The organism is Arthrobacter gyeryongensis (genome assembly GCF_039543785.1).
Classification (GTDB): Bacteria; Actinomycetota; Actinomycetes; order Actinomycetales; family Micrococcaceae; genus Arthrobacter; species Arthrobacter gyeryongensis.
The window spans coordinates 54,777-110,911 of sequence record NZ_BAABKK010000009.1 but is presented as its reverse complement, the minus strand read 5'-3'; the positions used below and the strand labels follow the sequence as shown (position 1 = coordinate 110,911).

Here is a 56,135-nt window from a genome sequence, read left to right as displayed (position 1 = left end):
CACGACGGCCATGGCGTGGCTCCTCGCCGTCTTCCTCGTTCCGTCCGTCGGTTTCGTCCTGTTCCTGTTGTTCGGCAATTTCCGCTTGTCCCGCCGTCGTCGGGAGCAGCAGGAGCAAGTCAACGATCGGGTGCGTGCAGGCACTTCGGCGCTTGCCGACGTCGTAAGCACATACTCGGGACCCGAATGGGTGACGTCGGCTGGTGAACTGAACAGGCGCCTGGGTTCCTTGCCGATGGTGGACGGTAATTCCGTGGAGCTGTTCCCCGGCTACGAGGAGTCGATCAAGGCCATGACGGAAGCGGTCCGGGGGGCCAAGAAGTTCGTCAATGCGGAGTTCTACATCATGAGCAGCGACTCCGTCACGGACGAACTCCTCACGGAGTTGGAAAACGCGGCAGCGCGCGGCGTCAGCGTCCGCCTGCTGTTCGATCACATCGGCACGCTGCGGATCCCCGGCTACCGGAGGCTGGTCCGTAGGCTCAGCAGCGGCCAGATCCAGTGGCGCCGCATGTTGCCGTTGCTGCCCATCCATGGACAGTGGCGCCGTCCGGATTTGCGGAACCACCGGAAAATCCTGGTGATCGACGGCGAAATTGCCTTCACGGGCTCGCAGAACCTGATCGAGCCCTCCTATAACAACCCCAAGCACCGGCGCGCCGGACGTAAATGGGTGGAACTCATGGCGCGGATGGAGGGGCCGATCGTTGCTACCCTCAACGTCGTCTTCGCTACCGACTGGCTCAGCGAAACCGATGAATCCCTCGAAAACCAACTGCAGGTCGCGGTCCAGGCAACACCCGGCCGAATGACGGCCCAGGTGGTTCCCAGCGGCCCGGGGTTCGTCACCGAAAACAACCTGCGCCTGTTCAATACGCTGATTTACTCGGCCCAGCACCGCATCTCAATTTGCAGCCCGTACTTCGTGCCCGACGATTCCCTGCTGTACGCCATTACGACGGCGGCCCAGCGTGGCGTCGACGTGGAACTTTTCGTCTCCGAGAAGGGCGACCAGTTCCTGGTCCACCATGCCCAGCGCTCCTACTACGAGGCGCTGCTGGAAGCCGGGGTGCGGATCTACCTGTACCGCGCGCCGTACGTCCTGCACGCCAAGCACTTCACCATCGACGAAGAAGTGGCCGTCCTAGGCTCCAGCAATATGGACATGCGCTCCTTCTCGCTCAACATGGAGGTGTCCGTGATGCTCTTGGGCGCCGAAGCCGTGGACAGCATGCGCTCCGTGGAGTCGAGTTACCGGGAAATGTGCCGCGAGCTGACCCTGGAGGGCTGGTTGCACCGGCCGATGCTTGCCAAATATGTGGACAACGTGGCGCGGCTGACGGCGACCCTGCAGTAGGGGCTCAGTCCTCGGTGCAGGCCTCGTCCGCGGGTTCGGCATGGACCCTCGACAGCAACCCATGGAGTTGCTGGAGCTCATCGGCCGAGAACCCCGCAAAGGCCTCCTGCTCGACGTCGGCCACCGCAACTTCAATCGATGCCACCGCGCGCTTGCCTTCCGCGGTGATTTCAACGATATGACGACGACGGTCCGCGGGATCGCGACGTCGTTCCGCCAGCCCTTCGCGTTCGAGGTCGTTCAGGACCGCTACCAGTCCGCTCGCGTCGATGGAGAGAGCATCGATCAGGCCCTGCTGGCTGAGCGGCCCGGACTCCTCAAGCCGGCACAGCAACACGGCATGCCTTGGGCTGAGCCCGGAGGAGTCGAGGGCTTGGCGGAGGCGCGTATTCATGATGCGCCCGTGGCGCGCCAAGAGAAACCCCAGTTGCTTTCCCGCTGCCGAAGAACTCATCAGCAAAATCTTATCACTGAGGAAATTATTGATCACCGGCAATCGTTGTGCTTCATAAACGATCTGAGCGGCACGAGCCGGGCAGCGTGAGTTTTCTAACTAAGGAGTTGCCATGAATGATCAGGCTCCCCACCCCACTGTGGTGGTTATCGGTGGAGGCTACGGTGGGATCTCCGTAGCGAAGGCCCTGGACGAACACGCGACGGTTACCTTGGTGGAGCCCAAGGACGCTTTCGTACACAACATCGCGGCCCTCCGATCGGTAGTCCAAACCGATTTCCTGCCGCGGATGTTCCTTCCCTATGACCGCCTGCTGGTGCGCGGAACGGTACTCCGGGACCGCGCCGTCCGGGTGGACGGGCACACGGTCGAGTTGGCCTCGGGTGCCAGCCTGGCACCGGACTACATTGTCCTCGCCAGCGGTTCCAGCTACCCGTTCCCGGCCAAGAGCGATCGAATGGTCACTTCCGACGCCATCGCCCGCTACCTGGCCGCACATGATGACCTCAAACGCGCCGACAGGGTGATGCTGCTGGGCGCCGGGGCTGTAGGCCTTGAATTTGCCGGCGAGATCGCGGCGGCGTGGCCGGAGAAGGACATCGTGATGGTGGATGTGGCGCCGGACATCCTGCCAGGGCCGTACGATCCACGGCTGCGGATTGAGGTCAACCGGCAGCTGGATGGACTCGGCGTACGGCGGATCCTGGGGAATCCGTTGGTCCAGTTGCCGCCCGTTCCCGCGGGCGAATTCGCCACCTTTACCGTGAACACGGCAGACGGTACGGACATCCAGGCGGACATTTGGTTCCGCTGCTATGGAATAGCCCCGCAGACGGACTACGTGGCCGGAGACCTCCTGGCCGCACGGACTGCCGAGGGCTACCTGGACGTCACCCCCGAACTCCGCGTCGCGGGCTTCGAGAACGTCTACGCCTTGGGCGACATTTCGGCGATCGACGTGAACAAAGCCGGCGTCGCGGGACGCGAGGCCGTGGTGGTTGCCAAGAACATCCAAGCCCAGATTGAGGGCTCGGCGGAACTGTCCGCTTACGCGCCGTCGAAGCCGGTCATCATCCTTCCCTTGGGGCCGTCCGGCGGTTCTGGCCAATTGCCCGACGGCGAGATCGCCAGCCCGGAGCTGATCTCCCAGATCAAGGGTCAACACATGATGATCGACCGCTATGTCGAAATGTTGAATCTCGGCGCATGAGTTGACTGCTTACGCCGACTGCTAGTACTCGCCTTTGATCACAAAGAAAGAGCCGCGAATAACGCCGGCCAGCTTCGACTTCTGGCGAGCGAATTTGAAGCGTGACGCCAGTTCTTCCGGGATCTCCATGCCGTCGGCGAGTTTGAATCCGACCGCTCGCTTCCCGCCGGCCTCGATGCTGTACATGACGTTGATCGACAGTCCCGACTCGTAGAAGACGTACGCCATCCGCAAACCGTCGACGTCGAAGGAAGTTGCTTCCAGCGGGCGGGAGCTGATGACGATGTCGCGCTCCTCCTTCAGGATGCGGCTCACCCGCTCGACCACTTCCGGAACCTCGCTGGCCGGACTCACGGTGAAGACGTGGTCGTATTTGTTCCGGTAGTAGCGGCCCTCGTTGGCGCGCAACCCGGCAAGCGCCTCGGCAACCGGAGACGATTCCAAGCCAACGGTAGAAACGTTCTCGAAGTCAACGATGTACGGCATGCATCCTCCTAGTAAGACGTGGTTGGACCAATGCTAACGTGACGGCGTTCCAGCGCTCCCAAAGGGGCTTTCCATCCAGGAGTAATGGGGCGATTCTGTAAGTCCAAGCATGTTTGGAAGCGTTCTTCGGAGGCATCATGGCGCGGAAAAACGAGTCCCCGGCTGTGCAGGCACCGCCCGAGCCGGGAGACGAATACCCTGAGAAAGTCCGGATCCTGGCCGAGGGCCGTTTGGTCAGCGACAGGCTGTGGAATGCGGACCTCGCACCGGCCCGGCAACGCAACTGGAGAGTCCGCAGCCTCTTCGCCCTGTGGATGTGCGACGTCCACAGCATCGCCGGTTACACTTTTGCGGCCGGTCTCTTCATTACCGGCCTGGTGGGCTGGCAAGTCTTCCTGGCCCTGGTCCTCGGCATTACCCTGGTCTACTTCCTCATGAACTTTGCCGGGACGGCGGGGCAGAAGACCGGCGTACCGTATCCGGTCCTGGCGCGGATGTCCTTCGGCCTCTTCGGCGCCAACCTGGCCGCCCTGATCCGGGCACTCATCGCCATCGCCTGGTACGGCATCCAGACCTGGCTCGCTTCGGAAGCCGTGCTGGTGCTGCTGTTTTCCGTGTGGCCCCAGCTGACTTCGCTCGACGGCCCGGACGTGCCCCGCATCCTTGGCTTGACGCCGCTCGGCTGGGCGGCTTTCCTGGTCCTTTGGGCCGTCCAGCTGTTGGTCATTCGACGCGGTATGGAGACAGTCCGGAAGTTCCAGGACTGGGCCGGTCCTGCCATCTGGGTGGCCATGTTCGCGCTGGCGATCTACATCCTGACGCAAGCGGGCAACAAGTTCAGCCTTTCGATACCCGGGGTCGCGCCCTTGGACGGCCCGGCGGCCTTGACCCAGTTCTTCTCGGCCATCGCCCTGACCGTCACCTACTTCGCGGCGCTTCTCCTGAATTTCTGCGATTTCTCCCGGTTCGCACCAGACCGGAAGACCATCCTGCGCGGCAACTTCTGGGGCCTGCCCGTGAACTTCATCGCGTTCGCCCTGGTCACAGTGGTGGTCACAGCCGGTGCGGCGTCCTACTTCACGGCAGACCAGTACCGCGGCCAGGACATGTTCAAGGTCATCACCGATCCCGTGGCGATCGTCCAGGCGATCAAGAATCCGTGGATCACCATCATCGCCGCCGTGACGTTCGTGGTGGCCACGATCGGCATCAACGTGGTGGCCAACTTCGTTTCGGCCTCCTATGACCTCGCCAACGTGGCCCCGCACCGGATCGACTTCCGCCGCGGCGGACTTATCAGCGCAGTGCTCGCAATCGTGATCCTGCCCTGGAACCTCTTCAGCAGTCCCGTGGTGATCGTGTACTTCCTAGGCGGCCTTGGCGCGCTGCTCGGTCCGCTGTTCGGGGTCATCTTCACGGATTTCTTCCGCATCCGGCACCAGCGGTGCAAGGTCTCGGACCTCTACCACGAGGACGAGAAAGGCCTCTACTTCTACACCAAGGGCTGGAACCTCAAGGCCATTGCGGCGCTGGTCCCGGCCGCCGTCGTCGCAGGCGTTTTGGCACTGGTCCCCGCACTGCAGAACTTCCTCCCGGGAGGCTCGGGCCTGGGTCCGTATTCATGGTTCGTGGGGGCAATCCTGGCCAGCCTGATCTACTACACGATCACCCGCAACGATCCACGGACAGTCCGCGCCCGCACGGAGGAGCATGACTGATTCTCAGGTAGTGGGAAACTCCGCGCCCAGGGCCGAGAGCACGCCGAACGCCTTGGTCCGGATTTCGTCGTATTCGTCCTGGGGCGTCGAATCCGCCGTGATGGCACCTCCGACGCCGAGACTGAGCGTTCGGCCGCCGTCGCCGTCTGGACCCATCACCAAGGTCCGGATCACGACGGCGAGGTCCGTCGCCGCGTTGAGCGAAAAGTACCCGATCGCGCCGGAGTAGACCCCGCGCGGTCCGGACTCCAAACCGTCGAGGATGTCCATGGTGCTGATCTTCGGGGCGCCCGTCATGGACCCGGCAGGGAACGCGGCCGCCACGGCCTCGGCCCGGGGTGCTCCCGGGCGCAGCCGGGCGTCGATAGTGCTCACCATCTGGTGCACCGTGGCATAGCTTTCCACCTCGCACAACCGGCTGACGGTCACTGACCCGGGCACCGCGAAATGGCTGAGGTCGTTGCGGAGCAAGTCCACGATCATGATGTTCTCGGCACGGTCCTTGAGGGAGGATTCAAGGCCACGCCGCAGCGCCTCGTCAATGACGGGATCATTGGCCCGGCCCCTGGTGCCCTTGATCGGCTCGGCCCGCATGCCGCCGTCGGAGGTTATCCGCAGGAAGCGCTCGGGCGAGGTACTTGCGACCGTCAGATCGCCGAACCGCAAGTAGCTCGCGAACGGCGCCGGGTTGCGTTTGCGCAGCGCGAGGTAGCTCTCCCACGGGTCCAGTCCGGGATCCGGGGCGGTCACGGTGGTGGTCAGGCAGACCTCATAGGTGTTGCCCTCGGCGATCTGGTGCTGGGCTTCAGTGATTTTGCTTTTGTAGTCGTCCTCGGTGTCGCGGCTGGAGAACTCGAGCGCCACTGTACGGCTCCCGACGGCGGGATCCCCGGCCGAGTGCCTCGGCGCTCCCGCCATTTGTGGTGCCGACGCCGCGGACAGCACGGCCTCGCGCGCAATCCCGAGCCATTCGCCGGCGTCGGGAGCATCGATGGCGAGCAGCCAGACGGCACCGTCACGGTGGTCGATCACGACGGCCCGGCCGGCGAAAAGCAACGCCGCATCCGGAGTGCCGGCTTGGACGTCGCTGCCACCGGTCTCCCGCTTCAATTCATAGCCGAGGTAGCCCAACCAGCCGAGCGTGAATTCGCAGTCGTAGCCTTCCGGCGCCCTCAAGGCCTTGCGGCCCCATACGGTGTCCAGCCAGCGGAAGAAGGGACCCGTGGTCTCCGCGGTGGCGCATCCGGCGCTGAGGCGGGTGGTTCCGGAACTATGCATTACAGCTTGGCCGAAGGAGCCGCCGTCGTCCGCGAGGATACTGAAGCGGCTGCGCTCGGTCGCCGCGTTGGAGGATCCGGCGTCGCCGGCTGTGTCCCTGTTGGAGGACGTGTTGGAGGAATCGAGCCAGACGGCGTTGGCGGACTCGGCGTAGAGAGCTTCGAACAGGGCAACGGCGTCCGGCGCGGCGTCGACCCGCTCGGCTTTGAGCTGCAATCCTCGGCGCGCCGAGAGCTCGGGAGCCAGCACGGGGGAGAGTGTAGGGAGGTAGTTCAGCGCCTGCAGGGCGTCATCCGGGGCCCTGCCGTCCGCCCGGTTCAGCACCCGGACGTCGATGTGGTCGCGGACGTCGTCGGACTCCAGCCACTCGTCCTCTTGCGCCGCCCAGCTGTCCCAGAACGGTTCGTAGCTGCTGCCGTCCCGGGCCATCGCACGGTGCCGGCGGTCGTCGTCGGGAGCGTCCACCCAGACCACGGCGTCCAGCATGGGCCGGGCCGCACTCGCGGCGGCCCCGACGCCCTCGACGATGACGATTTCGGCAGGCAGCGTCACGTGGCTGCGGCCGTCGTAGTGTTTCTCCCAGTCCCAGCTGACCCACTCGGCGGCGTCGCCGTGCCGCAAGGGTGCCAGGACCGTCGTGATGTAACGCTCGACGCCCGCGGCAAGGCCGTTCCAGCCCGGATAGATGTCCTCAAGATGGAACAACGACACCTTGTGATGCATGCGTAGGCGGGCGGCGAGTTCGACGGCGAGAGTAGTCTTTCCCGCGCCGGACCGGCCATCGATGGCGATGATCACGGGTGCTGGGGTCATGAAATAGAGCGTACCTGCTGCGGGTCGTGCTGCTGTGCGTGCTGCCTGGCGGCAAGGGCTTCCCGCGTGTGCGCGACGATGCCAGGGACGGCCGCGCGAATGAGGTCCCAGGTCACGTCGAAGTCGTGGTGGCCCCCATACCAAGGATCCTCGATGCCCAGGTCCAAGGTGCTCCGGCCCGTTGCGGACGGGTCGAAACTGCGCAGCATCCGGATCTTGGCGAGTGTTTCGGAATCCGGGGCGGCCTCGTGCAGCCAGCCATAGTGATCCACGTCGAGGGCCAAAATCAGGTCCCGCTCCCGGAACCACTCCGGGCGCCAGATCCTGGCAATGTGACCCTCGGAGCGGATGCGATGTGCCGAAAGGACCCGGGCTGCGCGTGGATCGATGGGGTGCCCGGCCTCGTAGGACGTAGTTCCCGCGGAGTCCACGACAACCGCTCCACCCAGCCCTCCGGCGTCGAACGCTTCAGTCAACATCAGTTGCGCCATGGGTGAGCGGCAGATGTTTCCCGTGCAGACGGTGATGATGCGGTATGGGCTCAACGCTGAGTACATGGAGCAAGCATGGGGGATGCCACCCTGTCTTGGCTAGTCAAAAAGGAAAGGAGATTACAGGATTTGTAAAGTCGCTGGTGGGGGCGTAAAAGGACAGGCTGAGTCAGGAAATCCGCAAGTGATCCAGGACTTCCTCGGCCCCGGGGTAGGCGGCCTGGGTGCCCTTCTTGGTGGTCGCGAGCGCTGCGGCCACCGATGCGAACGCCGCGGCTTCGGCCAGTGTTACGCCTGCGGCGAGGCGGGCAGCGACGGCACCGGTGAAGGCGTCCCCTGCACCGGTCGTATCCACGGCGTTGACCTTGGTGGGTGCGATCCGGGAGATCTGTTCCCCTGATGCGGCGAGTGAATCCAACACCACCGAGCCGTGGGAGCCGAGGGTAACCAATACCCGTTGCAATCCGCGCTCGGCGAACTGGCTTCGGACCGACTCCCAGGCGCTTGCATGCGCCCCCGGGTGCGGCATTTCGGCGTCGCCCAGGAACATGGACGCTTCATGGGCGTTCACCAACAGTACATCGCTCAAGGTGGCCAGGCTTTGCGGGATCTCGGCGTATGGCGAGAGGTTCAACAGAACGGTTGCCCCGGCGTCGTGCGCTGTTTTAGCGGCAGCCTCCACAGTCTCAAGGCTGACCTCCAGGCAAAGGCAGAGCACCGCGGCGTCGTCGAAGGCGTCCGCCGACACATCCGCCGGGGCGAGCGTTCCGTTGGCACCGGCCGAGATGATGATGTTGTTCTCACCGTTCGCGTCTACCGCGATAACCGCGACGCCGGTGGCAACATCCGCGGAACGGCGGACGCGCGAAACGTCCACGCCGGCCCCTTGCGTGGAGGCGAGGAGCATGTCACCGTTGGGGTCGTTTCCGACCGCACCGATCAGGCTTACTGTGCCGCCCAGCTTGCTCGCCGCGACGGCCTGGTTGGCGCTCTTGCCGCCGGGATTGACCGCGAAACCGTTGCCGTGGACGGTTTCGCCCGGGAGCGGGAGCCGCTCGCAATAGATGGTCAGGTCCGCGTTCAAGGACCCGACGACGACGATCCTTCGGTTCACTTTTCAACCTCGGCTTCGAGGGGCTTGGGGATGAGCAGCGAGGCAGCGAAGGCGGCGACCGTGATGGCGAGGCCGACGACGACGACCGTCAAGTACGAGGCCTTGGCGTCGCCGAGGGCCGAGGTCGCCACAAGGACGGCCGGCAACACCAGGAAGCTCAGGCCGGCGCCGAGGTTGAATGCTCCGGCGTTCATGCCGGGCAGGAAGCCGGGGTTGCCGGCGGGGGAGAGGACAACTCCGAGTCCGTTGAGCATGATGTTGACCGTACCGGCGTACATGATGCCGAGCAAGGCCGTTCCCACGATCATGAGGGGCAGGCTGCTGAGTCCGAGGAACGCGATGACTGCCAGGGCCGCGATGCTGCCCAGCATGCCGATGCGGAGGACTTTGGTGTAGCCGAGCACGGGGGCGAGCCGGCCGCTGATAGGTCCGAACACCCAGCCGAGGAGGGCGTAGGGCGTGAGGATCATGAGCGACATCTCGGTGGGGCCGACCCCGAATCCTGGTGCCGCGGCCTGGACGTAGGCAGGGACGATGCCGTTGATGACTGCGAAGATGCCGGTCATGGCGAGCGTGGTGGTCAGCAGCGGCGCCCAGGTGGAACGCTGGCGCAGGTGGACGGTTTCCACCATCGGTTCCTTGGATCGCTTCTCAACTGTCCAGAAGGCGGCGAACGCGGCTGCAGCGACCACAATCAGCCCGATGGCCAGCATCAGCGTTCCGGAGGAGAAGGCGCCGACCAGCTTTGATCCCTCATTGAGGGCTGTCAAGAGGGCGCCCACGGCGATGACAATGAAGAACACGCCCAGCCAGTCCATGGTGGTGCCTGCGGCAGGCTTGCTCTCGCCGGCAAGGATGGCGACCAGGGCCGTGGCCACGATTGCGAGGCCGACCATGAGCCAGAAGATGCTGCGGAATCCGAAGTGCTCGGCGAAGTAGCCGCCCACGAAGGAGTCGACGCCCGCAACACCGCCGTTGACTGCCGTGATGAGGCCCATCAAGGCTCCGTACTTGCGCGGGTTGTTGACCGCGGAGCGCAGCATGATGAGGCACAGCGGCACGGTGGGGCCGCTGACGCCCTGGACGATGCGGCCCACGAAGAGCCATGTTACGTCGGGCGCCATGGCTGCGATGACCGAGCCGACGGCCATCAGCAGCATCATGCCGAGGAGGATCTTCTTGCGGCCGACGATGTCGCTCAGGCGCGGCAGGAAGAGCGAGAACAAAGCTGCTGCCGTGAAGAACCAGGTCTGGGAGAGGCCGATGACCGCCTGGTCCGTGTGGAGCTCGTTGCCCATGGTGACCAAGGCCGGGCTGAGCATGGACGCGTTGAGCTGGAAGGCTACGCAGGCTGCCAGCAGGGCGACCATGAGGGCCGCAACGTTGCCACGGTTGGTCTTGGTTTCGTTGATGAGGGTGGTCATTTACTTGGCCTCTCCTGCGATGCTGGCGGCGGGCTCGGGGACGGTGGGTTTGTCGGCGTCGGTGGCGGGAGCGCCGGCAGCGCCGGTTGTGGGATCGCCGATGCGGACGATCGCGTCGGTCACGAGGTTCCAGAACTTCTCGTGGTCAAGGTCAACGGCGACGGAGGTGTGGCAGTCGGCCGGTGCGGGGGCGCGGAAATCTGCCACGGTCATGCCAAGCGTGAGCTTGCCCTGCAGTTCGATGTCAACGGGGACCTTGCGGGTAGTCATCACGGTGGGGTCGATGACGTAGGCCACGGCGCAGGGATCGTGCACCGGGGGATAGTCGAAGCCCTGTGCATCCTTGTAGGTCTTGGTGAAGAACTCCATCAGTTCCATGACGAACTTGGCCGCCGTGGTGCCTACGGCGGCGATCCTCTCGACGACATCGGGAGTGGCCAGCGCCTGGTGCGTGAGGTCCAAACCGACCATCACAACGGGCCACTTTTCGTTGAAGACGATGTGTGCGGCCTCGGGGTCAATGATGATGTTGAACTCCGCCACGGCGCTCCAGTTGCCTACGTGGTAGCCGCCGCCCATGAGGACGACTTCCTTGACGCGTTCAACGATGCGCGGCTCCTTGCGGGCGGCCATGGCGATGTTGGTGAGTCCCGCTGTGGGGACGAGGGTAACGGTGCCCGGCTCGTGCGCCATGATCGTTTCGATGATGAGGTCGACGGCGTGGCGCGGGTCCAGCTCGATAGCGGACTTAGGCTGTTCGGGCCCGTCCATGCCGGTTTCGCCGTGGATGTCCGGCGCGGTTTCGATGGAGCGGACGAGTGGGCGGTCGCAGCCGGCGGCAAAGGGAACACCTGTGATGCCCGCGATGGTGCCCACGGACAGGGCGTTTCGGGTGACCTTTTCCAGGGTCTGGTTGCCGACCACCGTGGTGACGGCGAGCAGTTCGATGTCCGGGTTGCCGTGGGCCAGCAGCAGGGCCACGGCGTCGTCATGCCCGGGATCGCAATCCAGGATGATCTTCTTGCGTTCACGGGTCATGGTGTTGGGGTCCATGTTCATCTCCACGTCATTGGGGCCTGCCGAGGCAGGGCGCTAAAGCATTCAGGGGAATTCTGGCACTGGCCTATGCCTCACGTCAAACGCTTAACGCGAATTGCGTCAAGCGCTTGATGCCTTGCGGCGTGGGAAGGGGCTGATTTCCCGCTACGATCGTTGTATGGAATCCGCGGAACCAATGCATCGGGCCTTAGGCCGTACGCAGCGTGTAACCGCGGCGATGGTGGCCTCCCTGGCAGGGGTCTCGACTGCGACGGTGTCCCTGGTTGCCAACGGCAAGACCCAGGGCAGGGTGTCCGAAGACAACATTTCGCGCGTCCGCCAGGCCATCGCCGAACTCGGCTACGTGGTGGATGGGATCGGCAGTTCTTTGGCCAAGGGCGTGAGCTCGATTGTGATCCTTGTGGCGCCGGACATTTCCAACCCCTTTTTCGCCAAGGTCATCGCCGGAGTCCGGGAATCGCTCGGCTCCGAGTACCAACTGCTGCTCTCTGTGACCGATGCCGGTGAGTTCCCCCGTGCGGAGGACGTCCGAAAGCTCCTGGCCCTTCGCCCTGCGGGCCTGCTGGTGGACGCGCCCAATGCAAGCTTCCTGGAGGATCTTTCGGTTGCCGGGCCGCTGGTCCTTCTCGATGCGCCGGGCCTCGAAGCCTATGCCCCGTCCGTCAACCTCGACGTCGCACATGGCGCCCGTGAATTGGCCGCGCACCTTGCGGCCTCCGGGCACAAACGAGTTGCCTACGTGGACAGCGTGACCGGCACGGCCACCTTCGAGGTGCGCCGGGCGGCGTTCCTGGATGAAGCCAATTCCTGCGGTATTTCCGTTGCGGACGCGCACATCATCAGCACCACCATCGACGTCGGCGCTGCCGCGGCTGCCTTCGCCGCCGCGTGGCCGGACTGGCAGCGAGCCGGGGTCACCGCCGTCGTTTGCGGAACTGACACCCACGCCTACGGCGTGTTGCAGGAGGCCCGAGTGGCCGGGGTCCGGATTCCGGAGGAACTCGCAGTTGCCGGCTTCGATGACCTGCCGTATTCGGCCACGAGCAACCCGAGCCTGACCAGTGTGCATCTGCCGGCCACGCCCCTGGGACTAAAAGCCGGCGAACAACTCCGGGGGCTGATGGAAGGCCGCGAGCTGGAACAGCCGCAACTGACCCTCGAGAGCTCGTTGGTGGTGCGCGGCTCCACGGGGTAGGTACATTTCGTCGGCCTGTCCATGACGCCACGCGCCTCCGGTCCGCTCGGCAAAGCCGGCAAGGCGGCACCCGCTCCGCCTCCGGTCAGTTCCGCAACCCCACAGGTGTCCTGCGCGCCATGCCTCCTCTCCACACCAGGAAAAGTGGGTCGTGCAGTTCAAGTAGCGGCCATGCTATGTAGGGGTTCTGGGTGCCGGCTCAAAGACGGGCTCTTCGCCGGTGTGAGCCAGCGTAACCGTCCTTTTTCAGCAGATAAGCGACGCTCGCGGAGCAGCCGAAGAAATTCGAGATTTTTTCGCCTGGTGGTGGTTCTCCGGCCTAAAAATGTCAGTGGTCGCTGAGAGGGTTTTCTTATGGACGGCATTCAGGGAACCCAGCTGATCGGAGAGGGCGCGCCAGTTAGCGGCGCGGCTCCGGATGGCTGTGTGCGGGCCCTGATAGATGCTGTGGGCTCTCTTCGGCCGGGCACTGACAGTGCAGGACTGATTGACCAGTTGCGCGTCCTGGAGGATCTGAAGTCCGCGGTCGCGGGTTTGCAGGCGAGGATCGCTGTGGCGTTCGATGCGGTCCAGCGCAGCGCCGAGGCAGATCTGGGCGTCCCTGCCGATGAGCAGGGACGCGGCGTCGCAGCCCAGATTGCCTTGGCCCGGCGGGAGGCTCCGGCCCGGGGCTCCCGGCTCCACGGGCTCGCCAAAGCGCTTGTCACCGAAATGCCGCACACCCTTGCCGCCCTCGACGCCGGCCGGCTCAGCGAATGGCGGGCGACCCTCATCGTGAAGGAAACAGCCTGCCTGTCCGCTGAAGACCGCTGCGCCGTCGACGAGGAGCTCGCCGCCGACACCGGGGCCTTTGACGGCGCCGGAGACAAGGCCATTATCTCCGCCGCCCGGGCCGCGGCGTACCGGCGGGACCCGCGTACGGTGACGCAACGCGCCAGCCATGCCGCCACCGAGCGGTGCGTGAGCCTGCGCCCGGCACCGGACACCATGACATACCTGACCGCGCTCCTTCCCGTCGCGCAGGGCGTGGCCGTGCACGCGGCCCTGTCCAGGCACGCAGACACCCTCCGTAACGACGGTGGGGACGCCCGGTCCCGGGGACAGATCATGGCCGATGCCCTGGTCGAACGCACCACCGGCACCCCCGCTGGGATCGCCGGGGTTGAAGTCCAGGTCGTCATGACCGACCGGACCCTCTTCCAAGGTGACAGCGAGCCGGCGCGCCTGCCTGGGTACGGGATCGTGCCCGCCGCGTGGGCAAGGAACCTCCTGGCCGGAAACCCTGGCAGCAGCGAGGAACCGGGCCAAGCAGGACAGCGCCGAGCCGGTCCCGACCAAGCTGAGCAACGCCAGCCCGGGGACCGGGACTTTAAGGTCTGGCTGCGGCGCCTCTTCACCGCCCCCGGAACCGGGGACCTTCTCGCCGCGGACTCGAGGTCGAGGCTGTTCCCGCCCGGTTTGCGGCGCTTCATCCAGGTCCGTGACGATACCTGCCGCACCCCGTACTGCGACGCGCCAATCAGGCATTTTGACCACATCCTCCCCTGGTACCAGGGAGGCATCACCAGCCTGGATAACGGGGCCGGGCTCTGCGAAGCATGCAATTACACCAAGGAACTTGCCGGCTGGACAGCACAAACCGGAGCAACACGCCCCGGCACGCGGCACATGTTCGAGATCCGCACCCCCACCGGGCATAGCTACCGGTCAACGGCCCCGCCCCTGCCAGGAGCGCACGTGAACGGAGACCCGTCCGTCCTCGCGGCACACTATTTCGGGGACGTGTTTCACAGGCGCCACCGACCGGAACTACGCCAGCCTGCCTAGGTTCGCTCAACCACGCCCACGCAACGAACTGTGCCCGACTGGGCGGGGAAAGGGACGTATTAGACGAATCTCTCCCTAGTGGATGACGGCGAGCAGCACACCCACGGACATGAAGAGCACGCCGAAGGTGCGGTTCAGGACCTTTTGTCCGTGCTCATTGTGGGTGAACCGTTGGAAAGAACGGGCTGCCAAAGCGAAGAAGAACCACATGACGCAGATGTCGATGAAAACGATCGTGGTGCTGAGGACCAGATACTGCGGAATCAGCGGCTGCTCGGGGCGGATGAATTGCGGCATGAAGGCCAGGAAGAAAACGATCGCCTTGGGATTGAGCAAGTTGACCCAAATACCTCGCTGGAACATGGACCACCCTGGCTCGTTCCGCCGGGCCTCCACTTTTTCCTTGTCCAGGTCCGGCCGGTGCAGGAACTGCCGGATGCCCATGTAGACGAGATATGCCGCCCCGGTGTAGCGGATCACGTTGAAGATCACAGGCGAACTCGAGACCAGAACACCTACCCCGAGCGCAACGATCAGGATGTGGATGATCAGTGCCGCCTGTTGGCCCAGGACTCCCCAGATGGAGCGGCGGAATCCGGAGTTGAGCGAATTGCTCATGGTGGAGATGGCGCCCGCGCCGGGAGTGAAGCTGATCAGGGTGCCGGCGCCTACCAGGGCCAGCCAAAGCGAAATTTGCACCAATCCAGCTTATGCCCGCAGGCCAAGGCGTCCGGACAAGCGGAGCGGCGCCCGGACGAGCTGATGCGCCTACACGGACGAGGGGTTACCAGAGCGTCTCCACCAACGGGAAGCCATGGAATTCCTGATCGGCCGTGATAACCACCATGGATTCCACAATGGCTTGCGCAGCGATCAACCTGTCGAAGGGGTCCCGATGCTCCCAATCGAGGTGCCCGGCCGCAAATGCATGGACGCTCCGGATAGACAGTTCCTCGTTGCACAGCTCGGCGACATGCTGGGCATAACCCAGAAGCAGGCCGTCCAGACTCGGAAGCTTACCCAGCTTGTGCTTGTAGCCGATCTCATACGCGCTGGCGGATGATGCCACGAGACGGTTGTCGAATGACTGGATTGCACGCCTCGCCTTGGGTGAGAGCTTTCGGGGTTCCGTCAGGGCCCAGATCAGGGCGTGTGTGTCGAGGAGATAAGAGGTGCTTCCCACAGCGCAAGTTCCTCCTCATCCATAGGCTCAAGGAAATTGTCAGGAAGTTCTCCCTTGACGAATCCAAGGCGGCGCTTGCTGGGCCGCTCAATCTTCACGAGCCGTGCAACGGGCTTGCCGGCCTTGGCGATAACCACTTCTTCGCCTCGTTCAACCATGTTGAGGAGCTCAGAAAGGCGGGTCTTTGCCTCCTGAACGTTGTACTGTGCCATGTTGACCAAGTCTAGTTGGTCAACCTATCTGGCGTAAGGATCAGTGGCACAGTAGGAGTGCGGGCCGTTGGACATGTACCCGGTTTCGTCGAGCCCGAAATGGCCGATCATGTGAAGCCCGCGCTCTTCGGCAATACCCTTGAGCTTCTTGGCGTCCTGCATCTCGGCGTCGAGGCAAATCACGACGAGTCTTGGGTTGAGCTATGTGGACAATTGCCCCAGCTTGGCCGCCTTCACCAGAAGATACCGCCGCTCCTGCAGGCTCGCCGTTTTCCTTGCCGCGGCGACAAAACACTCCCGGGCGCCCGCAAAGTCACCGGACATTTCGAGCAAGTGCCCGCGAACGGCGTCGAGCCTGTGCCACCTTTTCAACTCGACATCAAGCCCATCCAGCAGCTCAAGGGCCACCTGCGGCCCTTCAACCATTGCCACGGCAACTGCCCGGTTCAGTGCCACCACCGGGCTTGGGGCCATGGCTTCGAGGACCGTGTACAACGCCAGGATCTGCGGCCAGTCGGTCTGCTCCGCGGAGGCCGCCTCGGCATGGACCGCAGCGATCGCGGCCTGCAGTTGGTAGGGTCCAGGACGCCCAACCCCCAACACGGCGGACAAGAGTTCAAGGCCCTCGGCGATCTGCGTCGCGTCCCAAAGCCGGCGATCCTGTTCGGCGAGCGGCACCAGCATTCCATCCGGGAGGGACCTCGCCCGGCGTCGTGCATCTGTAAGGAGCATCAGGGCCAACAGGGCGCCTACTTCGAGCTCGCCCGGGAGCAGTCCCCGCAGGAGCCGTGCAAGGCGGATGGCCTCGGCGGTGAGGTCTTCGCGTTGCATGGAGGGGCCGGAACTTGCCGCGTAGCCCTCGTTGAAGATCAGGTAGAGGACATGGAGTACGACGCCGAGCCGAGCCTTTCGCTCGCTCGGTTCCGGGAGCTCGAAATGGGCTCCGGCCTTCTTGATGTTCTGCTTGGCCCGGCTGATCCTCTGGCCCATGGTGGCCTCCGGGACAAAGAACGCGCTGGCGATTTCCGCCGTCGTGAGCCCTCCGACTGCCCGCAAGGTCAATGCCAGCTGCGAGGGTGCCGAGAGGGCGGGGTGGCAGCACAGGAAAAGGAGGGTGAGGGTGTCTTCTGCGAACCCTTCCGTGTCACTGGCCGAGGAAGGCTCATCGCGAGGCGGCGGTTCCAGGGCCGCCGCGCGTTGTTCGCGTGCCTGTCTGGCACTTTCGCTGCGCCAGTAGTCCACCAACCGCCGTGTGGCGACCGTGAGCAGCCACGCCCTGGGATTCTCCGGGGCACCGGACGCAGGCCATTGCAACGCCGCCTCGAGCAGGGCTTCCTGGGCGGCATCCTCGCACTCGGCAAATTGGCCGTGCCTGCGGACGAGCACGCCAAGGACCTGCGGCGCAAGCGTGCGCAGCAGGTCCTCCACCGTGGATTCCCCGGACGGCTCGGCCAAGCGCTAGACCTCCGGCGGTGCGTCCTGGACGCGGCGCAGCTCCACAACCGGTGCGTACTTCACGATGCTGGAGCAGATTTCCACTGCCCGTTCCTCGCTCGCGACGTCCACCACCCAGTAGCCGATGAGGGATTCCTTGGCTTCGGCGAAGGGCCCGTCGGTCGTGATGACCCCGCTGTCCGTCTGCTTGACCAGCTTGGCAGTACCGGGGTCGGCCAGTCCGGCGTTGAACACCATCTCGCCTGAATCGCTGAGATCCTTGTCGATCTGGATCATGAACCCGATCATTTCCCTGATCCATTCGGGATCTGCAGCCTCCATCATGCCTTCGGCGGAACCAAACATCATGATCATGTATTTCATCTCGAACTCCTTATCAGGGGCGCTCCGTGTGGGCGCTTTCATTCATGGGTCGGAACTACGGGACGATTTTCGACATGGGCTGATTGAAAATCCCAAGAAACTTTTGGCGGCCGGCTACGCCCGTGCGATGACTTCCCCGTTCGGGATCAGGAAGTAGCCATCATCGGTGGAGCCCCAACGGTGCCAACCGGCGGCGATCCTGGCCAGGTCAGCCTCGTTGGCCAGCCCGTATTCCAGGGCCTGCTCGGCAAAAGCGGAGTGCAGGACGCGCTCGCTCCACACCCGCGACTGCCAGCGGCGCTGCTGCGCGGTGGCGTACAGCCAGTTGCTGCTGGAGGGCGCGACGTCGGTGAAGCCCGCCTGCTGTGCCCAGGAAACGAGCCGCCGCCCGGCGTCGGGTTCTGCACCGTTACGTCGGGCGATCTTCTGGTAGAGCTCCATCCAGTCGTCGAGCTCGCGGACCTCCGGGTACCAGCTCATGCCGTGGAAATCGGCGTCGCGTACTGCCACGATGGCGCCGGGCTTGGCCACGCGCCGCATCTCGCGCAGCGCGGCAACGGGGTCGGTCAAGTGTTGCAGGACTTGGTGGGCGTGGACGAGGTCGAAGGTCTCGTCCTCGAAGTCCAGATCGTAGATGTTGCCCGTCACGAATTCCACGTTTTCCACGCCGCGTTCAGCTGCGAGGGAGGCAGCCTGGGCCACGATCTCGGCGGAACGGTCGAGGCCGACGACCTTCGCGGGAGCCACCAGCTCCGCGAAGTCGCAAGTGATGCTCCCAGGTCCGCATCCGACGTCGAGCACCGATGTCCCGGCGGTGAGGTGCGGGATGACAAACGCGGCAGAGTTCTCGGCTGTGCGGGAGGCATGGGCGCGTACGACGGACTCGTGGTGGCCGTGTGTGTAGACGTCTTCAGGCTTCTGCTCGTTCATAGGGAAACGCTACCCCGATGGAGTGGAAAGCGGGCGGAACTTGGCGTGGCCTTACTCCTGCGGCCGGTTCCGATATGCCGCCAGGAACGTGGCGATCCTGCGCACGGCCTCTTCGATCTCGCGAACGGATGGCAGGATGACGAAGCGGAAATGGTCCGGGGTGGGCCAGTTGAAGGCCGAGCCGTGGGAGACAAGGATTTTCTGGTCCTGCAGGAGGTCGAGGACGAATTTCTCGTCACTCTCGATCGGGTAGACTTCAGGGTCCAGCCGCGGGAACAAGTACATTGCCCCGGCTGCGGGAACGCAAGTCACGCCGGGGATCGCCGTCAGGAGCTTCAAGGCCAGGTCCCGCTGTTCGCGGAGCCGGCCACCTGGCCTGATGAGTTCCTCGATGCTCTGGTAGCCGCCGAGGCAGGTCTGGATGGCATGCTGCGCCGGAACGTTGGAGCACAAACGCAAAGAAGCCAGCAGCTCCAGCGCCTCACGGTATTCGGCGGTTGCCGCGTGCGGGCCCGTCACTGCGACCCAACCGGCACGGTAGCCGGGCATACGGTAAGCCTTGGAAAGGCCGCTGAAGGTCAGGACGCAGATGTCGTCTGCCACGGATGCCGTGTGGATGTGCTGGGCGTCCTCGTAACGGATCTTCTCGTAGATCTCGTCCGAGAAGAGGACAAGATCATGCTTGCGGGCCAGTGCAGCGAACTGTTCCAGGATGTGGCGGGGGTACACCGCGCCCGTGGGGTTGTTCGGATTGATGATGACGATGGCCTTGGTGCGCTTGGTGATTTTGGCCTCGACGTCGGACATGTCCGGCCACCAATTCTGGCCCTCGTCGCAAAGATAGTGCACCGGCGTGCCGCCAGTGAGGGTCACTGTTGCCGTCCACAGCGGATAATCCGGCGCGGGGATGAGGACTTCATCGCCGTTTTCCAGGAACGCCTGCAGCGTCATGGAAATCAGTTCACTGACGCCGTTGCCGATGAAGATATCCTCGACGCCGATATTCATCAGGTTCTTGGTCTGGTAGTACTGCGAAATCGCTGTCCGCGCGGTGAAGATGCCCTTGGAATCGCTGTACCCTTGGGCTCCGCGAAGGTGGTGGATCATGTCCACTACGACCGACTCCGGAGCTTCCAGTCCGAACGGTGCGGTGTCGCCAAGATTCATCTTGAGGATGCGGTGTCCTTCGGCCTCCATGGTCTTGGCCGCTTGGAGGATGGGCCCACGGAGTTCATAGCGGACGTTCTGTAGTTTGCTGGAGTGCTGCATCGGACGCATGGTTGATCATTTCATGTCCGGGCCCCGTTCTCCCTTATTCCCATCGGATGATGACAGGCAGGCTGCTCGTATTGGCTGAGACTTCACGTTCGGTGCCGCGGACTGCCACGACAAAGTGCTGGAGATCGTCCGCCGAGGCCAGGACCTCGAAATGGCCGGTGGGATCGCTCACGACGGCGGCTGCGGAGGAATGCGGGCGGATGTATGCCTCCGGGATTCCTTTGTTGTGGACGTCGACCAACCGGCCATGGATCAGCCGGGCAACCGCGGCGGCGGCAAGCAGGGGTTCGGCGACCGGAGTTCCGGAAGGCTCATCGAGGCTAATGCCGATGGGGACGCGGACCAGGAAGCCGAGGCCTTGGCGGATGCCGGCGTCGTATTCGTCCGGCTGGAATTCGCCGCTCGAGACGACGGAATACTGGGTGTTCTGCTCGATGGCAATCAGGAGCTTCTCCATGTTGTCCAGTTGCGTGGGACCATGGCACTCCACGGCCACTTTGAGCTCAAGGTCCAGCAGCGGCCCCTCCCGCCGGGAACGGCCCACCCTGTTCATGGCGACGGCGTGGACCGTCACAGGGGCATCGGGGGATTGGCCTGTGGGCGGTTCGGAACCGTCATCGAAGCGGACCCGCACGGGCGAGACGGCGTCGGAAAGTATCCCGAGGAGCTCGGTCAGGGATGATCGCACAACACCCACGGTGACACTCCAGTCCACAAAGTGGTCCAGCTAGCCGTTGTGCTCTACGTTACTCCCGCACTGGTCCGCGAGTCACCGGGGTTCAGGGATAACTCCATTCGATGGCTCACCACTTCAGCGGAATGGTCTCGAAAGAACCGCCGCCGTTGCTGTCTCCGGCGGCAAGGCAAAGTAGCCGATCCGGATCGACTTTGAACTGACTAGCGAGGGTCGCTATGCCAGTCAATGCGGCGTGGGGAGTGAGTTGCGGGCAATGGAGTAGCCACGACAAAAGCGGATCGACATCACGTTCCTTGGTAGGTAGCGGTACCGCCAGAAGTTCCCCACCAAGCTCCCATCGCCCTTCGAGCGGATCCGCCAAGCGGACGCCCTCGGCCACCTCGTCGGCCGTTTGGGCCAAATGGCTGGATGACATTAGCAGGTGGGTACCGCGTTCCTTTTCCACCGTGAACCTGGCGAGACCAAGGATGCGAATCTGTTGGGGATCCAGGGACAACCCCAGCTCCTCATGGGCTTCGCGTGCGAGGGCACGCCTTGGATCGGGGATCCCGCTGCTGTCTGCGTCCGGGAGAATGCCATCGCGGGGGCGGAGCTCCAGGTTGCCGTTCACGGCCGGCCCGAAGAGCCCGGCGTGAGAGCCCGCATTTTTCGACCTTCCCGCGAATAGCATCTTCCGGTCTGCCGTGACCAGAACGGTGGACAAGGTCAACAACCTTGATGCCTCCCCCTCCACGATTCGGGGTGCTGCACCGGGATCCGGATCCAGCCCCTCGAAAGTCTTCGGGTAGTGGTCGGTCAGAACCGCCGCATAGGTGGTCTCGGCCATAGCCAGATGCAATCTCTGACGGCCGTTGCTGCTGACTCTTTCGGGGCGCCAGTCGACAAGCCGCGGCAGGACGCTGTCAAAGGTGCGCGGACTGCGGAATTTTGCCCGCAGAATTTCCGCTTCCGCCGGCGTCGTCGGAAGCGGTTCGGTTTCGAGGCCGCCTGCCTCGATGGCCACGGGTCTGTTTCCCGGTCCAGGCTCGTGGAAGTCCGGCGCAATCCTGTGCCGGCGGTAGCTAACGAAGAGATCGTAGGCAAGGGTGCCCTTTTCGACCTCTGGAAGCTCCCATAAGTCAAAAGTCCGGCCAGCGGGGAGCTCGAGGCGGACATCCCTGAGTGTTTTTGGAGCTTCCGCGCCCCCTCCCGAGGCCGCAGAGCCGAGAACCGTCGACGTTTCGAGGGCGGTCTGCGATTCGTGGACGATGAGTGGGGCCGTGGCAGTACCCAGGAAAGAGCCTTTACGTAGTTTCGCGGCGTAGCTGGCATACGCCTGGGAGAGTTTAAGCAGTTCGGCGCTGGATGCGGCGAAGGTCAGCGGCATCGGGCTGCCCTTTCCGCGCGGCAGGCTTCCCGGGCGAGCCTGGCCGGGGTGGGCCGAAGCCAGCCAGTTCAGTTCGTCAGCGGGCGTCGCCGGGCCACTCGTCACAATGCCGTGAACCCTGCGCTTGCTTTCCTTCCGGCTTATCCCCAGGCCCTTCATGGCGTGGATCCGGCTGCGTTTCATCAAGCGCTCCGGACGCCCCCGCAACGCCTCAACGACAGCCCAGATCGCAATGAGTCCAGGGATGAAGGAGAACCAGTCCGCCAGGGTCAGGTCCACAAGCTTGTCCAATCACGGCCCCCTGCTCAGTCGATACGTCGCTCGTGCGCTTACCCGAGAACCATCCTATGTTCCGGGTAGAGGGCGCATTGGCTCGGCAAGGGCGGCGTCCTTGCGGGCTGTCATGGTGGCCTCGATGACGCCTTGCATGAAAGTCATGACGATGTGGAGTTCTTCAGGCGAAAGCGCGTCGATTACCGGGGCGATGGCGCCCGCCAGAGGAGAAAATAATTCGCTGCCGGTGGCGCGCGCGGAATCGGTCATCTCCAGATGAACCTGGCGGCGGTCCTTCTCACTGCGGCGGCGCTCCAAGTGGCCTGCCCGGTCGAGCCGGTCAACAAGTGCGGTTGTTGCCGGCGAACTCAGGTTGAGCGCTGCTCGGAGCGCCCCGGGAGTCATGGTCTTGCCCTCCCGCGCGGCAGCCACCATGGCAGCCAACGCGTTCAGGTCCGTTCGATGGAGGTGGTGGCGGTTGCTGATGGCCTCCACGTAGCGCTCAGTTTCCAGCGTGAACTGCTGGAGGAGCCCGAGGAGCGCCGCTTCGGACGGAACTTGCTGATTAGCATCCATGAGGCCTCCTTCAGCCTCAAATTATCCCACCGGGATGTCATTGACCAATTATCTCCATGATAGATATATTTCGTCATGGAACTAGTTAGGAAAGGTGTGGGCATGATGGACAAGCGGACTGGAACCGGCCGACGCAGCAGTTCGCGGTGGTGGTTGGCGGGGGCGGTGCTATCGCTGGTGGCGTGGATGGTAGTCGGTGGAATCGGCGGCCCAACCTTTGGAAAGCTCAGCGAGGTGTCCAGCAACGACCAATCATCCTTCCTTCCAGCGAGCGCCGAATCCACCGAAGCCCGTGAATGGCAAAGCAGGTTCACTTCCAGCGGCAGTGTTCCCGCGGTGGTGTTGATCGAGTCTCCTGAGAAGCTTTCACCCGTTCAACTGGCCGGATTGGCATCACTCGGCACCCAACTGTCTGCCGCCGACGGGGTCAGCCACTCGACGTCGACGGTTGGGCCGATTCCGTCCGCGGATGGCAAGGCGGCGCAGTTCATCGTCCCGGTGGAGGAAGGAAACGGTGTCAAAGGGAGCATCCAATCGCTTCGTGCAAAGGCGACGGATTTTGCGGCCGGGGCGGCACTTCCCGCTGGAGCAACCACCTACGTTACGGGACCGGCGGGCTTCCTCGCCGATCTGGTCAGCGCTTTTGGGGGCATCGACGGGATACTGCTTTTCGCGGCACTCGGTGCCGTCTTGGTCATCCTGCTAGCCGTCTACCGATCCGTGGTGCTGCCCTTTGTGGTGCTCCTTACTGCCGTTTTCGCGCTTTGCGGTTCCATTCTGGTGGTCTTTGCCTTGGCGAAGGCGGGCGCAATCCAATTGACGGGACAAAGCCAAGGGATCCTGTCCATCCTGGTGGTCGGCTCAGCCACTGATTACGCCCTCCTCTTTGTGGCCCGATACCGTGAGGCTTTGGGTCCCATGACGAACAAATGGTCGGCTGTGGGACGAGCATACAAGGGCAGCTTTGAAGCGATCGTGGCATCGGGGACAACTGTCGCCTTGGCGCTGCTTTGCCTGCTCTTCTCGGAACTGAATTCAAACCGCGGACTGGGCCCCATCGGCGCAATCGGAATCGGCTTTTCAATGTTGGCCAGCCTGACACTGCTTCCCGCTGCGCTTGGCTTGCTCGGCAGGTCCGCATTTTGGCCGCGTACCCCGAGGAAAGTCCCGGCCGCTAGTGTCGCCGTCGCGGCCCCGGCCAACTCCGGCATTCCCCGGGGCTGGAGGCTTCCGGCAAGCATCATAGCCAGGCGGCCCAGAGCCGTATGGCTGGGCGCAGCTGCCGTTCTGGTGGTCTGTGCCGCGGGCCTGTTGCAACTCCAGGCCAGCGGTGTTCCACAGTCGGCCCTCATCCTAAGCAAATCCGAGGCAGTAGGCGGCCAAGTGGCATTGGGCCGGCACTATCCCGCTGGTGCGGGAAGCCCGGTGGTGGTTGTGGCCGACGAAAAGGCGGCGGCCGCGGTACTTGCCGGGGTCAAAGCCCAGGAAGGCATCTCGGATGCATCCATAGTTGCCGCGCAACCGGATTCCGGCGTCCGCCCGCTGGCGGAAGCCGCGATAGACACTGCGCCCTTGGTGCGGGACGGCCGGGTGCTGATCAACGCCACGCTGTCCTCCGAAGCCGATTCGGCGAGGGCCGAGCAGACCATCGCCACGCTCCGGCTGAAGCTTCATGACAAGGCCCCCGGGACCCTGGTGGGAGGAACCACCGCCACAGCTCTGGACACCAATGCCAGCGCACAGTCTGATTTGTGGCGCATCATCCCGATCGTCTTGGCGGTCATCCTGTTGGTGCTCATGGCATTGCTGCGGTCTGTTTTGGCGCCACTGTTGCTGATCGGCACCGTAGTGCTGTCCTATGCGGCGGCGTTGGGCGTCTCAGCGTGGGTGTTCAACCATGTGTTCGGATTCCCCGGAGCGGATGCCTCGGTTCCGCTTTTCGGTTTTGTATTCCTCGTGGCCCTCGGCGTCGACTACAACATCTTCCTCATGACCCGTGTCCGGGAAGAGTCGAAGCTCGACGGAACCCGGGCCGGTATCTTGAAGGGGCTCGGTGCCACGGGCGGGGTGATTACCTCGGCGGGAGTCGTTCTTGCCGCGACCTTTGCCGCACTGGGGGTCATTCCGATCCTCTTCCTTGCGCAGATCTCTTTCATTGTGGCGTTCGGAGTGCTGCTCGACACCACGATCGTGCGCTCGCTGTTGGTGCCTGCCTTGGCTTACGACATTGGTCGGCGCATCTGGTGGCCGGGACGCCTGGCACGCGGTCCGGCGTCGAAGGAGAATCAGCGGGAAGCCACGGCTTCCTGATCCCGCCACCAGGCCACGGTCGCCGCCATCGCGTCTGATAGCGGCGTCGGTTCCAGCCCGAGCTTGGCCTGGCTCGCTGTGGAGTCCATGACGAATGGACGCTCGAACTGGTACAACATTTCGGCCAGCTCCCGCATGTCGGTTGAAAGCAGGCCGAGGGTCCGGAGCAGCCAGCCTGGAACCACACTCAGCTTCGGTTCGGGAACGCCTGCCGAGCGTGCGAAGTTTCCGGCGATTTCCCGCATCGTCATTGCCGGTCCCGTGGGAGCGTGCAGCACCGAGTTCCAGACTCCGGGCTTCTGGGCCGCGGCGATCATGGCTGCAGCGAGATCCGGGACGTACGTGAAAGAGTGCGGCTGATCGGCGCTTCCCAGAACCTGGACTGTCTTGCCCTTGAGGACGAGGGGGACCATGCGCTCGCCGGCGTGCGCCATCCGGGCCCGCGAGCCGAAGAAATCGCCGGCCACCACGCTGACGGTATTCGCCGGGTGGGCTTGCCGGTCCTTCAGCAGTGCGGAGCGGATCCCGCGCTTGCCGCCGGTCGCTTCGCGGGGGCTGCTCTCGGTGATGGTCTTGTCCGGCTCGCTGTAGGAGTAAAGGCTCTCAGGGAAGACGACGACGGCGCCTGTCGCCGCAGCGGCGTCCATCACCACGCGCTCTGCTCCGGGAAGTTCGGCCGCCCAGGCTTTGGCCCGGTAGGCAGAACCGTGGATGCAATGAAAGACGGCCGTGGCGCCGTCGAGGGCTTGCGCCAAGTGGGCCGGGTCCGAAACATCGACGCGGAGCCTTTCGACCAGAGGGTGGTCCGGTCCGCTGCCTGAGCGGGTCAGGACGCGCACGTTTTCTCCGCGGCCCGCGAGTTGCTCGGCGATGGTCCATCCGACGGGGCCTGCTCCTGTGACGACGTACATGGTGTTGCTCACTCTCTGGTTGGGGATCCATTTCTCGGGTGAAGCTCTATTAGAGAGCAGTGCTCTCTGAATTCAGGATGGACCCATTCGAATTGCCCGTCAAGAGCACTGCTCACATTTGTTGTCAGTGCTCTCCTTTGTGGCATGCTGGATGCATGGACCTCCCTTCCGCCGCAGCGGCCAAGCACTCGACGCCCCGCGAGCGGGCCCGGGCCCAGACCGTGGCGGACATCATCCGGCTGGGTCGCCGGCACCTTGCCTTGCACGGCGCAGCGGGATTGTCCCTGAGGGCGGTCGCACGCGATCTCGGCGTGGTGTCCTCTGCCGTGTACCGCTATGTGGAGAGCCGCGACGAACTCCTGACCCTCCTGCTGATTGACGCTTACGGTGAGTTGGGCGACGAAGTGGACACCGCCGTCGACGCCCTCCCGGAGGACGACTACCGCGGCAGGTTCCTGGCGCTCGGGCGGGCCGTTCGCCAGTGGGCACTGCGCGAGCCGGCACGGTATGCCCTCCTGTTCGGCAGTCCGGTTCCCGGATACCAAGCGCCCGCAGAGCGCACCACGGAACCCGGAACGCGGGTGATCTACCGGATGGTGGGGATCTTCGACGCCGCCTACCGCGCAGGCGCCTTGGCCGCCGAAGTGGCGCCCGCCGTCGTCGTTCCTCCAGCCCTTGCCGCGGACCTCGCGGCTATCCGGGCCGAACTGGGCGTGGCCGTTCCAGAACCTGCGTTGGCGAGGGGCGTGCTGGTGTGGACGTCGGTCTTTGGGGCGGTCAGCTTCGAGGTGTTCGGCCAATACGGCGCCGACACCTTTGCCGCGCGCGACGAGCTGTTTGAGCACCAGCTCGAGGTGCTGCGGGGGGTCGTGGGGCTGTAGTCGCGAAGGTACAGTAACTGCATGGCCCGTGGACTTGCTGACATCGGCGCGGAGGGCGTCTTGCTCGCCGGGGCAGGCCGCGCCATCCTGATGCAGATTGCCAATCCCGCGGTCGGTCACGGCGTCGCCAAGCACAGCAATTTCGCCGAACGGCCGCTGGACCGGCTGCGTGCCACCATGACGTACGTCTACGCCGTGGTCTATGGCACGGAAGAGCAACTGGCCGCCGTGCGCCGGGCCGTGAATCGTGCCCACGCTCCGGTTCGCCGGGCCGCGGACGATTCCACCGCGGGGTACAACGCCTTCGACGCGCAATCCCAGCTCTGGGTGGTTGCGACCCTCTACGACACCGCCGTCACCGTTTACGAAAAGGTCCATGGAGCCCTCGACGACGACACGGCCGATCGTATCTACCGCGAGTATGCGCGGATCGGGACAGCGTTGCAGCTGCCCGCCGAGCTCTGGCCTGCCGACCGCCCGGCCTTCGCGCGCTATTGGGACGAATCCTTACGGAACCTCGAGCCGGATGCAGCCGCTTTGAGGGTGGCACACGAACTCCTGCACCCCGTGAGCGGGCCGTTCTTGATGCGCTTGAGCATGCCGTTGGTCCGGCTGGTGACTGCGGGCTTGCTGCCGGAGCATCTTCGCGCGGGATTCGGGCTTCCGTGGAAGGCCCGCCATCAACGCAGCTTCGATGGCACCATCCGGCTCTTGGCGGCGGCTTATCCAAGGCTGCCGGAAAAAATCAGGCATTGGCCGAAAAGCTACTATCTTGGCCGGCTCGGACCGGGCGAGCCGGGCCCTGGCAAGTAGGCGCCCATGCGTGAGCTCACCGCGGTGGAGGAACTTATCGACGGGAGCGCGAGCCGATTCCTGGGAAGTGCCCCGGCCCAAGGGCTGCGATCAAGGCTCACCGAGTTCACAGTCTTCGGCCTCAAGCAGGCGTGGGCGTGCATCTTCGGCGCCTCGCTCCTTGCCGTCATTTTCGCTGCTCACCTCTGGTATCCGGCCAACGCCGGCCTCGCGCGGAACGATTTCCTGACGATCGCCGCCGTCGTGATCCAAATCCTCATGGTGGCCACGAGGCTGGAAACCTTGCGCGAGCTCAGGGTGATCGTGCTCTTCCACTTGGTGGGAACGGTCATGGAGTTGTTCAAGACCGACGTCGGCTCGTGGTCGTATGAAGCCGAGGGTGTTCTCCGCGTCGGCGCCGTTCCGCTCTTCAGTGGCTTCATGTACGCGGCGGTCGGCTCGTACATGGTGCGCGTTTACCGGGTTTTCGACCTGCGCTTCGCCAGGTATCCACGGCGTTGGATCACTGCGGTCCTGGCTGTGGCCATCTATGTGAACTTCTTTTCCCACCACTACATCGTTGACGCCCGCTGGGTCCTGCTGGCCGCCGTCGTCGTGATCTATGGCCGGTGCGTCATGTACTTCCGGGTGTTTCGGCGTCGACTCCGGATGCCGCTCGTCGTGGCATTCCTGCTGGTGGCGCTCTTCCTTTGGATTGCAGAGAATATCGCCACTTGGTCTCACGCCTGGCTGTATCCGAGCCAACTGGATGGCTGGCACTTGGTGTCCCCGGACAAGCTCGTCTCGTGGTTCCTCCTGATGATCATCTCCGTGGTGCTGGTGGCATGGGTGTACAAGCCGATGCCGCCTGACACGACGGGCGTTCTCCCACGGCGAAATCGCGCGTAAATCTCCGAGTTTCCGGGGTTCTTTGGCCGCGAATCCGCAGAGTTGAGCGCACTTGACTCAACTTTGGATTGACATCGAACGAGGCCTGAGTACAGTTGAGTGAAGAACGCTCAACCCGGTTTCATTGAAAGGAAGCAACATATGTCACGCGCTGTAGGTATCGACCTCGGAACCACTAACTCCGTCGTCTCTGTTCTCGAAGGTGGCGAGCCCACCGTCATTGCCAACGCCGAGGGTGGCCGCACCACGCCGTCGGTCGTTGCATTCTCCAAGTCCGGCGAAGTCCTGGTTGGCGAAATCGCCAAGCGCCAGGCCGTCAACAACATCGACCGCACCATCGCTTCCGTGAAGCGCCACATGGGCACCGACTGGTCCGTCGCCATCGACGACAAGAAGTACACGCCGCAGGAAATCTCCGCGCGTATCCTCATGAAGCTGAAGAACGACGCCGAGAGCTACCTTGGCGAAAAGGTCACCGACGCTGTCATCACCGTCCCGGCCTACTTCAACGACGCCGAGCGCCAGGCCACCAAGGAAGCCGGCGAAATCGCCGGCATGAACGTCCTCCGCATTGTCAACGAACCCACCGCCGCTGCACTTGCCTACGGCCTGGACAAGGGCAAGGAAGACGAACTCATCCTGGTCTTCGACCTCGGCGGCGGAACGTTCGACGTCTCCCTGCTGGAAGTCGGCAAGGACGAAGACGGCTTCTCCACCATCCAGGTCCGCGCCACCGCCGGTGACAACCGCCTCGGCGGCGACGACTGGGACCAGCGCGTTGTTGACTACCTGCTGAACCAGCTCAAGATCAAGGGCATCGACCTTTCCAAGGACAAGATCGCCCTGCAGCGTCTGCGCGAGGCTTCGGAGCAGGCCAAGAAGGAACTCTCTTCCTCCACCAGCACCAACGTCTCCCTCCAGTACCTCTCCGTCACCCCCGACGGCCCGGTCCACCTGGACGAGCAGCTGACCCGCGCCAAGTTCCAGGACCTCACCAAGGACCTGCTCGAGCGCACCAAGAAGCCGTTCCACGACGTCATCGCCGAGACCGGCATCAAGCTCTCCGAAATCGACCACATCGTTCTCGTGGGCGGTTCCACCCGTATGCCCGCCGTTTACGACCTCGTGAAGGAACTTGCCGGCGGCAAGGAGCCCAACAAGGGCGTCAACCCTGACGAAGTTGTCGCCGTTGGCGCAGCCCTCCAGGCCGGTGTGCTGAAGGGCGAGCGCAAGGACGTCCTCCTGATCGACGTCACCCCGCTGTCCCTCGGTATCGAAACCAAGGGCGGCGTCATGACGCACCTGATCGAGCGCAACACGGCCATCCCCACCAAGCGTTCCGAGACCTTCACCACCGCTGACGACAACCAGCCGTCCGTGGCCATCCAGGTCTTCCAGGGCGAGCGTGAATTCACCCGCGACAACAAGCCGCTGGGCACGTTCGAACTGACCGGCATCGCTCCGGCACCGCGCGGCGTCCCCCAGGTCGAGGTCACCTTCGACATCGACGCCAACGGCATCGTCCACGTCTCCGCCAAGGACAAGGGCACCGGCAAGGAGCAGTCGATGACCATCACCGGCGGCACCGCGCTGTCCAAGGAAGACATCGACCGCATGGTCCGTGAAGCCGAGGAGCACGCAGCCGAGGACAAGGCCCGCCGCGAGGCTACCGACACCCGCAACACTGCCGAGCAGCTCGCCTACTCCGTGGACAAGCTCATCGCCGAAAACGACGAGAAGCTGCCGGAAGAGGTCAAGACCGAGGTCAAGGCCGACGTCGACGCCCTCAAGAAGGCCCTCGAAGGCACCGACGACGCGGCAGTGAAGACCGCTTTCGAGAAGCTGCAGCACTCGCAGTCGAAGCTCGGCGAAGCGATCTACTCGCACGCCGGTTCCCCGGATGGCGCAAGCAGCGCCGCCGGTGCTGAGGGCGCTCACGCCGGTGCCAAGGCAGACGAGGACATCGTCGACGCCGAGATCATCGACGAAGACGAAAAGAAGTAAGCATGCCTCACCACGGCAACGACGCAGAGCACTCACCTTCCAACAACGAGGGCAACGAGCAGCACAAGCCGGTCATTCGGGACAACCGCAAGGTTGACCCGGAGACCGGGGCCGCCCGCCACGCCCAAGGATCGGCAGCTGATTCCAACGCCGCTGCCGCCGAGGGCGATGCCCTGTCCCAGGCTGAGGAAATCCTCAACGGCATGGAGGTTCCGGCTGAAGAGTCGGTAGCCCCCGGTGCCGCTGCAGAAGCAGAGGCCGCGGAACTCCGCAACGATCTCTTGCGCCTGCAGGCCGAGTACGTCAACTACCGCAAGCGCGTCGAACGCGACCGCGCCGTCGCAGGGGAAATGGCCGTCATCGGCGTCCTGAACTCCCTGCTGCCGGTGCTGGACGACGTCGACGCCGCCCGCCAGCACGGCGACCTCGTGGACGGCCCGTTCGCCGCGATCGCCGCCAAGCTGGAGAACGCGCTGAAGACGTACGGCTTGGAGCGCATCGCGGAAACCGGAGTCGACTTCGACCCCACGATCCACGAAGCCCTCATCCAGCAGCCGGGCGAGGACATCGAAGTAGACACCGTCAGCCAAGTGCTGCGCTCCGGCTACCGCTCCGGCGGCCGCGTGCTCCGTGCGGCCCAAGTGATCGTGGCTGTGCCGGCCTGAGGTTCTCACCGCCGCTAGGTGTGCTCACCTTGGCGCTTCGCCGGATATGGGGCGGTGCCCGTCCCCGGCTGCTCCCGATGCTCGCAAGCTCGCGTCGGGGCCCTCGCAGCCGTGGGCCCCTCGCGGGCAGGCACACCGCCGCCCCATATCCGGCTTCGCGCCCGCTGTAAGCTCGCCTGAGGTGAGTTGACAGCAGGCGCGAAGGGGCGGGGGCCCATGCTTCGCGTAGCGCACGCAATCGAACACAGAAACGAAAGAGAGAAGCCGAGTGGCCAGCCAGGACTGGGTTGAGAAGGATTTTTACGCCATCCTTGGTGTCGCCAAGGACGCCTCTGACGCTGACATCAAGAAGGCGTACCGCAAGCTTGCGCGGAAGTACCATCCGGATACCAATTCCGGGGATGCTACTGCGGAGAAGAAGTTCAAGGACATCTCGGAGGCCTATTCGGTGCTCTCGGATGCCGAGGAGCGCCAGCAGTACGATGCCATTCGCGCCATGGGCGGGGCACGCTTCGCTCCGGGCGCAGCTCGCGGCGGGCCGGCTAATGGCGGCTTCGAGGACCTGTTCGGCGGACTTTTCGGCGGAGGCGCACGCCAGCCTGCAGGGGCCGGCGGGATCCCGCCCGAGTTCGCTGACCTGTTCGGCGGCGGCTTCGGCGGTGGACAGACCGGTTTCCAGCGCGCTCCCCAAAAAGGCAGTGACCGCACGGCGTCGACCTCTATTTCCTTCGCCGGCTCCATTCATGGCACCACGGTGAGCCTGCGCGAAAGCAACGGCAACGTCATCGACGTGAAGATTCCCGCGGGCATCAGGGACGGCCAGAAGGTCCGCCAGCGCGGCAAGGGCAACCCAGGCGCAGCCGGCAACGGTGACCTCATCATCACGGTGAACGTCAAGCCGCACGACTTCTTCAACCGCGATGGCGACAATATCCGCATCCACGTGCCAGTCACGTTCGCGGAGGCCGCCTTGGGTTCGAACATCCACGTGCCAACGCTCGACGGCGACACTGTCACAGTCCGCGTCCCGGCCGGCACGCCTTCCGGCCGCACGCTCCGGGTCAAGGGCCGCGGCGTCAAGACGTCGAAGGGCGCCGGAGACCTGCTGGTGACGATCGACGTCTCCGTCCCGCAGAACCTCAATAAACAGGCCGAGGAGGCCGTCAAGGCATTCGCCGCGGCGACTGCCGACGCCGATCCTCGCCATGACCTGGCCGCCAAGGCCCGCTTGTAGCGGCAGAACATATGGGAGGGGACGTAGGCATGGGCATCGACATCAACCAGCCGATCTTCGTCATCTCCGTCGCGGCCGAACTGGCTGACATGCATCCGCAGACCCTGCGCCAGTACGACCGCCTCGGCATCGTGTCGCCGAGCCGTGCCCCAGGCAAGTCCCGGCGTTACTCCCAGCGCGATATCGACCGCTTGCGCGAGGTCCAACGGCTCTCCCACGAGGGCGTGTCCCTTGAGGGCATCAAGCGCATCCTTGAGCTCGAAAACCAGGTGGCCGCGCTTCAGTTCCGCGTGGCCGAGTTGAGCGAGGAACTGCAGCGCCGGCGAAGCCCGATAGAGGCCCGAATTTTCGCGGCGGGAACAGCCGGCGACGTCGTCAGCCTGGCCCGCGGGCAGCGCCCCCGGGCGCGGTCTCAGGCAGTTGTCGTCTGGCGGCCGCGACCGGGGGAGTAATCCTCTAGGCCTGCGAGAGGGACGCCAGCAGAACCGGCGCTTCCTGCCCGGCCCACGTACCCCTCAGGGAGGCCGAATCTTCCGAACCCTGTGTACCCAGATCGAGGACACGGTTCACCACCAGTGTGAGCTCACCGGCGTCGATGCTGGTGACGCCGTCTTCGGTGATCGGGGCTGCCGGGCTCAGCGCCGGGACTTCGGCACCGGGCCTTCCGCCGCCCTTGACCTCGACGGAACTCGCGCGTGGCTCCAGCACGCCGTCCACGTCCACGAACTGTTCGGCTTCCTGCTGTCCCGTGAGGATTGCGGTGGCCAGGGCGACGACGTAGACGGGATCTGCGCAGGCGTCGTACACCCACCTCGTGCCCAAAACGGAGTGTTCCATGGTGCCGAGAAGCGAGTCCTTTGCCCCGGGCAATTCCGAACCACGGTAGCTCAGGGGAACCTGGTAGACCTTGCCGCCGTAGGAGACCAAGTGGGTCTCGAGGCCGACTTGGCCGGCCGGATCATCGAAGCGGTATGCCCCAAGCAGTTCGGGCGGTGCGGCGCCATCCTTGGTGAACCACGGCTGGACGGGCAAGTACTTTTCGATGAGTTCAAGTTTGCTGGGACTCAGGGTTGCTTGATGGATGATAGCCATGCGGTCCAGCCTAAGCCACCTCGAAGCAGTTGCTTCAGGGGGACCCTACTCCGCGAACAAGCCCGCCAGATCCTCCGCCGTCAAGGCGCCACCGGTCAGCGCATCGCCTTCCATGACGTCCGCGAACAGCTGGGACTTCCTGGTCTTGAGTGCCATGACCTTTTCCTCGATGGTGTCCTTGGCGACCAATCGGTAGACCATCACGTTCCTCGCCTGCCCGATCCTGTGGGTGCGGTCCACGGCCTGCGCTTCGGACGCAGGGTTCCACCATGGGTCCAGCAGGAACACGTAGTCGGCTTCGGTCAGGTTCAGGCCGAAGCCTCCGGCCTTCAAGGAAATGAGGAAGACGGGCGCTGCGCCGTTCTTGAATTCGCTCACGACGTCGGCCCGGTTCCGGGTGCTGCCGTCGAGGTAGCAGTACTCGATGTCCTCCGCGTCGAGCCGCTCCCGGACCTTGCCAAGGAACCCCGTGAACTGGCTGAAGATGAGGGCCCTGTGCCCCTCGGCAACGATGTCCTCCAGCTGTTCGAACAGCACATCCAGCTTGGACGAGCGCACCGCGGACAAGGACTCGTCCACGAGGGAGACGTCCAGGCTCAGCTGCCGCAGCAGGGTGAGCGACTGGAAAATGGTGAAGCGGTTCTTATTGACATCGTCGATGAGCCCCAGGATCTTCTGCCGCTCGCGCTGCAGGTGCGTCTGGTACACCTTCTGGTGCCGCGGGTTCAGCACCACTTCCAGGACCTGCTCCTGCTTGGGCGGCAGGTCCTTGATGACTTGCTCTTTGGTGCGGCGCATCATGAGGGGACGTACCCGTCGTCGGAGCTTGGCGAGCTGGGCCTTGTCTCCGTTCTTTTCGACCGGCTTTTGGTAGTACTCCGCGAAACGGCGCGGGCTGGAGAACAGCCCGGGAGCGACGATCGAAGTCAGAGCCCAGAACTCCATGAGGTTGTTTTCCAGTGGCGTGCCGGTGATTGCCAGCTTGAAGGATGCCGGAAGTTTGCGGGCGCACTGGTACGCCTTGGACTGGTGGTTCTTGACGAACTGGGCTTCGTCGAGCATCAGCCCGGCCCATTCCTTGGCTGCGTAGGCCTCGTAGTCGATCCGGAACAGCGCGTACGAAGTGATGACGACGTCGGTTCCGGCCATGGATTCCTGCGGATCGGCGCCGCTCTTGGCGAAAGTCTCTCCGACGGTCTTTATGCTCAGGCCGGGCGCGAAACGCTGCACTTCCGCGGCCCAGTTGCCGACGACGCTGGTGGGCGCCACCACCAAGAAGGGGGCGGCACCGCCCGTGCCGCCGGCGTCGGATTCAGCCTGCTCCTTCGCCGCACACATCAAAGCAATCGCCTGCACTGTCTTGCCGAGGCCCATGTCGTCGGCCAGGACCCCGCCCAAGCTGTGACGGTACAGGAAACTCAGCCAGTTGAAGCCCTCCAGCTGATAGGGACGGAGCTCGGCGTCGAGCGAGCCCGGCAGCGGGAGCCCGGTCACGCCGTCGTCGAGCAGGCCGCCCACGGCCTCGCGCCATGCGGCCGCCTGCTCGTCGACGATCCCCAATTGCGCGAGCTCATCCCAGAGCCCGGCCTGGAAGCGGCTGATCTGCAGGGTACCGTGCCGGTCCGGGCTGTCCTGCAAGGACCGGGCCTCGTCGATCAGCGCGCGGAGTTGGTGCAGCTCGGGCAAGTCCAGTGAGAAGTAGGCGCCGCTCGGCAGCAGCATCCGGCTCTGGCCCGCCGCGAGGGCGGAAAACACCGCGGCGAAGGACACAGGTTCGCCCTCGAGCGTGATGACGATGCCGAGATCGAACCAGTCGCGGCTGTCGGTGGCCTTGGTCGAGATGGAGACGACGGGAGCCTCGGTGGCCTCGCGGTAGTCGGCGATCTCGCCGGAAGTGTCCACGACGACGTCGGGCAGCTCGCGCAGCCGGGGCAGCACCTCCTCGGTGAAGGCCAGGGTGTCCAGTCCGTCCAGCGCTACCGAGGCGGCCAGCCGTGGAGCCCCCCATCCGCCGCTCGACGACTCGCCCAGCGCCGCGACTACGTCCCAAAGCCGGCCCAGGGACTCAAGGATCCGGGCCTCCTCGGCGTCGTCGCGGTAGCCGTGGTCGTCCGGGTGCCGCCAGAGGGGCTGGGCAGTCACAAGCTTGCCGGCCTTGTAGTGCCACTCCCAGTGCAGCCGCACCCGGTGGTCAGCACCGTAGTTCGCCAGAAGGGACAGCGTAGGCACGGCGAGGACCGGCAACTCCACTGAATGGTCCGCTGCCGTGACCCGCGTGGATTGCTTGAGCTTCGGATAGAACGCCGTGAGGAATCGTTCCTCGTCCTTCGCCGGGATCTGGAGCCGGGATGCGCCCATGACGAAATCGAGGAGTTCCTGCGACTCACCACCCTCCAACGGAGCCAGCGTGATGAGGTTCTCGGGTGCCGATATGCCGGGCAAGTGCTCCTCGCCCGGACCCGTGAAGAACAAGCCATGTGCCGGGCGGCCGATCAAGCCCAAGGTCGCCGGATCAAGGGCGTCCGCGCCCAAGGTCACCGACGGCGCGAGCTGCAGTCCGTCGTCGGGCCGGCTAAGGTCAAGCCCGACGACGGCGGGCTCCGCAGCAATGCGGACCGGCTCGGTCCCGCCGGAGTGGATGAGCGAAACCCCTATCTTGTCGGCTTCGACCAGGAGGCTCCATAAGTTCTTGCCGGCGAATTCGTTGAGCAGCATCCACATGCTCGAAGTGAGCTGCCGGTAGTCCGCAGTGGAATGCGCGGCCAGGAAGTTCTGCATCCAGTCGATATGGGCTTCGTTGAACTCGCGCTTGTAGCCGAGGTAATTCAGGTTGGTCCAGGAAACATCGCCCCGGATCCACTTGCCCTTGGCGCCCATCATCACCGGGCGGGCCTTGAGCTGGCGCACGCTGCGGAGCGGATCGCGCCGGCCTGTGTAGGAGAAGTGCGGGGCCGGCTCTTCAACCTCGAACGCCAGTGCCAAGGGGAGGCCCTGGCCTTGCGGGGTGGTGCCCGGAGTGGCGATGAGCTTGCTAAGTGCCTGCTCCCATGCCGGCCGTTGCACGATGCCCCCTGTTTGGGCCGTCTGCCCGAACGCCGGCGCGCTGAGCAACTGTGCCCGCACGGCGGGATGGTCTTCGGCGGCGAAGAGAAGCGCCGCCACGTGTTTGCAGTCCTTCCGGACCGGGCAGCTGCACACGCCCACGGTGCAGCTCCAGCCGCCCGGTTTGCGGACCAGCTTGGCCGACGTCGAATACGGTGACGGGCCGCTGCCCCTGACCTTGCCCATCATCAGGCCCGTGGCGGAGTCGAAGGTGATGCCGCTGACCCGGCTGCCCATGGCATAGGCGAGGCCGGCCGCCAGGGAGCGGTCGTTAATGGCGGGTGTCTGAATCGCCAGTTCCCAGGAGTCGTCTGAGTGGGAAGGCATTTCGTTGGGGCTACTTTCGGCAGGAGGCTATCTATGAATCCTAGGGCCCAGGGAGCAGCCCTGAAACTTTGCCGGACGTTCACCTCTGCCTAGCTTGCCCGACAACCGCCCCCGCGTACGTTGAAAGGGTCCGGAGCAGCACAAGCTTCCTAGCAGTGAGGAAATCCCATGACCAGCAATGAGAACCCCGTCGTTCTGACGAAGGACAGCATCGAGGCCGACAGCGCCGACGTTGTGGACGCGAACGTCACCGTGGTCAACGAGATGTACGAGGAGCTCCTCAACCATGAGGAAATCGCTACCAATGCTCTGCGCAGCTACTTTGTGGACTACTACCTGACGCAAGCACTCGCGGGCGGTTTCGCACAGTACGTGTTCACGGTCCCGGAACGCGAAGAGGTGGATGCGTTTGTCCGCGAAGGCCTCGAAGGAATGGGCGCCAAAGGCCACCTTGAGCTGTTCAACCGCACCGCCGCAGCTTTCGACGCGCTGTCCGAAGAAGACGCCGAGGCCTACCTGGACGGCGATCTTGACGAGTCCGAAGTGGCACCGGAAGCCGTTGCCGAACTCGAGGCCCTCGACGGCGAATTCGAATCCCTCCTGGAGACCGAAGACATCATCGAACTCAACGCAGCGTGGCTCCGCAGCCAGGACGGCGTGCTCTACCTGGACGAGGAGCAGCTGAAGACTCACATCGCCGAGCGCGTAGCCCTCGTCCCGAACCTCGAAGAGCGCCAGGCCGAGGCAGCCGAAGCGGAACTTGAGAACGCCCCTGAATTCGAGCTCATCATCCGCGAACTGTGCGACGTTGCCGGCTACCAGCTGGAGAAGATCACCATGGGCGATCCCAACTACGAGCACGACGGCGAGACGATCCTCGCCTGGCACTTCACCACGGACCACGGCAACTACATCATGATCGAAGAGGACGACGAAGCCTTCATGATCCACCCGGAGACGAAGGAAATCATCGCCGCCGTGGAGTTCGAGGACGCTGAAGAGTTCGAAGACGCCTAAAACGCCCGCTCACCTATGAGGCTTCTGACGCGGACGCCCGCTCACCTTTAAGGCCTCCAGGGCAAACGCTCGCTCAGATCCGCCGGCCGGCCCGGCGAGATCTGAGCGAGCGTTTGCCTTTTGGGGTGCAAAAGTGAGCGAGGGTTTTAGTAGCCCATGCTGCTCCCGCTTGGGGTGCTGCTCTCGCTCGGGGTGCTGCTGCTCGGGGTCAGCATCGAACCGGACGGGCTGACCAAGGACCAGACACCGCCCACGCCTTGGCCGTAGGTGTCACTGGAGTCTTCGTCCTTGGAGTAGAAGTAGATGGGCATGCCGTTGATGGTGATCTGCATCTTGCCGTCTGCTGTGGGGATGGTGCCGATGGTTCCGGCCACCCCGTCAACCGCCGGCGTGGCCGACGTCGTTGTCACGGCAGGCCAGTTGGTCGCGCAGCCGCCGGTGCAGGCGCTCTTGCCGGAACCCTTGACGTCCTTCGCGAAGATGTAGACGCTCTTGCCGTTCGCCGCAACCACTCGCTCGCCGACGCTCGACGACGCCGTCTTCAGTTCCGCCGCGCCAGCAGGAGTGCTCGACGCCGGAGCGCTTGAACTCGCCGACGCCGCGGAGCCGGGGCTGGTGGCGCTCGAGGACGCGGAAGACGGGCCGGGGCTTCCTCCACAGCCAGTGAGCGCGATGGCCAGAGCAAGAATGCCGAGCCCGGTGCCGAGTTGCTTCTTCATGGTTTACTCCTTCGCTTGGACCGGCCGCGGACGTGCCGGAAGCTAACCCGTACGACGCTGCCGGGTGAAGAATGGTTCAGGGGGCGTGAACCTTTTTCCTGGCGGGCACGTCGTATCGCAGGAGAAGGGGAAGCCGAGCACCAAGGAGGCGCCGATGCCGCTCGACGAGGATGTGGTGGCCGCGATCTACCGCGACCACGGCACAGCCCTGCGCCGCTTCGTACTGAGCTGCACGCCGGACGCGCACTTGGCTGAGGACGTGGTGCAGGAAACCATCCTTCGCGTGTGGCAGCACGCCCCGCAGATCACTGGCAGCCTGCGCAGCTACTTGTTTCGCACTGCCCGTAACGTCATCATCGACAACTACCGCAAGGCCCAGCGGCGCCCGGCAGAGGCTGCCGAACGCGACATGGCGGACCCGGAGGAGGCCACCGAGCGGGTGGACGAGCTCCTCAACCGGGTCCTCATGGAGGAGGCGCTCCTGCGGCTCAGCACCGAACACCGGGAGGTCCTGGTAGCCCTGCATTACGAACGTTTCACGGTAAACGAGGCCGCGCTGAGGCTCAACATCCCCAGCGGCACGGTGAAATCCCGGGCCTTCTACGCCGTCAGGGCGCTTCGCACGATTCTCGATGAAATGGGGGTGCAGCGGTGAACGAAACCGGACTTCACCAATTGCTGGGCGCCTACTTGCTCGGCGGCCTCGAACCTGCCGAGGCCCGGGTTTTCGAGGAGCACTTGGCAAGCTGTGCTGATTGCCGGCTCCAGCTGGGGGAGCTGGAGAGCCTCCCGGCCCTCCTCGACGCCGTCCCCGTGCCCGACGCCGTCGCGCTTGCCGTCGGACGCCCTGCCGTCGTGCCCTCCGCCGCAGTTCCGCCCGCTACTTCCGACGCTCGCTCACTAATGGGGGCTTTTTCGGAAAGGCTCCCGCAGCCGATTCTCTTGAAAATGGCAGCACGGCGACGGAAATCCCGACGCCGGTGGGCGGCCCTGGTGGGTGCCGTAGCCGCCGCTTGCCTTGGGTTGGGCATACTGGCGGGGCCGGTGTTGAACCAGCCACCCAAGCCTGACGCTAGCTACTCTGTGCAGACGGACAATGGCCTGCAGCTCACTGTGGGGCTCGTCAGGAAGGCGTGGGGGACCGAACTGCAACTGGAAGGCCGCAGCATGCCGCCGCAAGGCACTATGTACCTGTGGGTCAAGGGCCGCGACGGCACGGAGGAAATGGCTTGCGGTTGGACCGCGACCTCCAGCGGCCACATCAAGGTCACGGGCGCGACGCCGGTCCAGCTCGCCGGGATTTCGGGTGTGGAACTGCGCGATGACAACCAGAAGATGGTCGCCGTGATTTCGGTTCCGGGGAGCTAGGGGTTCCCGGGACCTAGGCGGTTTGTGCGCGACTAGGCGGACGCTGGTCCGCTGGCCGCAGGATCGGGCAAATCGCCCCGTACCCAGGTGGGCATGTCCAGTCGGTTGAAACTGTAGAGGTGAATTCCCGAGACACCATCCGGGTGCGCAGTGAGTTCGGAAACCAGGCCTTGCGGTGAGTACTTGTCCCCGCCGAGAAGCTTGCGGGCGAGGGGTCCTTTGTTGCTGAGGAACTTCAGGGATGTCCCGACGCCGATCTGGGTTGCCAGGGCCAGCAGCTTGATTCGGGGAACTGCCCCGGCAATCCCAGCCCACACGGGAAGCTCAACGCCTTCCCGGCGCAGGAGCGCTGCGTAGTCGAGGATCGTCGGCGCGGAGAAGCACATCTGCGTGACAACATGCGTCGCCAGGTGTTGTTTCGCCAGCAGGGCATCCAGCAAATCCAGCCCGCTCACGGAAGGATGCCCCTCGGGGTAACCGGCGATGCCCGCTGTGATGGAGCCGCCGGTGTACTCGGCGATGTCCGCCAAGAGGGAAAGGCTCGATCGGTAGGGGCCGGCACCAAGAGGTCCGTCTCCGCCGATGGCGAAGACCTCCGTGATCCCGGCGGCCCCGCAGTCCCGGAGGATGCCGGAAAGCTGCGCCCTGTCCTCCAGCCCGCGCGCCGAGAGGTGCGGAACCACGTTGTAGCCGAGGAGGCCGAGCTTCACGGAGACCTCCATGGTCCGCGCGATGCCGTGATGGGGCAGGCAGGTAACGGTGAGCGTAGTGGAAAGCGGCACAGCGGCCTGGACTTTCTCAACGATTCCGTCCGAGGGAATGATTTCAATCCGGGTGGGGAACATGCTGGCTCCTTGCCGATCAGGCCGTCGCGTGGTGTGCGAGGAGGGTGCGGGCTTCCTGGCGGGTGGTGCCGGAGTCCTGGATGCCTTCGGCGATGTGGGCAATGTGCTTCAAGTGGGCGGGGATTTCGCGGCCTTTCTTGCGCATCGCGGTGGCCCAGAGGCGTCCGGCGCGGTAGGAGGAGCGGACCAGGGGGCCGGACATGACGCCGAGGAAGCCGATTTCCTCGGCTTCGGTGGCGAGGTCGACGAATTCCTGGGGTTTGACCCAGCGGTCCACGGGCAGGTGCCGTTCGGAGGGGCGCAGGTACTGGGTGATGGTGATCAGGTCGCAGCCCGCGGCGTGCAGGTCGGCCAGGGCTTCGGAGATCTCTTCGCGGGTTTCGCCCATGCCCAGGATCAGGTTGGATTTGGTGACCATGCCGGCGGCCCGGCCCTGGGTGATGACGTCCAGGGAGCGGTCGTAGCGGAACGCGGGGCGGATGCGTTTGAAGATCCGGGGCACGGTTTCGACGTTGTGCGCGAAGACCTCGGGGGCGGAGTCGCAGATCGCTTGGATGTGTTCGGGTTTGCCGGAGAAGTCGGGGATGAGCAGTTCGACGCCGGTGCCGGGGTTCAGTTCGTGGATCTTGCGGACGGTTTCGGCGTAGAGCCAGACGCCTTCGTCTTCCAGGTCATCGCGGGCGACGCCGGTGACGGTGGCGTAGCGCAGGGCCATGGCCTGGACGGAGCGGGCGACCTTGGTGGGTTCGAACATGTCCACGGGGGAGGGTTTGCCGGTGTCGATCTGGCAGAAGTCGCAGCGGCGGGTGCATTCGGAGCCGCCGATCAGGAAGGTCGCTTCCTTGTCTTCCCAGCACTCGAAGATGTTCGGGCAGCCGGCTTCCTCGCAGACGGTGTGCAGTCCTTCTTTTTTCACGAGGTTCTTCAGGCCCACGAATTCAGGGCCCATCTGGACCTTGGCCTTGATCCACTCGGGCTTGCGTTCGACCGGGACGGCTTTGTTGCGCTGTTCAACGCGCAGCAGCTTACGGCCTTCAGGTGCCAGGGTCATGAGGAACTCCATAATTCAGGTGGCGCGGACGCACCACGATGATTCGGTTCCTCCCCGCTCTGTATTGGACCTGAGAGTTTCCGCGTCCCGCCTCGCGGCTGGACGCTTGCACCGTCGGTGAGTCCGGTTGCCCGGGCTGCTTTCCAGAGTTGCCTTGCCGCGGCGGTACATGGGCCTGAGAGATTCCTGGGGAGGATTTGCTCCTACGGCGCCTGCTGAAACGTACCGGCAGGGCTCTCCCGCCGCAGATCATAAGCACGTGCCGCCTTTCGGTGACACGTCTCACATGGTAGCCGGTGCCCGTGCGGCACGCAAAGAACCCGTGCGCGATCGTGCAGCTAAATCCTGCGGTAACTAAGATCGAAGATCATGCGCCCGGCCTCATGGGCCTTGTTTTCGAAGCTGGTGCGGATTCGACCATCGAAGCGCGGAGCCCATCCGCCCACGTGGTCCACACCCTCATTGGGGCCGGTGTGCTCGGTGCTGACCGGTGCGCGGCCTTCCTTGACGGGTGCCCCGCCCACCATCGATTCGACTCCCGATTCCCACACTTGGGTGAGGGGGCTCTCTGCGCCGGTCCGCTCGCCGTCGTGGACGTTCTCAAACTCGGTTGACCCGGCAAGGACCTCGCGGACGTGGATGGCGTAGTTGGACCAATCTGTGGCGATCCGCCACAGGCCACCCTTCTCGAGGGACCGCGCAGCAAGTTCGGCGAACGCGGGCTGGATAAGGCGGCGTTTGTGGTGCCGAGATTTGTGCCAGGGGTCGGGGAAGAAGACCCAGAGCTCGCTCACTGAACCCGCAGGCAGCATGGTGGCCAGGACCTCCGGGGCGTTGGCTTCCACGACGCGGACGTTGCTGAGGCCGCGACTGTTGATCTTGATCATCGTGTTGGCCAGGCCCGGGGTGTAGACCTCCACGGCGAGGAAGTCCTTGTCCGGGTTCTCTTCGGCCGCGTGGCATACGGCGTCGCCGAGTCCCGAACCGATTTCAACAATCAGCGGTGCCTTGCGGCCGAACTCCGCTTCGGCGTCGAACACGTAGTCCGGGTGCACGGACGTGTTGGCGACATGCCGCGGAACCTGGATGGCCCAGCGGTCCGAGTGCTCTTCCCACGCCGCTTGGCGCCGACCCTGAAGCCGCGTCCCGCGGCGCACGAAACTGACCGGCCGGCCGCCATAGGTGCCGAAGGAGGCCTGGCTGCCTGGGGTCACGGGGCGCGAAGACTGCGGTGATTCAGGGGATTCTGGGGTTTCACTCATCTCCTCCAGAATACCGTTGCACGGTCAAAGCCCCGCCGCGGAACCTGCGTACGCTCCCGTCACGAGGCGCCCGCGCACGGGGGTGACTGCCAGAATGGGTTGGTGACCCCCGCTTCAAGCGCCCCAAAGAACACCAAGCCGCACCCCGGCGTCCCCGAGATCCTCGTCGACGCCGAGATCGACGAGCTTCCCGCCCCCGAGCCCACGCAGATCAAGACGCGCGGAGGACTCGTCTTCCTGGGGATCTGCCTGGTGCTCATCGGCCTGAACCTGCGGACGGTTTTTTCGAGTTTTTCGGCAGTTCTTCCGGAAGTCACCGCCGACGCCGGGCTGCCGGGCTGGGCGGTGGTGGTCCTCACCACTGTGCCCGTGACCTTGTTGGGTGTGTTCGCGCCGCTGGCGCCGATCCTGGCCCGCCGATTCGGTGCCGAGAGAGTATTGCTCGGCGCGATGGCAGTGCTGACAGCGGGGCTGCTGCTCCGTCCGGTGGACCTCGCCGGCGCCGGGCACTTACCGGCCCTCCTTGCCGGTACCGCGGCGTGCGGCGCCGCGATCGCGCTATGCAACGTGCTGCTGCCCGGCGTGGTCAAGCGTGACTTCCCGCATCGCCTCGGGCTCATGGGCGGGCTATATACGACGGCGATTTGCGCGTCTGCCGCGCTTGGCGCCGGTTTCACCTATCCCGTCTTTACCGCGGCCGGGCACTGGACTTCGGCGCTGTGGTTCTGGGCGCTGCCCGCCGCCGTCGTACTCTTGCTTTTCCTACCGCTCGCGATCCGCCAGCATCCCGTCCGGCACAACGCGGCCGACGGCGGTACGAACGTCTGGCGTTCCGCCGTCGCCTGGCAAGTCACCATCTTCATGGTGTTGCAAGCGATGATGTCCTTCAGCGTGTTCGCCTGGTTGGCGCCGATCCTGCGTGATCGCGGGATCGACGGCGGGACAGCCGGCTTGATCGTGTCCGTGTCGATTGTGCTGCAGATGCTTGGTTCGTTCATCGCTCCTGGGCTCGCGGCACGTTTCAAAGACCAGCGCGCCGTCAACACCGTGGTGGCGCTCATGACCGGCGGCGGCTTCGCCTTGAGTATTTTCGGCCCCACGGACCTGATTTGGGCGTGGACCGGGCTGTTGGGACTGGGGCAAGGGAGCCTCACCGCCGTGGCGTTGACCATGATCATGCTGCGCACCCGCGATTCCCACACCGCGGCGCACCTTTCCGGCATGATGCAGGGGGTCGGCTATGGCTTGGGCTCCACGGGAACCCTGATGGTCGGCCAATTGCACCAAGCGACCGGTGGCTTCGCGGCTGCCGGCATCCTGTTCCTCGTCGTCGGATCTCTGGCGGCCTTCTTCGGCTTCCGCGCCGGCCGGAACCGCTACGTCGGCTAGCCCAACGGGGAGGTTAGTGAGTCAGGTCCTTGCCCTTGGTTTCCGGGATCATGAAGGCGAACGCGATTCCGATGGCCAACAGGATCACTGCGTAGACGTTGAACATGTTGGCTTGGCCGATGCTGCCGAGCCAGGTCTGAAGGTACGGGGCCGTGCCGCCGAAGACCGCAACGCAGATGGAATACGGGACGCCGACACCCACGGTGCGGATCTTGGTCGGGAACAGCTCGGCGTACACGGCCGGGACAATCGAGGCGCTGCCGGCAATGAAAAACAACATCACGGACATCGAAACAGCCAGCTGCCAGGGGGAATCCTTCAGGAGCCACGTCATAGGGAAGTGCAGCAATGCGGCGCCGGCAGAGCTCACGATCAGCACCGGCTTGCGGCCGATGCGGTCGGACAGCTTGCCCCAGAACGGGAGCGACGCAATGAAAGCGATGTTGCCGATGACGCCGGCCCATAGGGCTGCTCCACGGTCCATCTTGAGTGTGCTGGCCGCGTAACTCGGCGCCACGACGCCCCAGATGTAGTAGACAACGGTGAGGCCAACGGTCAGCCCGATAACCTGCAGGGCCTGCTTGCGGTATTTGACGATCTGCGGCCACATGGGCTCGCGCTTTTCCTTGGGCACCTCGGCTTCGAATGCCTCGGTCTCCTTCATCTTGGCCCGCATGACCAATGCGTAGATGCCCAGGGCACCGCCCACCAGGAACGGCACGCGCCAGCCCCAGGCGTTCATGTCGGCCTTGCTCAGCACACCGGTCAGGATGGCGCCCAGCAGGGTTCCGGCCAGGATGCCGGCGGTGCCGGAGGTGTAGATGAGCGTTGCCCAGAAGCCGCGCTTTTCCTTGGGTGCCATTTCGGACAGGTACGTTTGCGACGACGGCAGCTCGCCACCGTGGGCGAGGCCTTGGATGAGGCGGGCCACCAGGAGCATCACGGAGGCAAAAGCCCCCACAGCCTGGAATGTCGGGGCGATACCGATCAGCAGGCTACCGACAGCCGCGAGGCCGACCGCGAACGTCATGGATGTCTTGCGGCCGATCCTGTCGCCGATCCAGCCGAAGACGAAGCCGCCGAACGGCCGGGCCACGAATCCGACGGCGAAGATCGCCAAGGTGGAGAGGACCGCGGAGGTGGGGTCTGCACTGCTGAAGAGCGCGCTGGCGATGAAAGGCGAGAACGTGGCGTAGATGGCCCAGTCGTACCATTCGACGGCGTTGCCGATGCCGGTGCCGATGAGGGTTCGCAGATGGGATTTGTGAACCTGGGCTGTGGCTGAAGTGCCAACGGTGGCGGTCATGTCTTGCTCCAAGGTTTGGGTGGTGGTTAGTTGCCGGCGGCGAGGGTGGCGATGCGGGAGACCGCGAGCTCCGCGTAGAGCGCCGCACCGTCGGACAGGACGCCGTCGTCGAACGTGGCGTACGGGGAGTGGTTGAACGCTGAGGTGGTGTGGTCCACGCCCCGCGGTACGGCGCTGAGGCCCACGAAGGTTCCGGGAACTTCGGCCAGGACCCGGGAGAAATCCTCCGAGCCACTGATGGGCGTAGCCCAGCGGGAGAGGCGGGAATCGCCGAACATAGCGGAGATGACGTTCTCGGCGGTGTGGGTCTCGTCCTCGTCAGTGACGGTCATGGGGTATTCGCCGCGGTAGTCGACGTCCACCTCCAGGCCGTGTGCGGAGGCGATGCCCTTGAGGAGCTGCGGGATGGCGGTCATCATCCGCTCGCGGGAGGCTTCCGAGAAAGTACGGATGGTGGCTTCGAATCGGGCAGATTCGGGGATGACGTTGCGCTTGGTGCCGGCCTGCAGCACGCCCACGGTCAGGACTACGGGATCGAACATGTTGAACTGCCGCGTGATCATGACCTGCAGCGCAGTCACCATTTCTGCGGCTGCCGTGACGGGATCCTTGGCCGAATGGGGCGCCGAACCGTGCCCACCGGCACCCAGGATGGTGACGAAAAGCCCGTCAGAGGCGCTCATCATCACTCCAGGCTTGGTGCAGAACTGGCCATACGGTTCCAGGGAGGAGAAGACATGCATGCCGTAGGCGGCGTCAACACGGCGGCCTGCGGCGTCCAGGACGCCTTCGCGGATCATATGGCCCGCGCCGTCGAATCCTTCTTCGCCCGGCTGGAACATCAGCACGACGTCGCCCGCTAGCTGATCGCGTCGCTCGGCCAGCAGGGTTGCAGCTCCGGCGAGCATGGACGTGTGGAGGTCGTGGCCGCAGGCGTGCATGGCGCCGTCAATCTTCGAGGAGAACTCGACGCCGGTGCGCTCCTGGACGGGGAGGCCGTCCATGTCAGCGCGGAGCAACACAGCCGGCCTCCGGGCTGGTTTCGCGGCAAGCGCACCGGGCGCGCCGCCGCGCAAGACCGCGGTGACCGACGTCGTACTCTCGCCAAGGGTGATTTCGTACGGGAGTCCGTCGAGCGCCTTGAGCACCTTTTCCTGGGTGCGCGGGAGGTCCAGGCCGATTTCCGGTTCCTGGTGGAGCTCGTGGCGGAACCGGGCGATTTCTCCCTGCAGCTCTTTGGCGTCTGAGGCGATCGACATCTGTTCTCCTGTTTCCTGAACGATTGGTAGGTATCCATAGCCATTGTGGAGTGATTAGCCTCACAATCTTCCAAAGCCCTGAAAAAATTCAGGATTATGCCAGAATTAACAGGAATCATGCATCGACTATGAATGGATCGCTGATGGAACTCAGTGAAGAGGACCTCCGGCTGATCAACGCCCTCCAGATCTCGCCGCGGATCAGTTGGTCCGACGCCGCCGAAGTCCTCGACGTCCATGCCACCACCTTGGCCTCCCGGTGGGATCGGCTGCGCGAGTCCGGAGCCGCCTGGACCACGGCGCACCTTATGGGCGACCCCAAGCATGCCTGCCTTGCCCTGTTGGACGTGGACTGCGAAATGCACCTCAGGCCCGAGGTCACGGCCGCGCTCGCAGCGATTCCGGAGATCATCACGGTAGAAGAGGCGGCCAGCAACCGTGACCTCATGCTCACCGTGATCACCCAAGACCTGAGTGAGTTCAGCAGCCGGCTATTGCCCCAGCTCAAGGAAATCCGGGGACTCACCAAGTACCGGACCTCGCTCTGCACCCGCATCCACACAAGCGGCTACGCGTGGCGGCTCAACGTCCTCAGCCGGGCGGAGCAGCAGGCGCTGCGCGCCCTCGCCGGGCCGGAGGCGCTTAATCCGTCCGCCCCTTACGCGCAGGTCACCCCATTGCCGGAGAGCCATATGGCACTCCTTCCCTTCCTCGCCCGGGACGGAAGGGCCTCCGCCGCTGAAATCGCGCGCGCCCTGGGACGGCACCCTGCCACGGTGCAGCGGCAGCTCGGACGCGTGCTCGCGAGCCGGGTGCTGTCCTTCCGCTGCGAAATCGCCCAACAATTTTCCGGCTACCCCATGACGTGCCAGTGGTTCGCGAATGTCCCGGCAGGCCAGCACGAGGCCGCGGCCGCCGAGCTGCGGGCCGTCAGGAACGTTAGGTTCACGGCCTCCACCACAGGCAGCACCAACTTTGTGATCATCATGTGGCTGCGCTCGCTGGCCGAGGTCATGGAGATGGAACTCGCCATCCAGCAACGCATTCCCGGGATCGAACTCGTCGAAAGTGTCGTGATGCTGAGCACGGCCAAGCGGGTCGGCTGGATGCTGAACCCCGACTCGACGGCGACTGGCGCCGTCGTACCGACCGCCGCCGCTGTACCAGCCGCCGCCGCGAGCCCGGCCTAGAGGCCGGCGTTGTAGACGTCGAGTCCGAAGCGGTTCAGACCAGGGGTGCCGGCGTAGCCGAGGTACGGAAGGCCGAAGGTGTCTTCGATGCTGGCCAGCAGGCTGTAGTGGTTATAGGGCGTGGTGGACCAGGTGCCGCCCTTGGTGAACGGCGAGATGACCAAAGCGCCGACCCGGCCGCCGCCCTGTCCGACGATCCCGGGAAGCGGGGAGTTGGGTCCAGGGCCTTCGCCGCAGCAGGCGGAGGCATCCGATTGGGGGCTGTCGGATTCGTCGAAGGTGATCACCAGGACACCGTCTTGGCGGAATGCGGGAGACGAGGTGATCAGCGGAACGTACTGCTTCAGCCATGCATCCGCGCTCGTCAGGCCGCCGGGCTGTCCGTCAACGCAAGGGGAGTCGTGTCCGTCGTGGCAGAGGTTCGGCGTGATCATCGACAGATTGGGCGTGGTGGAGACCGAAGCAAGATCGGTCTTCAGGGCTCCCAGGTCCACGTCGTTCTGGGCACAATCGGGTGATCCCGTGATCCCGGCGAAGTAGACAAAGGGGTTGTGGCGGGCGGCGTACTGGTCCCCGACCTTGGCTTTCTGGGTGTCGTCGGGGGCGCCTAGGGCGGGGTGGCGGCACGGCGTGCCCATGTCCTCCATGTAGCCCTTCCAGGTCTTCCCGGCCGCCGTCAATTGGCCGGCAACCGTAGGCACATCGGCGGGGAAGACGCAGCCATCTCCAACGGCCTGGCCGGGAGCTGCCGTGCCGGTCTTCACGAACGCAGAGTACGTCTGGCAATCTGCCTGCATCTGCGGGTTGGGGCCTTGGCCGGAGATCTGGGCGACGTAGTTCGGTTGCGAGTTGTGTGCCGTGCCGAAGTATTGGTTCAACAGGACGCCTTGGTTGCGCAGCGTGGTGGAAAGGTACGGTGCCGCCGAACCGGGTCCCCACGTGATGTCGTACCCCTTGTTTTCAAGGTTGATCACGAAGACGTGCTTGGCTCCCGGGAGATATCCGGTGCTCTGGACGGTCTGGGGTTCGCTCGCTTGTGCCTCCGTCTGCTGCAATCCGAAGGCGATGAAGGAGGCGCCGAGCAGGACGACCAGCAGCGCAGCTAATCCGAGCCGCATCCTGGAAATGGCGAAGGTTTTCAAGGTCATGGCAGGGTCCATCCGTCCGCAAGTGCTTTCTCTTTCAATCCTGCCCACTCTTCCTCCGCGGGGGGACCGACCGGGGAGCATGGCGGTCCGGCGGCATAAGGCGGCACGAGGTACGTCGGAGCGGTCAGGTTGGGCGCTGCTTGGAAATCGAGCACCTCAGCGATGTTGCGGGCGGCGTTGTCCCGCGGCGTCAGGGGTTGAAGCCCCCAGCGCCACTCGATGGCCTTCAAGATTGAGGTGTGGTCGTAGGTATTGTGTGCCACGTATTGCCTTCGGGCGCGCGGAGAAATGACCATGGACGGTACGCGGAAGCCGCGCCGGGCAGTGTCTGGATTGCTGTCCGCTGCTGTTTCCGGTGGCACGTGGTCGTAGAACCCGCCCCACTCGTCATAGTTGACTACCAGCATCGTGTTCGCCCAGTTGGGACTCTTGGTCACGGCGTTGTAGACCTCCGCCAAGAACAGCTCGCCCGAGCGGATGTCGGCGTGCGGGTGGTCATCGCCGGAGGTTCCGCTGGACTCATCCGTGAAGCGCGGATCCACGAAGGAAACCGAGGGAAGCTTGCCGGAACTGCAATCGCTGAGGAACTCAGAGTAGGGCCTGGAGATTCCGAGGTACTTGGTTCCCCATAGGGCGGTGAAGGGAATGTCGCCGTAGTAGTACTTTCCCTGCACCCCGGCTGCCGCCAAGCGGTCCCAGATAGTGGGCATGGTGCTTGTGACGGTCGAGTTATGGAGCCTGTCCGTGGCCGCAGAGTGCTGGTAGAAGCGGTTCGGATAAGTTTCGGCCAGGGTGGCTGCGAAATAACGGTCGCAGACAGTCCAGTCGGGACCCGCTTGGCGCCAAAAGTCGAGGTCGCTTGAATCGTAGTATCCGATCGCGAATTCATCATTCTCGCCTGCGCGCAGCCAACCATCGTTCTTGCCGTTGTTGTACTGGATCCGGCCGCCCTCATAGGAATGGTCCGGGTCTGGATGCCCACAGCCCTGGTAATCCGTCAAGTGGTGCGTTGTGTGTGGAATCCCGTAGCGGTCAACGAACGTCAGCCCGGCCTGCTTTCCGTCCGCGCCGGGCATCCACCCAAGGAAGTGGTCGAACGAGCGGTTTTCCATCATCACCACAATGATGTGGTCTATGCCCGAGGAACCGGGTTGGGGGAGGACGGTCGCAGTAGGCGCGGTCCCCGCGGAGGCGCCGCTGATAAGCGTCGCGGCCGTGGCAGATCCGGCAACTGACAGGAAGTTGCGTCTTGTGAAGTTCACGCCAAGCAGTGCATCACGGAATGATTACGGGAACAACCGATAGTTGGCTATTTAGTTCAGTGTTTGCCCAGAGTTAATTTCAGGTGAATGTTAATCACTTGAATGGATTTTGTGGGTGGCCCCAAACTCGTTTGGGCTTCTAGGCTGGGATGATGATAAGCCACGACGCAACAGCAGGCATACTGCAACGCCCCTATCTCCTCGCGACAGCGGGTGCCTGCGCGTTGGTGTTCCTTGCGGCTTTCGAGTCCATGGCCGTCACCACCATCATGCCGCTGGTGAGCCGTGAGCTCGACGGTGCCGGACTCTATGCATTGGCGTTCGCCGGGCCGCTCGCCACTGGCGTGATCGGGATGGTGGCCGCAGGGAACTGGGCGGACAGGCGTGGTCCCTCCGCCCCGCTGTACGCCTCGGTTGCGCTGTTCGCGGCGGGGCTGCTCATCGCCGGCACTGCAGTTTCCATGCCGATTCTCGTGGCCGGCAGGCTGGTCCAAGGCCTCGGCGGCGGCGCAATGACCGTGGCGCTGTATGTGGTGATCGCCCGGGTGTACCCCGCGAGGCTGCATGCCCAAGTCTTTGCCGCTTTCTCGGCGGCCTGGGTCGTTCCGTCGATGATCGGTCCCTTCGCCGCCGGCGTGGTTGCCCAGTTGAGCAGCTGGCACTGGGTGTTCCTCGGCGTCGTGGGCCTCGTGGTTCCGGCCTTGGCAATGATCCTCCCCGCGATGCGGGGCATGCGTTCCTCACCGGACGCGCGGGACGCGGGCTCCGGGAAGGCGGGCTCCCCGAAGGCGGCCGCCGGCGGGGCAAAGCCCGAAGGCGCCGACGTTCCCTGGGCATTCGGCCGCATGGGATGGGCCGCGCTCGCGGCCCTTTCGGTCCTCGGCCTGAACCTCTCCGGACAGGTGCCCGACGTCGGCTGGGTGATTGCCGCCGTCGCGCTCGTCATCGCAATGCTGGCAGTACGTCCGCTGGTTCCGCTCGGCACGCTCGGCGCGCACCGCGGACTGCCGAGCGTCATCCTCATGCGCGGAGTCGCTTCTGCCGCGTTCTTCGGTACCGAGGTTTACGTGCCGTACCTCCTCACGGAGCGGTACTCGTTCACCCCGGCATTCGCCGGACTTGCGTTGACGGGATCGGCGATTGCCTGGGCAGCGGCGTCCGCCGTCCAGGGCCGCATGGGCTCCCGGCTCGGCAACGCCCTTGCAGTCAAGATCGGATCTGCGCTGGTGCTGGGTTCGGTGGTCATCGTCCTCGTGACCACGGTGCTCGCGTGGCCCGCCGGAGTGGCGATTGCGGGCTGGCTGTTCGCCGGCGCCGGGATGGGCCTGATGTACCCGCGCCTGAGTGTCATGACCCTGGCCCTTTCCAAACCGGAGGACCAAGGCTTCAACAGTTCTGCAATGTCCATCTCCGATTCCCTCGGTGGCGCCCTCTCGCTCGCCGTGACGGGCCTCGTCTTCAGTGCGCTGACGACGACGGCGGGATCCTTCGCGGGGGTGTTCGTCCTGACGTCGGCCATCGCCGTCGTCGGACTCGTCATTGCGCCACGGGTCGCGGCACGGCGGCCTTCTGCTGCTGAACGTGCGGACGGCGCAGAGCCGCACCGCGCCGAGGCGGACGACGTGCGGGCGTAGGACGTGCGGGCCTAGGAGGTCCGGGTAGCCCGGAGCACGCTGTCGATGGTGGTGGCGTGCTGGCCGTCCGGGCCCGTCACCGCGCGTTCCCGGGAATCGGCAACATTGATCCTCCACGAGCCCGGGCCGCCCATGAGTGCCTCGACCAAGTCCTCGGGGGTGAAGAACTTGTCCTTCATATCCTTGTGCCCGCTCCAAGGAGTCAAGCCATCCGGATGATGCCCGACCACCAGCAAAGCGCCGCCGGGAGCCACGGTGGCCGCGGCCGAGGCGAGCGAATCGCGCCACGGAACAAGCGGAGAATGCAGGAATTGGGAAGACACGAGGTCGAAGGCTTCATCAGGGTGCCACGGGCCGAAGTTCCTTTGTAACCAAGCGATCCGGTGCTGCAGTCCGACGTCGGCGGCATGGGCTTCTGCCCGTTCAAGCGCGACGGCGGAGACGTCCACCGCGGTCACCGTCCAGCCGTGCTGGGCGAGCCAAATGGCGTCCGCGCCCTCCCCGCAGCCGAGATCCAGTGCGGTGCCGGGAGCCAAGCCCTTGGCTTCCGCGATCAGCTGCGGATTGGGATTGCCGCTCCACCGCTTCGCTTTTTCCCGGTAGACCTCGTCCCAGAACTGCGCAGGGTCGGCGTCGTGGTCAGGGTTGCTGTGAAGGTGGGCTCCGCTGTCGTGGGTTTCGTTGTGAAGGTGGGCTCCGCTGTCGTGGGTTTCGTTGTGAAGGTGGGCTCCGCTGTCGTGGGTTTCGTTGTGAAGGTGGGCTCCGCCGTCCTGCTGGTGCGTCATGGCTCAAGCCTGCCTTGACGTGCCCCGCGAGGCAACGCCCGTCCCCACCCAGCTGACTAGCAGTTGTTGTCGTTATGAGCCGTCAAAACGACAACAACTGCGAGCTCGTTGGGGAACACCGCCTGCGTGAAGGTGCCCTGTGGAAAGGCCGGCGGCCCGCAGATGCTAGAATGGGTTTACTTGATGTGCAGTGATGCCCGCTTAGTCCCCGAATTTGGCTTGGTCCAAGCTTGGGAAGTGGGCTTTTTTCATGTGAGAGGCACATCCTGCGTCGATGAACGCGTTTTCTCTGGTCCCGGCCACGGCTTATTGCCTAACGGTTGATCACTGACTTTTTCCTCGGCGAACCCTTGGCCCAACCGGCGTCGGGGGACGATGTCCGTTGGACACCGCCAGAAAGACCCTTGAAACACATGACTACTTTTGCTGCCCTTGGCACGCCCAAGGCCATCGCCGACTCGCTCGCTGCAGATGGCATCGAAGAAGCTTTCCCCATCCAGGTCAAGACCCTCCCGGATACGCTCGCAGGCCGCGACGTCCTGGGCCGTGGCCGCACGGGCTCCGGTAAGACCATCGCTTTCGCTATCCCGCTTGTGGCACGTCTCGCCGAGCGCGAAGCCAAGCACTTCCGCAAGCCCGGCCGCCCGATGGGTCTGGTCCTCGCACCGACCCGCGAGCTGGCCACCCAGATCAACGCCACCATCGAGCCGCTGGCGAAGGCCATGGGCCTGAACACCACGGTCATCTACGGTGGCATCTCCCAGGCCCGCCAGGAAAAGGCGCTGCGCGCCGGCGTCGATATTGTCATCGCCTGCCCGGGCCGCCTGGAGGACCTCATCCGCCAGCGCATCCTGACTCTCGAAGCCGTCGAGATCACCGTCCTGGACGAGGCCGACCACATGGCCGATCTCGGCTTCCTCCCGGTGGTCAAGAAGCTCATGGACATGACTCCTACCCAGGGTCAGCGCCTGCTCTTCTCCGCGACGTTGGACAACGGTGTTGACAAATTGGTCAACCGTTACCTGTCCAACCCGCTGACCCACTCAGTCGACGACCCCCAGGCCGCCGTCACCACCATGGAGCACCACGTCCTGGTGGTCAACGACCAGACCGTCAAGAAGCAGCTGATCGTGGAGCTGGCCTCCGGTGCCGGCCGCCGACTCCTCTTCATGCGGACCAAGCACCACGCACGCAAGCTGGCCAAGACCCTGACCGATTGTGGCATCCCCGCCGTTGATCTCCACGGCAACCTGTCGCAGAATGCCCGCGACCGTAACCTCGCCGAGTTTGCCAGCGGCGAGGTCCGGGTCCTGGTGGCCACCGACGTCGCTGCCCGCGGCGTGCACGTCGACGACGTCGAACTCGTCATCCACGTCGACCCGCCCACAGAGCACAAGGCTTACCTGCACCGCTCCGGCCGTACGGCCCGCGCAGGTTCCGACGGCACCGTGGTCACGCTGACGCTCCCCGAGCAGCAGTCCGACGTCAAGAAACTCATGAAGGCTGCTGGCGTCGAGGTTTCGTTCGAGCGCGTCACGGCCAACTCCCCGTTGATCGCCGAGCTCGTGGGCCAGGTTGCCGACAAGGTTGATCCCCGCACCCGTGCGGCGTTGCTCGCAGCGAAGACCCAGCAGACGGGCGGCGGTACCTCCACCGGTGCCAACGCCCAGCGCAAGCGCAACCGCCGTTCCACCCAGGCTGCACCCACTGCGGGTGGCCGTGGTGGTCGCGGTGGCCGTGGCAAGGTTGCCTCCGAACCCGTGCGCACCGACATCAACCGCGCCGATCGCCGCGCAGCAGCGAACGACGACGTCGCCCGCAGCTCACGTGGACGCGGCAACGCTGCTTCCGGTCACCGCAACGACGTTCCTGGTGCGCAGGGCCAGGGTGGTCGCAGCGGCCGCCCGGCGACAGGTCAGCGTGCTGCCGCAGGTAACCGCTCGGCGTCGGCTCCGCGCACGGAATCCGCTACTTCCACGCGTACCAGCGGAAACAAGTCCGTATGGTCCTCGAACACGGGTGGCAACTCCGGTGGCTCCTACGGCTCCGGCTCAGGCAACTCAGGTTCCGGCCGTCCGGCCCGCAGCGGCCCGCGCCGCGCCTCGGCTCCGGCGTCGAACGAGCGCCGCGGCCGCTAGGGTTTACCAGCCCCGCTCGCGCCATTCCGCAAGGTGTGGCCGCTCTGCACCGAGCGTAGTTGGGTCTCCATGGCCCGGATGCACCACGGTGTCGTCCGGGTAGGCCTCGAACAGCCGTTCGCTCACGTCGTTCAACAGCGAAGTGAAGCGGGCGGCATCGTTCTGCGTGTTGCCAACGCCGCCGGGGAACAACGAGTCGCCGCTGAAAATGTGCGCGGGCCCTTCCGGGTCCAAGTACACGTAGGCGATCGAACCGGGAGTGTGGCCGCGCAAGTGCACCGCGGTGATGTCGAAACCGTCGAAGTTTCCCACATCGCCATGGCGCAGTTGCACGTCCACCGGAACGGGCAGCGCGTCGGCGTCGTCTACTCCGGCCGAGGTCTTCGCGCCCGTAGCTTCCACCAACCCGGGAAGCGCACGGACGTGGTCCCAGTGCTGGTGCGTCGTGGCGATCAGGGCCAGTTTCGGCGTGGCGGTGGTGTCAGCAACCGCGTCTTCGATCATCTGTTGGATGGCCGGAAGGTCGTCCGCGGCGTCGATCAAGAGCTGCGCGCCGCTTGCCTTGGCGGTGAGCAGGTACACGTTGTTGTTCATCTCGCTGACCGAGATTCGCCGGATGGTGATGTCACGCAGTGAATGAATGAGTGAGTCCATTCGTCCACTCTACGGAAGCCGCCTGCGGCCTACCGCCTATTCGCGGCCCTGCGAAACCCAGGTGGGATCCGCGGAGCGTGAGCCGACGACGGCGTCCGCGGCGCCGTCGAGCACGTCCAGGT

The 56,135-nt window shown here is 64.5% G+C and carries 52 protein-coding genes and 2 riboswitches (2 of these 54 cut by a window edge); of the genes, 20 read left to right on the top strand and 32 right to left on the bottom strand.

Annotation, left to right across the window (positions count from 1 at the left end):
- Positions 1–1,357, top strand: partial view of a cardiolipin synthase gene (cls, locus tag ABEA18_RS06415; protein WP_345448463.1) — the 3' portion only. 116 nt of this gene lie to the left of the window's left edge; the window shows 1,357 of its 1,473 coding nt (coding positions 117–1,473); its start codon lies beyond the left edge, outside the window; its stop codon occupies positions 1,355–1,357.
- A gap of 4 nt (positions 1,358–1,361) precedes the next feature.
- Here the strand turns inward: cls and ABEA18_RS06410 are convergent, their stop codons facing one another.
- Entirely contained in the window at positions 1,362–1,811 is a 450-nt protein-coding gene (locus ABEA18_RS06410; protein WP_345448462.1) for a MarR family winged helix-turn-helix transcriptional regulator, read from the bottom strand.
- 112 nt (positions 1,812–1,923) lie between these two features.
- Here ABEA18_RS06410 and ABEA18_RS06405 point away from each other — a divergent pair, with 112 nt between their 5' ends.
- Complete coding sequence (locus ABEA18_RS06405; protein ID WP_345448460.1) at positions 1,924–3,021, top strand: FAD-dependent oxidoreductase; 1,098 nt, start codon at positions 1,924–1,926, stop codon at positions 3,019–3,021.
- Positions 3,022–3,042: 21 nt separating this feature from the next.
- On the opposite strand, the gene ABEA18_RS06400 is transcribed toward ABEA18_RS06405, so the two are convergent.
- Positions 3,043–3,507 (bottom strand): phage tail protein, encoded by a 465-nt coding sequence (locus ABEA18_RS06400; RefSeq protein WP_345448459.1) that lies wholly within the window; start codon positions 3,505–3,507, stop codon positions 3,043–3,045.
- A 137-nt stretch (positions 3,508–3,644) separates the two neighbouring features.
- Here ABEA18_RS06400 and ABEA18_RS06395 point away from each other — a divergent pair, with 137 nt between their 5' ends.
- Positions 3,645–5,225, top strand: coding sequence for an NCS1 family nucleobase:cation symporter-1 (locus ABEA18_RS06395; protein ID WP_345448458.1), 1,581 nt, complete (start codon positions 3,645–3,647; stop codon positions 5,223–5,225).
- A gap of 3 nt (positions 5,226–5,228) precedes the next feature.
- On the opposite strand, the gene pabB is transcribed toward ABEA18_RS06395, so the two are convergent.
- From pabB to uriH, 5 genes are all read right to left on the bottom strand, one after another.
- The gene (gene pabB, locus ABEA18_RS06390; RefSeq protein WP_345448457.1) at positions 5,229–7,316 is read right to left on the bottom strand and encodes an aminodeoxychorismate synthase component I; all 2,088 of its coding nucleotides are present in this window, start codon (positions 7,314–7,316) and stop codon (positions 5,229–5,231) included.
- Positions 7,313–7,873 carry a low molecular weight protein-tyrosine-phosphatase gene (locus ABEA18_RS06385; protein WP_345448456.1) on the bottom strand — a complete coding sequence of 187 codons (561 nt, stop codon included), beginning with the start codon at positions 7,871–7,873 and terminating at the stop codon, positions 7,313–7,315. Before ABEA18_RS06385 ends, pabB begins: the two co-directional genes overlap by 4 nt.
- A gap of 103 nt (positions 7,874–7,976) precedes the next feature.
- Positions 7,977–8,921, bottom strand: a complete 945-nt coding sequence (locus ABEA18_RS06380) for a ribokinase (RefSeq protein ID WP_345448455.1) — start codon at positions 8,919–8,921, stop codon at positions 7,977–7,979.
- Positions 8,918–10,345 (bottom strand): uridine transporter UriT, encoded by a 1,428-nt coding sequence (gene uriT / locus ABEA18_RS06375; protein ID WP_345448454.1) that lies wholly within the window; start codon positions 10,343–10,345, stop codon positions 8,918–8,920. The genes ABEA18_RS06380 and uriT overlap by 4 nt, the downstream gene beginning before the upstream one ends.
- A complete protein-coding gene (gene uriH, locus ABEA18_RS06370; protein ID WP_345448453.1) occupies positions 10,346–11,398 on the bottom strand; it encodes a uridine-preferring nucleoside hydrolase UriH in 1,053 nt (350 codons plus the stop codon). It abuts the gene before it with no gap.
- Between the two features lie 223 nt (positions 11,399–11,621).
- Between uriH and ABEA18_RS06365 the strand changes: the two genes are divergently transcribed.
- Entirely contained in the window at positions 11,622–12,599 is a 978-nt protein-coding gene (locus tag ABEA18_RS06365; protein ID WP_345448528.1) for a LacI family DNA-binding transcriptional regulator, read from the top strand.
- 354 nt (positions 12,600–12,953) lie between these two features.
- Positions 12,954–14,426, top strand: a complete 1,473-nt coding sequence (locus ABEA18_RS06360; protein ID WP_345448452.1) for an HNH endonuclease — start codon at positions 12,954–12,956, stop codon at positions 14,424–14,426.
- 75 nt (positions 14,427–14,501) lie between these two features.
- Here ABEA18_RS06360 and ABEA18_RS06355 read toward each other — a convergent pair whose 3' ends face one another.
- From ABEA18_RS06355 to ABEA18_RS06305, 11 genes are all read right to left on the bottom strand, one after another.
- Positions 14,502–15,125 carry a LysE family transporter gene (locus tag ABEA18_RS06355; protein ID WP_345448451.1) on the bottom strand — a complete coding sequence of 208 codons (624 nt, stop codon included), beginning with the start codon at positions 15,123–15,125 and terminating at the stop codon, positions 14,502–14,504.
- Between the two features lie 85 nt (positions 15,126–15,210).
- The gene (locus ABEA18_RS06350; protein WP_345448450.1) at positions 15,211–15,609 is read right to left on the bottom strand and encodes a type II toxin-antitoxin system VapC family toxin; all 399 of its coding nucleotides are present in this window, start codon (positions 15,607–15,609) and stop codon (positions 15,211–15,213) included.
- Complete coding sequence (locus tag ABEA18_RS06345; protein ID WP_345448449.1) at positions 15,570–15,821, bottom strand: type II toxin-antitoxin system Phd/YefM family antitoxin; 252 nt, start codon at positions 15,819–15,821, stop codon at positions 15,570–15,572. The genes ABEA18_RS06350 and ABEA18_RS06345 overlap by 40 nt, the downstream gene beginning before the upstream one ends.
- A 24-nt stretch (positions 15,822–15,845) precedes the next feature.
- Positions 15,846–16,004: a hypothetical protein gene (locus tag ABEA18_RS06340; protein WP_345448448.1), complete on the bottom strand. Its 159-nt coding sequence runs from the start codon at positions 16,002–16,004 to the stop codon at positions 15,846–15,848.
- A gap of 18 nt (positions 16,005–16,022) precedes the next feature.
- The gene (locus tag ABEA18_RS06335) at positions 16,023–17,276 is read right to left on the bottom strand and encodes an RNA polymerase sigma factor (RefSeq protein ID WP_345448447.1); all 1,254 of its coding nucleotides are present in this window, start codon (positions 17,274–17,276) and stop codon (positions 16,023–16,025) included.
- Between the two features lie 3 nt (positions 17,277–17,279).
- Positions 17,280–17,639 carry a YciI family protein gene (locus ABEA18_RS06330; protein ID WP_345448446.1) on the bottom strand — a complete coding sequence of 120 codons (360 nt, stop codon included), beginning with the start codon at positions 17,637–17,639 and terminating at the stop codon, positions 17,280–17,282.
- A gap of 114 nt (positions 17,640–17,753) precedes the next feature.
- The gene (locus ABEA18_RS06325) at positions 17,754–18,569 is read right to left on the bottom strand and encodes a methyltransferase domain-containing protein (protein ID WP_345448445.1); all 816 of its coding nucleotides are present in this window, start codon (positions 18,567–18,569) and stop codon (positions 17,754–17,756) included.
- Between the two features lie 51 nt (positions 18,570–18,620).
- Positions 18,621–19,847 carry a pyridoxal phosphate-dependent aminotransferase gene (locus tag ABEA18_RS06320; protein WP_345448443.1) on the bottom strand — a complete coding sequence of 409 codons (1,227 nt, stop codon included), beginning with the start codon at positions 19,845–19,847 and terminating at the stop codon, positions 18,621–18,623.
- A gap of 34 nt (positions 19,848–19,881) precedes the next feature.
- A complete protein-coding gene (locus ABEA18_RS06315; protein ID WP_345448442.1) occupies positions 19,882–20,544 on the bottom strand; it encodes a hypothetical protein in 663 nt (220 codons plus the stop codon).
- Positions 20,545–20,650: 106 nt separating this feature from the next.
- Positions 20,651–22,201 (bottom strand): NUDIX hydrolase, encoded by a 1,551-nt coding sequence (locus ABEA18_RS06310; RefSeq protein ID WP_345448441.1) that lies wholly within the window; start codon positions 22,199–22,201, stop codon positions 20,651–20,653.
- A 54-nt stretch (positions 22,202–22,255) separates the two neighbouring features.
- Positions 22,256–22,759 carry a MarR family winged helix-turn-helix transcriptional regulator gene (locus ABEA18_RS06305; RefSeq protein WP_345448440.1) on the bottom strand — a complete coding sequence of 168 codons (504 nt, stop codon included), beginning with the start codon at positions 22,757–22,759 and terminating at the stop codon, positions 22,256–22,258.
- 102 nt (positions 22,760–22,861) lie between these two features.
- Here ABEA18_RS06305 and ABEA18_RS06300 point away from each other — a divergent pair, with 102 nt between their 5' ends.
- On the top strand, positions 22,862–25,069 hold the full coding sequence (locus tag ABEA18_RS06300; RefSeq protein WP_425550486.1) for an MMPL family transporter: 2,208 nt from the start codon (positions 22,862–22,864) through the stop codon (positions 25,067–25,069).
- Here the strand turns inward: ABEA18_RS06300 and ABEA18_RS06295 are convergent.
- Complete coding sequence (locus ABEA18_RS06295; protein WP_345448526.1) at positions 25,045–25,980, bottom strand: NAD-dependent epimerase/dehydratase family protein; 936 nt, start codon at positions 25,978–25,980, stop codon at positions 25,045–25,047. The two genes, ABEA18_RS06300 and ABEA18_RS06295, sit on opposite strands and share 25 nt — an antisense overlap.
- Positions 25,981–26,135: 155 nt before the next feature.
- Between ABEA18_RS06295 and ABEA18_RS06290 the strand changes: the two genes are divergently transcribed.
- From ABEA18_RS06290 to ABEA18_RS06260, 7 genes are all read left to right on the top strand, one after another.
- Positions 26,136–26,861: a TetR/AcrR family transcriptional regulator gene (locus ABEA18_RS06290; RefSeq protein ID WP_306963096.1), complete on the top strand. Its 726-nt coding sequence runs from the start codon at positions 26,136–26,138 to the stop codon at positions 26,859–26,861.
- Between the two features lie 21 nt (positions 26,862–26,882).
- Complete coding sequence (locus ABEA18_RS06285) at positions 26,883–27,674, top strand: oxygenase MpaB family protein (RefSeq protein WP_345448439.1); 792 nt, start codon at positions 26,883–26,885, stop codon at positions 27,672–27,674.
- Positions 27,675–27,680: 6 nt separating this feature from the next.
- On the top strand, positions 27,681–28,562 hold the full coding sequence (locus tag ABEA18_RS06280; RefSeq protein WP_345448438.1) for a DUF817 domain-containing protein: 882 nt from the start codon (positions 27,681–27,683) through the stop codon (positions 28,560–28,562).
- Positions 28,563–28,703: 141 nt separating this feature from the next.
- Positions 28,704–30,566, top strand: coding sequence for a molecular chaperone DnaK (gene dnaK / locus ABEA18_RS06275; RefSeq protein ID WP_345448437.1), 1,863 nt, complete (start codon positions 28,704–28,706; stop codon positions 30,564–30,566).
- 2 nt (positions 30,567–30,568) lie between these two features.
- Entirely contained in the window at positions 30,569–31,231 is a 663-nt protein-coding gene (locus tag ABEA18_RS06270; protein ID WP_345448436.1) for a nucleotide exchange factor GrpE, read from the top strand.
- 268 nt (positions 31,232–31,499) lie between these two features.
- Positions 31,500–32,465 (top strand): DnaJ C-terminal domain-containing protein, encoded by a 966-nt coding sequence (locus tag ABEA18_RS06265; protein WP_345448435.1) that lies wholly within the window; start codon positions 31,500–31,502, stop codon positions 32,463–32,465.
- Positions 32,466–32,494: 29 nt separating this feature from the next.
- Positions 32,495–32,917: a heat shock protein transcriptional repressor HspR gene (locus ABEA18_RS06260; protein ID WP_345448434.1), complete on the top strand. Its 423-nt coding sequence runs from the start codon at positions 32,495–32,497 to the stop codon at positions 32,915–32,917.
- Between the two features lie 4 nt (positions 32,918–32,921).
- Here ABEA18_RS06260 and ABEA18_RS06255 read toward each other — a convergent pair whose 3' ends face one another.
- Both ABEA18_RS06255 and ABEA18_RS06250 read right to left on the bottom strand, forming a co-directional pair.
- Positions 32,922–33,557, bottom strand: a complete 636-nt coding sequence (locus tag ABEA18_RS06255) for a CG0192-related protein (RefSeq protein ID WP_345448433.1) — start codon at positions 33,555–33,557, stop codon at positions 32,922–32,924.
- 45 nt (positions 33,558–33,602) lie between these two features.
- Complete coding sequence (locus tag ABEA18_RS06250; protein WP_345448432.1) at positions 33,603–36,986, bottom strand: DEAD/DEAH box helicase; 3,384 nt, start codon at positions 36,984–36,986, stop codon at positions 33,603–33,605.
- A gap of 168 nt (positions 36,987–37,154) precedes the next feature.
- Here ABEA18_RS06250 and ABEA18_RS06245 point away from each other — a divergent pair, with 168 nt between their 5' ends.
- Complete coding sequence (locus ABEA18_RS06245) at positions 37,155–38,003, top strand: DMP19 family protein (RefSeq protein ID WP_345448431.1); 849 nt, start codon at positions 37,155–37,157, stop codon at positions 38,001–38,003.
- Between the two features lie 146 nt (positions 38,004–38,149).
- Here ABEA18_RS06245 and ABEA18_RS06240 read toward each other — a convergent pair whose 3' ends face one another.
- Entirely contained in the window at positions 38,150–38,722 is a 573-nt protein-coding gene (locus ABEA18_RS06240) for a COG4315 family predicted lipoprotein (protein WP_345448430.1), read from the bottom strand.
- A gap of 154 nt (positions 38,723–38,876) precedes the next feature.
- Between ABEA18_RS06240 and ABEA18_RS06235 the strand changes: the two genes are divergently transcribed.
- Both ABEA18_RS06235 and ABEA18_RS06230 read left to right on the top strand, forming a co-directional pair.
- Complete coding sequence (locus ABEA18_RS06235; protein WP_059389901.1) at positions 38,877–39,377, top strand: sigma-70 family RNA polymerase sigma factor; 501 nt, start codon at positions 38,877–38,879, stop codon at positions 39,375–39,377.
- Positions 39,374–40,090, top strand: a complete 717-nt coding sequence (locus ABEA18_RS06230) for an anti-sigma factor family protein (RefSeq protein ID WP_345448429.1) — start codon at positions 39,374–39,376, stop codon at positions 40,088–40,090. The genes ABEA18_RS06235 and ABEA18_RS06230 overlap by 4 nt, the downstream gene beginning before the upstream one ends.
- Positions 40,091–40,122: 32 nt before the next feature.
- Here the strand turns inward: ABEA18_RS06230 and ABEA18_RS06225 are convergent, their stop codons facing one another.
- The 3 genes from ABEA18_RS06225 to trmB form a co-directional block, all read right to left on the bottom strand.
- Positions 40,123–40,935 (bottom strand): methylenetetrahydrofolate reductase, encoded by an 813-nt coding sequence (locus tag ABEA18_RS06225; protein ID WP_345448428.1) that lies wholly within the window; start codon positions 40,933–40,935, stop codon positions 40,123–40,125.
- Between the two features lie 16 nt (positions 40,936–40,951).
- Positions 40,952–41,986: a lipoyl synthase gene (gene lipA / locus ABEA18_RS06220; protein ID WP_345448427.1), complete on the bottom strand. Its 1,035-nt coding sequence runs from the start codon at positions 41,984–41,986 to the stop codon at positions 40,952–40,954.
- 49 nt (positions 41,987–42,035) lie between these two features.
- Positions 42,036–42,138, bottom strand: a riboswitch (glycine riboswitch).
- A gap of 1 nt (position 42,139) precedes the next feature.
- A riboswitch (glycine riboswitch) is annotated at positions 42,140–42,238 on the bottom strand.
- 86 nt (positions 42,239–42,324) lie between these two features.
- Positions 42,325–43,248 (bottom strand): tRNA (guanosine(46)-N7)-methyltransferase TrmB, encoded by a 924-nt coding sequence (gene trmB, locus ABEA18_RS06215; RefSeq protein ID WP_345448426.1) that lies wholly within the window; start codon positions 43,246–43,248, stop codon positions 42,325–42,327.
- A gap of 102 nt (positions 43,249–43,350) precedes the next feature.
- Between trmB and ABEA18_RS06210 the strand changes: the two genes are divergently transcribed.
- The gene (locus ABEA18_RS06210; RefSeq protein WP_345448425.1) at positions 43,351–44,637 is read left to right on the top strand and encodes an MFS transporter; all 1,287 of its coding nucleotides are present in this window, start codon (positions 43,351–43,353) and stop codon (positions 44,635–44,637) included.
- 13 nt (positions 44,638–44,650) lie between these two features.
- Here the strand turns inward: ABEA18_RS06210 and ABEA18_RS06205 are convergent, their stop codons facing one another.
- Entirely contained in the window at positions 44,651–45,943 is a 1,293-nt protein-coding gene (locus ABEA18_RS06205) for an MFS transporter (RefSeq protein WP_345448424.1), read from the bottom strand.
- 26 nt (positions 45,944–45,969) lie between these two features.
- A complete protein-coding gene (locus tag ABEA18_RS06200) occupies positions 45,970–47,202 on the bottom strand; it encodes a M20 metallopeptidase family protein (protein WP_345448423.1) in 1,233 nt (410 codons plus the stop codon).
- Positions 47,203–47,345: 143 nt separating this feature from the next.
- Here ABEA18_RS06200 and ABEA18_RS06195 point away from each other — a divergent pair, with 143 nt between their 5' ends.
- Positions 47,346–48,392 (top strand): Lrp/AsnC family transcriptional regulator, encoded by a 1,047-nt coding sequence (locus ABEA18_RS06195; RefSeq protein ID WP_345448422.1) that lies wholly within the window; start codon positions 47,346–47,348, stop codon positions 48,390–48,392.
- Here the strand turns inward: ABEA18_RS06195 and ABEA18_RS06190 are convergent.
- A complete protein-coding gene (locus ABEA18_RS06190) occupies positions 48,389–49,540 on the bottom strand; it encodes an alkaline phosphatase family protein (RefSeq protein ID WP_345448421.1) in 1,152 nt (383 codons plus the stop codon). The two genes, ABEA18_RS06195 and ABEA18_RS06190, sit on opposite strands and share 4 nt — an antisense overlap.
- On the bottom strand, positions 49,537–50,802 hold the full coding sequence (locus tag ABEA18_RS06185; RefSeq protein WP_345448420.1) for an alkaline phosphatase family protein: 1,266 nt from the start codon (positions 50,800–50,802) through the stop codon (positions 49,537–49,539). The genes ABEA18_RS06190 and ABEA18_RS06185 overlap by 4 nt, the downstream gene beginning before the upstream one ends.
- A gap of 152 nt (positions 50,803–50,954) precedes the next feature.
- Here ABEA18_RS06185 and ABEA18_RS06180 point away from each other — a divergent pair, with 152 nt between their 5' ends.
- Positions 50,955–52,436, top strand: a complete 1,482-nt coding sequence (locus ABEA18_RS06180) for an MFS transporter (protein WP_345448419.1) — start codon at positions 50,955–50,957, stop codon at positions 52,434–52,436.
- 11 nt (positions 52,437–52,447) lie between these two features.
- On the opposite strand, the gene ABEA18_RS06175 is transcribed toward ABEA18_RS06180, so the two are convergent.
- Positions 52,448–53,221, bottom strand: a complete 774-nt coding sequence (locus ABEA18_RS06175) for an SAM-dependent methyltransferase (RefSeq protein ID WP_345448418.1) — start codon at positions 53,219–53,221, stop codon at positions 52,448–52,450.
- Between the two features lie 413 nt (positions 53,222–53,634).
- Here ABEA18_RS06175 and ABEA18_RS06170 point away from each other — a divergent pair, with 413 nt between their 5' ends.
- Positions 53,635–55,359: a DEAD/DEAH box helicase gene (locus ABEA18_RS06170; RefSeq protein ID WP_345448417.1), complete on the top strand. Its 1,725-nt coding sequence runs from the start codon at positions 53,635–53,637 to the stop codon at positions 55,357–55,359.
- Positions 55,360–55,362: 3 nt separating this feature from the next.
- Here ABEA18_RS06170 and ABEA18_RS06165 read toward each other — a convergent pair whose 3' ends face one another.
- Both ABEA18_RS06165 and ABEA18_RS06160 read right to left on the bottom strand, forming a co-directional pair.
- Entirely contained in the window at positions 55,363–56,013 is a 651-nt protein-coding gene (locus ABEA18_RS06165) for an MBL fold metallo-hydrolase (RefSeq protein WP_345448416.1), read from the bottom strand.
- A 36-nt stretch (positions 56,014–56,049) separates the two neighbouring features.
- On the bottom strand, positions 56,050–56,135 hold the final stretch of the coding sequence (locus ABEA18_RS06160; RefSeq protein WP_345448415.1) for an aldo/keto reductase. The gene runs 934 nt beyond the window's last position; 86 of the gene's 1,020 nt are visible here — the last part of the coding sequence; the start codon falls outside the window, past its right edge; the stop codon is at positions 56,050–56,052.

Excerpts from the sequence above, each read along its gene's own strand:
- ABEA18_RS06295 (WP_345448526.1), bottom strand. The coding sequence starts at position 25,980 with ATGTACGTCGTCACAGGAGCAGGCCCCGTCGGATGGACCATCGCCGAG.
- ABEA18_RS06395 (WP_345448458.1), top strand. The coding sequence starts at position 3,645 with ATGGCGCGGAAAAACGAGTCCCCGGCTGTGCAGGCACCGCCCGAGCCG.
- ABEA18_RS06405 (WP_345448460.1), top strand. The coding sequence starts at position 1,924 with ATGAATGATCAGGCTCCCCACCCCACTGTGGTGGTTATCGGTGGAGGC.
- ABEA18_RS06205 (WP_345448424.1), bottom strand. The coding sequence starts at position 45,943 with ATGACCGCCACCGTTGGCACTTCAGCCACAGCCCAGGTTCACAAATCC.
- ABEA18_RS06225 (WP_345448428.1), bottom strand. The coding sequence starts at position 40,935 with ATGTTCCCCACCCGGATTGAAATCATTCCCTCGGACGGAATCGTTGAG.
- ABEA18_RS06280 (WP_345448438.1), top strand. The coding sequence starts at position 27,681 with ATGCGTGAGCTCACCGCGGTGGAGGAACTTATCGACGGGAGCGCGAGC.
- ABEA18_RS06255 (WP_345448433.1), bottom strand. The coding sequence starts at position 33,557 with ATGGCTATCATCCATCAAGCAACCCTGAGTCCCAGCAAACTTGAACTC.
- ABEA18_RS06325 (WP_345448445.1), bottom strand. The coding sequence starts at position 18,569 with ATGAACGAGCAGAAGCCTGAAGACGTCTACACACACGGCCACCACGAG.
- ABEA18_RS06300 (WP_425550486.1), top strand. The coding sequence starts at position 22,862 with ATGATGGACAAGCGGACTGGAACCGGCCGACGCAGCAGTTCGCGGTGG.
- ABEA18_RS06190 (WP_345448421.1), bottom strand. The coding sequence starts at position 49,540 with ATGACCTTGAAAACCTTCGCCATTTCCAGGATGCGGCTCGGATTAGCT.
- ABEA18_RS06250 (WP_345448432.1), bottom strand. The coding sequence starts at position 36,986 with ATGCCTTCCCACTCAGACGACTCCTGGGAACTGGCGATTCAGACACCC.
- ABEA18_RS06270 (WP_345448436.1), top strand. The coding sequence starts at position 30,569 with ATGCCTCACCACGGCAACGACGCAGAGCACTCACCTTCCAACAACGAG.
- ABEA18_RS06305 (WP_345448440.1), bottom strand. The coding sequence starts at position 22,759 with ATGGATGCTAATCAGCAAGTTCCGTCCGAAGCGGCGCTCCTCGGGCTC.
- ABEA18_RS06175 (WP_345448418.1), bottom strand. The coding sequence starts at position 53,221 with ATGACGCACCAGCAGGACGGCGGAGCCCACCTTCACAACGAAACCCAC.
- ABEA18_RS06345 (WP_345448449.1), bottom strand. The coding sequence starts at position 15,821 with ATGGCACAGTACAACGTTCAGGAGGCAAAGACCCGCCTTTCTGAGCTC.
- ABEA18_RS06200 (WP_345448423.1), bottom strand. The coding sequence starts at position 47,202 with ATGTCGATCGCCTCAGACGCCAAAGAGCTGCAGGGAGAAATCGCCCGG.
- ABEA18_RS06385 (WP_345448456.1), bottom strand. The coding sequence starts at position 7,873 with ATGTACTCAGCGTTGAGCCCATACCGCATCATCACCGTCTGCACGGGA.
- ABEA18_RS06170 (WP_345448417.1), top strand. The coding sequence starts at position 53,635 with ATGACTACTTTTGCTGCCCTTGGCACGCCCAAGGCCATCGCCGACTCG.
- ABEA18_RS06195 (WP_345448422.1), top strand. The coding sequence starts at position 47,346 with ATGGAACTCAGTGAAGAGGACCTCCGGCTGATCAACGCCCTCCAGATC.
- dnaK (WP_345448437.1), top strand. The coding sequence starts at position 28,704 with ATGTCACGCGCTGTAGGTATCGACCTCGGAACCACTAACTCCGTCGTC.
- ABEA18_RS06235 (WP_059389901.1), top strand. The coding sequence starts at position 38,877 with ATGCCGCTCGACGAGGATGTGGTGGCCGCGATCTACCGCGACCACGGC.
- trmB (WP_345448426.1), bottom strand. The coding sequence starts at position 43,248 with ATGAGTGAAACCCCAGAATCCCCTGAATCACCGCAGTCTTCGCGCCCC.
- ABEA18_RS06330 (WP_345448446.1), bottom strand. The coding sequence starts at position 17,639 with ATGAAATACATGATCATGATGTTTGGTTCCGCCGAAGGCATGATGGAG.
- uriH (WP_345448453.1), bottom strand. The coding sequence starts at position 11,398 with ATGGACCCCAACACCATGACCCGTGAACGCAAGAAGATCATCCTGGAT.
- ABEA18_RS06360 (WP_345448452.1), top strand. The coding sequence starts at position 12,954 with ATGGACGGCATTCAGGGAACCCAGCTGATCGGAGAGGGCGCGCCAGTT.
- ABEA18_RS06365 (WP_345448528.1), top strand. The coding sequence starts at position 11,622 with ATGGTGGCCTCCCTGGCAGGGGTCTCGACTGCGACGGTGTCCCTGGTT.
- ABEA18_RS06180 (WP_345448419.1), top strand. The coding sequence starts at position 50,955 with ATGATAAGCCACGACGCAACAGCAGGCATACTGCAACGCCCCTATCTC.
- ABEA18_RS06260 (WP_345448434.1), top strand. The coding sequence starts at position 32,495 with ATGGGCATCGACATCAACCAGCCGATCTTCGTCATCTCCGTCGCGGCC.
- ABEA18_RS06320 (WP_345448443.1), bottom strand. The coding sequence starts at position 19,847 with ATGCGTCCGATGCAGCACTCCAGCAAACTACAGAACGTCCGCTATGAA.
- uriT (WP_345448454.1), bottom strand. The coding sequence starts at position 10,345 with ATGACCACCCTCATCAACGAAACCAAGACCAACCGTGGCAACGTTGCG.
- ABEA18_RS06285 (WP_345448439.1), top strand. The coding sequence starts at position 26,883 with ATGGCCCGTGGACTTGCTGACATCGGCGCGGAGGGCGTCTTGCTCGCC.
- ABEA18_RS06290 (WP_306963096.1), top strand. The coding sequence starts at position 26,136 with ATGGACCTCCCTTCCGCCGCAGCGGCCAAGCACTCGACGCCCCGCGAG.
- pabB (WP_345448457.1), bottom strand. The coding sequence starts at position 7,316 with ATGACCCCAGCACCCGTGATCATCGCCATCGATGGCCGGTCCGGCGCG.
- ABEA18_RS06240 (WP_345448430.1), bottom strand. The coding sequence starts at position 38,722 with ATGAAGAAGCAACTCGGCACCGGGCTCGGCATTCTTGCTCTGGCCATC.
- ABEA18_RS06410 (WP_345448462.1), bottom strand. The coding sequence starts at position 1,811 with ATGAGTTCTTCGGCAGCGGGAAAGCAACTGGGGTTTCTCTTGGCGCGC.
- lipA (WP_345448427.1), bottom strand. The coding sequence starts at position 41,986 with ATGACCCTGGCACCTGAAGGCCGTAAGCTGCTGCGCGTTGAACAGCGC.
- ABEA18_RS06165 (WP_345448416.1), bottom strand. The coding sequence starts at position 56,013 with ATGGACTCACTCATTCATTCACTGCGTGACATCACCATCCGGCGAATC.
- ABEA18_RS06400 (WP_345448459.1), bottom strand. The coding sequence starts at position 3,507 with ATGCCGTACATCGTTGACTTCGAGAACGTTTCTACCGTTGGCTTGGAA.
- ABEA18_RS06245 (WP_345448431.1), top strand. The coding sequence starts at position 37,155 with ATGACCAGCAATGAGAACCCCGTCGTTCTGACGAAGGACAGCATCGAG.